This window comes from Halolamina rubra, from assembly GCF_000739555.1.
GTDB classification, from domain to species: domain Archaea; phylum Halobacteriota; class Halobacteria; order Halobacteriales; family Haloferacaceae; genus Halolamina; species Halolamina rubra.
This window is the reverse complement of record NZ_BBJN01000030.1, coordinates 50,829-106,329: the sequence shown is the minus strand read 5'-3', so window position 1 is coordinate 106,329 and position 55,501 is coordinate 50,829. Positions and strand designations below refer to the sequence as shown.

Below are 55,501 nucleotides of genomic sequence, written 5' to 3'. Positions count from 1 at the left end.
AACCGATCGCGCCGGACGAGCTCGCCGACTTCGACCCGCTCGAGGACGCCGTCGCCGACCGGTTCCGCGGCCAGCGCATCATGGTGGACGTGACCGAGCCGGGGCCGGTCGACCTGGGCGCCGAAACAGCTATGGACCCCGGTCCGCAATCAGTGGAAGAGTACGTCGGCGTGTTCCTCATGGCGAGGGGGCGCGCCGAGAAAGCCACAGAGTAGACGAACGGGCCCGCAGGTCACCGCGGCGGGACACGCGCGATCACACCACACATGGACATCGACGAACTCCAGACCGTCCAAAGCAAGGAGCGTCAGAAGGACAGCCTCCAGCACCTGCGGGACTCCTTCTACGAGGACGTGGCGGCCTACATCGAGGAGCTGAAGGAGGAACGCGACCGCGTCGCCGACGACACCGACGACCCGTTCTCGGACCCGGAGGTGTCCCAGCTCACCGACGACATCGAGCGCGCGGAGGACGTGGTCGAGGCAATCTACGAGCGCCGGGTCGGGAAAGTCGTGAAGATGGCCTCCTTCGCCGCCGCCGACATGCCCGTCGAGGAGGAGGGGCTCACCACCCAGGAGCGGGACCTGTTCGAGGACATGGTCGGCCGCATCGGCGAGAACCGCTCGCGGGTGCTCGACATCCTCGCCGGCGAGGGCGACAGCGTGCCCGCGTCGTCGGTCGGCGCCCCCGGCGCCCAGCCCGAACCCACCGAGTCGACGACCGAGGAGTCTGCCGAACCGAGCGCGGACGAGCCGGCCCCGCCGAGCGCCGACGGAAGCCCGTCCCGCGACGAGCCCGCAGTTGGAACCGGGACGACCGCCGACGCGGCCGCTGACACGGACGACGCGCCCCCCGCGCCGCCGGACGCGCCGCCCCGCGAGGCCGAGGAGGCGCCGCCCGAGGAGCCGACCGACCCCCGATCCGACGGCGGCGTGGCCGCGTCGTCGACGGCCGACGCGCCGGAGCGCGACGACGACCGAACGACCGTCCGCGTCACCGAGGACGTGGGACGCCTGCTCGGCGTCGACGACCGCGAGTACGAGCTCAAGAGCGACGACGTGGTCTCGCTCCCCGAGGACAACGCGGAGGCACTGCTGCAGCGCGAGGCCGCCGAGGAGCTCTGGTAGCGGCCGTTTTCGCGGTGATCAGCGGTTCGACTTCCGTTCCTGTTCCGGGTGGTCGGAGACGAACACGCTCGTGTCGTCCGGCACGTCCTCGGTCACCCACGAGTTCGCGCCGATGCTGACGTGGTCGCCGACCGACACCGTGCCGAGTACGTTGCTCCCGGCGCCGATGACGACGTGGTCGCCGATGTCCGGGTGGCGCTTGTACCCCTTCGCCAGCATGTGCTCCTCGCCTTCCTCCTCCTCGAAGTGCAGCGCGCCGAGCGTGACGTTCTGGTAGATCCGCGCCCAGTCGCCGACCGTCGCCGTCTCGCCGATCACCGTGCCCGTGCCGTGGTCGACGAAGAAGTGGTCGCCGATCTCGGCGCCGGGGTGGATGTCGATCCCCGTCTCGGACTTGGAGTACTCCGCGAGCTCGCGGGCGTAGGCGACGCAGCCGCGCTCGTACAGCCCGTGGGCGACGCGGTGGGTGAGGATCGCGTGGAACCCGGGGTAGGACCGGATGATCTCGCAGTACCGCGTCGCCGCGGGGTCGCCCTTGTACGCGGCCTCGGCGTCCCGCTTCAGCTTCCGCCTGACCGCCGGGAGCCGGTCGAGCGTCCCGTCGACGATCGCGGTCGTTGCCTCCTCGCCGCCCGAGTACGCCTCGACCCCCCGAAGCAGGCAGCGTCCGAGCTCGGTCAGCTGCTCGCGCGTCGCCGCCGGATCGTCCAGCAGCTCGCCACCGTTCCAGCACCGCGGGAACAGCAGTCGCTTGAGTAGCGGGGGCTCGTCGCGGAGGGCGTCCCGGCGCGGGTACTCCGGCGCCGCGCCCGTCGGGAACGGGGGCTCGTCCGCGCGGTACGATTCGACGAGTTCGGTGTGTGCGTCTCCGTCGTACTCGTAGGTCATTCGTGGGCCCGTTTCGTGGGGCGAGGTAATCCCTTTACTGCCTCCCCCGCCGGGAGCGGAAAGCGTTAGTCCCCACCGCACGCAAAATCGGCCATGCTCGAACCCGGCGACGACGCGCCCCAGTTCTCGCTCCCGAACCAAGACGGCGAGGCGGTCTCGCTCGACTCCCTCCCCGGCGAGTACGCGGTCGTGTACTTCTACCCCCGCGCGGACACCCCCGGCTGCACCACCGAGGCCTGCTCGTTCCGCGACGACTGGGACCGCTACGAGGACGCCGGCGTCTCGGTCGTCGGGATCAGCGACGACCCCGTCGACGATCTCGCCGAGTTCCGCGAGAAGTACGACCTCCCCTTCGACCTGCTCTCTGACGAGGACGGCGCGGTGTCGGCGGCGTACGACTCCTACGGCGAGAAGAACGTGTTCGGCAACGAGGTGATGGGCGTGTTCCGCAACACGTTCGTCGTCCGGGACGGCGAGGTCGTCGCCGTCTACGAGGGCGTCGACCCCGAGAACCATGCCGAGGAGATCCTCGGCGACCTCGACCTGGACTGAGTCAGGCCCGCAGCGCCCGGAGCTCCTCGGCGACCACGGTCCGGTTCAGGACGAGGAAGCCAGCGAGGATGCAGACGAACCCCGCGACCGCCAGCGGCGGCAGCCGCTCGTCCAGCAGCGCCCACCCCGTGATCGAGGCGACGACGGGCACCGCGTAGCTCACGAGGTTCGCGGTGAACGGCCCCCGGCGGCGCATCAGCGTGAAGTAGGCGCCGTAGCCGATCGAACTCGCGACGACGCCGACGTAGCCCACGGCCACCCACGTCCACGTCCCCGAGGGGAGCGTCACCGGCTCGCCCAGCGCGAGGCTGGCCGCGTGGAGCATCACCGCGCCGACGGCCATCGCCCAGCCCGTCGTCGGGAGGCTCGCCATCGGCGCGTCGATGCGTCGCAGCAGGACGCTGCCCGCGGCGACGGCGATCACCGCACAGAACACCAGCGCGGCGCCGAGCCCGTCGGGCCCGAGCAGCGCGAACGCGCCGTCGAGCGACCGGGGCGCGCCGGCCGGCGGCTCGGCGACGACGGTCGGCGACGGGCGCGCGATCAGGACGACGCCGATCAGGCCGAGAGCGACACCGACGGCGTCGCGGGGAGCCAGCCCGCCCCCGGAGAGCAGGAGGGCGGCGAAGCCGACGGTGAGCACGGGGTTGAGGCTGTACACCACCGACGCGATCGACCCCGAGGTGTAGAGCTGCCCGAAGAAGAGGAAGAACACGTTCGCGAACACCAGCAGCGCCGCCGCGACGAGGATCGCCTGCGCGTCGGCCCGCGTCGTCGGGCGGTCGAGCCGCCCCAGCGCGCCGAGCGCGACGATGGTGACGACCGCGCCCACGTCGAACCGGAAGCCGGCGAACAGGATCGGCGGGATCGTCTCCAGGCCGACCTCGATGGCGGAGAACCCCGCCCCCCACGCGACGGCCAGCACCGCGAACAGCCCGGCGTCCTGGTAGCGAGACACGTCTCCGTGTGGTGGACCCCGCGGCTTGAGGGTGTCCATCGCGGGCGGGCTTACCGCATGAGGCGCTCGAACAGCGGGTCGACGTACTCCCACTTGGCGTCGATAACGAACGGGAGCGCGAACAGCACGAACACCGTGAGCCCGCTGGCGATGTCGCCGGAGAGCCCGAACGTCGTGGGGAGCACCGACCCGGCGAACGCCCCGGTGTGGGCGCCGGCGATCACGAACAGCAGTTGGCGGACTGAACGGCGGCGGCGGTCGCTGGCGGTCGACTCCATACGCGCCGTCGCCGGGGTGTCGTAAAAACGGATGCGGCTCGGGGCTCAGTAGCCCCGGTTGATCAGGTAGTCCGCCAGCTCCGCGAGCAGGTGGCTCGCCTCGTTGTCGGGGAGCACGTCGAGATGCTCCTTCGAGCGGGCGGTCAGCTCTTCGGCTTTCGAGCGGGCGTACTCGATGCTGCCCGCCTCCTCGAGCGTCGCCACGGCGTCGGCGACCTCCGCCTCGGTGAGCTCGTCGGCCGTCTCGGCGTCGACGAGGTTGTCCACGTCGACGCCCTGCTGGCGCGCGTGGAGCGTGATCAGCGTCTCCTTCTCGCCGACGAGGTCGGAGCCGCGCTGCTTCCCCAGCTCCTCGCTCGGCACCGTGAGGTCGAGCACGTCGTCCTGGATCTGGAAGGCGCGCCCGGAGTCGACCCCGTACTGCCGCAGCGCCTCGACGGTCTCGTCGTCGGCGCCGAGCAGGATGGCGGGGATGGCCGCGGAGGCGCCGTACAGCACCGCCGTCTTGAGCTCGACCATCCGGAGATACTCGTCGGGCAGCACGCCCGAGCGGTTCTCGAACTCCACGTCGAGCGCCTGCCCCTCGCAGATCTCCGTACAGGTCCGCGCGAGTCGGTTCGTGGCCGCGACGGAGAGTTCGGGCCGGCTCCCCGTGTCGGTCATGAACTCGAACGCCTTCGCGTACAGCGTGTCGCCGGCGAGGATCGCCGTCGACTCGTCGTACTCGCGGTGGACCGCCGGCACGCCGCGCCGGAGGTCGTCGTCGTCCATGATGTCGTCGTGGATCAGCGTGAACGACTGGATCACCTCGATGCTGACGGCGGCCCGCAGCAGGTCGACCTCGCCGTCGTACAGCGCGGGGAACTCGCGGTAGTCGGCGGCCCCTGGCTCCACGTCGGCGAGCGCCTCGCCGACCAGCAGACACACCGTCGGCCGGAGGCGCTTCCCGCCGGCGTCGAGGAGGTAGCGGGACGCCTCGTACAGCCGCTCGGGCTCCCGGATCGGGAGCTCCTCGGTGATCGCGTCGTTGACCCGCTCGCGGCGCTGTTCCACCGCGGCGAGCAGCCGTTCGACCGTCGCGTCCTCGTTCATCGTTACTCCGTCAGCTGGATGACGTTGCCGTTCCGGGAGAGGTGGACGTCCTCGCCCAGGTTGTACCCCTCCGTCTCGCAGAGGTCGACGTACTTCGCGAGGTTCTCCAGGTTCTGGTGGGCCGGGATCACGTTCTCGGGCTGGAGCGCCTCGAGCATCTGGTAGTGGCCCTCCTGGCTCAGGTGGCCGGAGACGTGGATGTCGTCGTAGATGTGCGCGCCCTGCATCCGGAGCAGCTGCTCGGACTGGTAGCGCTGGCCCTCGTTGGTCGGCTCCGGGATGACCCGGGCGCTGAAGATGACCTTGTCGCCGTCCTCGATGTCGTAGGGGGTCTCGCCGCGGCCCATCCGGGTGAGCATCGCGCGGGGCTCGCCCTGGTGGCCGGTGACGATCGGGAGGTAGTTCTCCTTCCCCTCCTTCATGATCCGCTTGAACGTGCGGTCGACGGACTTGCGGTGGCCGTACATCCCGAGGTCGTCCGGGAAGTCGACGAAGCCGAGGCGCTCGGCCGTGCCGGAGTACTTCTCCATCGAGCGACCGAGCAGCACCGGCTCGCGGCCGATCTCCTCGGCGAACTCGACGAGGCTCTTCACGCGGGCGATGTGGCTGGAGAAGGTGGTTGCGACGATGCCGCCGTCGTAGTCCTCCAGGCTCATCATCACGTCACGCAGGTGCTCGCGGGCGACGCGCTCGGAGGGCGTCCGGCCCTTCTTCGAGGCGTTGGTACAGTCCTCGATGTAGGCGAGCACGCCCTCGCCCTCGCGACCGATCTCGCGGAACCGATCCATGTCGATCGGGTCGCCGATGACGGGCGTGTGGTCCATGCGCTTGTCCAGCCCGTACACCACGGCGCCTTCCGGCGTGTGGAGGACCGGGTTGATCGCGTCGATGATGGAGTGGGTGACGTTGACGAACTCCATCTCGGTCTCGTCGCCGATCTGCATCGTCTCGCCGGCCTCCATCTTGATCAGGTCGTTGTCGACCTGGAACTTGGACTCGCTCTGGACCTGCTGTTTCACCAGTTCGATGGTGAACGGCGCGCCGACGACGGGCGCGTCGTAGCGGTGGGCCAGCTTCGAGATGGCGCCGATGTGGTCGAGGTGGCCGTGCGTGGGCACGATGGCCTGCACGTCGCCCTCGATCTCGGACATGACGCGATCGTCCGGGATCGCGCCCATGTCGATCAGGTCGAGGCTGTGCATCTGCTCGGTCTCGACGTTGTCGTGGATCAGGACCTTACTCAGGTTCAGGCCCATGTCGAAGATGACCACGTCCTGGCCCGCGCGGACCGCGGTACACTGTCTACCGACCTCTTCGTAGCCGCCGATTGTTGCGATTTCGACTTCCATGGTTGGATGCACTCAAAGCCACGTTCGTGGCGGTGTGCGTACTGAAACAGCCGCGAGTTCGGGGGTCGTGGACCCCGGCGTCTTACAGCGCGTCGGTCACCGATCCCCGCAACGCCGCGTCGGCGTTTACCCGCGGGATGTTCTTACCTGCCTTTCTGGGCCAGGGGGTAAAAATGGCGCGGGTCGACGGTCGGCGGTCGGCGGCGCGCCGTCGACGCCACCGCGTCGGCGCCGTCGACGCCGGCGAACCGTCCGATCGAGGCTTCAGACCCCGAACACCGAGCGCAGCAGGTCGCGCGACCCGGGGCCGAGGCCCACAGCGCTCACGGCGATCAACAGCAGCGTCGTGTACCGCGGCGTCTCCTCGACGAGCTCGGGCTCGAACACCCAGATCAGGAACGTCGCCGCCGCCATCTTCACCACGAGGAACGGCCACGCGGCGCCGAAGAAGTCGACGATGAACCGGTTGGCGGGGTGTTTCGGCGTCAGGTTGTACGGCACGCCCAGCGCCATCAGGTAGTCGAGCCCGATCACGTTCGCGGCGCCGTCGACGGCGTGGGCGACGAGCACCATCGCGCCGGCCAGCCCGGTGCCCTCGTTGATCTCGGGGGCGAACGCCTCGATCGCGTACCACGTCCCGGCGGCGGCGGCCGCGGAGAGCCCGACCATCGCGACCAGCACCAGCGGGTAGAACGTCACCCGGGACTCGGTCACCGCGAGCATCGAGAGGTACGCGATCGAGAGCAGGAACGCGACGCTCCCCATCGCCGCCAGCGGGCGCACGTAGTCGTCGACGATCCCACGGCGGGCGAGCCACAGGGCCAGGAGGATGCTGGCCAGCGCGATCACGAACACGGTGACGTAGATGATCGGGCTGATCAGCAGCGTGTTCAGCGGGTAGTCGAACCAGCTGTCGCCGATCGCGTTGTGGGCGTCCTCGACGGTCCGGAGCGCGCCGCCGAGCAGCATGAACGGCACCATCGCCCAGAACAGCCCGCGGTCCTCGCCGATGTCGAGGTAGTCGAGCAGCAGCACGACGCCGGTGATCGTGATCAGCAGCGAGACGATGTAACCGATCTCGCTGACGACCGTGTAGCCGGGCTCGGCGACGGGTTCGGCGGCCCCCTGGCACGCCGACGTGCTGTAGAGGTACTCGACCGTGCTCCCGGGCCGGACCGCACAGACCGCGTTGTGTGCGTCGGCCTGCACGGGCCCCCAGAAGTAGTGCCAGACGAAGCCGTCGTACACCGTCTCGGGGAACAGGATCGAGCCCCCGATCAGCGCCGCCAGGAGCGCGCCGACGACCGCGGCCCAGGCTCGCGCCGGGTTCTCGTCGACGCGCTCGCGGAGGGAGAACATACCTCAACAGCACACAGCGTGTGGCTTCAGGGTTGCGGTATCCCGGACCAGTAGCGTTACCCCGCGCGCCGCCGCCACCGTCCGTATGGTCACGCCGACACCGATGGTCGTCGCCGCCGGCGTCGCGCTCGCGATGCTGGTCGTCTACGTCGCCTACCGGAAGGGGAAAGCGGACGGGGTCGAGCAGGCCCAGCGGGCCGCCTCCCGGGAGGCCCACGAGGACGCGACCGACCGCGAGCCGCCAGTCGACGTGGGGGACCGCGTCACGCTCGGCATCAAGGAGTTCAACGCCCACCACTCGGGCGAGCGCGTCGCGGTCTGCAAGCAGGAGGGGTTCGTCGTGTTCGTCGACGGCGTCCCCGACGGCGCCGACGTGGGCGACGTGATCGACGCCGAGATCGTGGCGTTCGGCCGGGACCGCAACTCCGCGGAGGCGGAGTACGTCGCCGCTGACTCCGCGGCTGGCCCGTCAGATCGGCAGCCCGTCCGCCTCGTAGTCGGTGCCGAGCACCACCATCGTCTGCGATCGCGTGAACCCCTCGGTGTCGGCGATGTGGTCGAACATCAGGTCCCGGAGCGCCTCGGTGTCCTCGGCGTGCAGCCGCACCATCACGTCCCACTGCCCCGTGGTGAGGTGGACCTCCTGCACCTCGGGGAGGCCGGCGAGATGCGCGAGCGCCTCCTCCTCGCGCCCCTGTTCGGTCCGGAGGCCGACGAACGCGCTCACGCCGTACCCCACCGCCTTGGCGTCGACTTTCGCGTGGTACCCCTCGATGACGCCGGCCTCCTCCATGCGGTTCACCCGGTCGTGGACCGTCGCGCTGGACATGTCGATCCGGCGCGCCACCTCGCTGAAGGGGGTCCGGGCGTCCTCCTGCAGGATGCGGAGGATCTGCCGGTCCGTGTCGTCGAGTTCCATACCCCGAGGTGAGAGGGGTGGCCTCTTTGCGGTTGCGACTGTGCGGGCGTCGACGCCGCGAGGAGCTACTGATCGAGGTCGATCGCCCGAGCCGCCGCCAGCATCTCGTCGTGGAGCTCGCCGTTCGAGACGACCAGCCCGCGGGCGTCGTGACGCCAGGGCTCGCCGCGGAGGTCGGTCACCGTCCCGCCGGCCTGTCGCACGAGGTGGACCCCGGAGATCGTGTCCCAAGGCTCCGTCTGGACGTTGGTGATCACGCCCTCCACGGCGCCGGCGGCGACCATCGCCAGCGCGGCCTGGGCGCTGCCGGGGCGCCGGAGGTCGCCGAACCGGGAGACGATCGCCTCGCAGGCGCGGGCGTACTCGTCGCGGCGTTCGCGGGGCCACCAGACCGTCGGCACGACGGCGGCGCGCTCGGGGTCGTCGACCGACGAGACGGTGATCTCGCTGCCGTTCCGGTAGGCGGCCTCGTCGTCGGCGGTGTACACGTCGTCGAGCGCGGGCAGGACGTTACAGGCGGCGACTGGCTCGCCGTCGACGACGCAGCCGACGGCGGTGGCCCACGTCGTCAGCTCCCGGACGTAGCTGTTGGTGCCGTCGATGGGGTCGACGATCCACGCCGGTCCCGCCTCCGGCACCGCCTTCAGCGCCTCGTTCTCCTCGCCGACGATGGGCTCTTCGGGATGCTCCTCGCGGATGGTCTCTTCGACCTCCCGCTGGGCCGCGCGGTCGGCCTCCGTCACCACGTCCGTCTTGCCGTCTTTCGTCTCCACCGCGACGCCGGTGCGGAAGCACTCCGCGGCGACCTCGCCGCCCGCGACCGCGGCAGCCCGGGCCAACGCGGCGCGGCCGGTCGCTGCGTGTTCGTGCATGGTTCTCGGCATCCGGGAGCCAGCCCCAAGAACGCTCGGGTACGGATTGGTGGAGCGCGTCGACGCCGGCCGCGTGCTGTCGCGTTCTCGCGTTCGCCCGATACCGGGCGTCTGCGGGCGCCGGCAGCGAAAAGCCCGGGCGCTGGGACGCGGCGACAACCTTCAAGGCATCTCCGGGGGTACGATTACGTGTCTATGGACATCTCTGATATCGCCGTCAAGGAGTTCGTCGAGGTCGAGGCCGACACCCGCGTCGCGAAGGTTCGGTCGCTGTTCGACCGCGAGAACCCCAAGGGGATCGTCGTGATGGACGACGGCGACTGCATCGGCGTCATCCGCGAGAAGCAGCTGATCCAGTCCCACGTCGAGGACGACACCAAGGCCGGGGCGATCGTCCGCTCCTCACGCAGCGGCGGCAGCCCGCCGAACGTGCGACGCTACGACGACGTGCGCGAGGTCTGTCGGGTGCTCGTCGAGGGCGACGTGAAGATCGCGCCCGTCTACGAGGGCGACAACCTCTGGGGGGTCGTGACCGCCGACGACATCCTGCGGGCGGTGCACGAGAACCTCGCGGCGATCACGGTCGGCGACATCGCCTCCGAGTCCGTCGTCACCGTGACCGAGGACGACCACGTCGGGAAGGCGATCAACCGCCTGCGCGAGAACGGCATCTCCCGGCTCCCGGTCACCAACGACGTGGAGGAGCTCACCGGGATCATCACCACCAACGACATCGTCGACTTCGCGGTCCGCGACGAGGAGCGACAGGGCGAGGGCGACCGCCGGGGCGAGCTCGACCGGATGCTCGACATCCCCGCCTACGACCTGATGTCGAGCCCGGTCCAGACGATCACCAGCGGCGAGACCGTCGACGAGGCGGTGTCGATCATGTTCGAGAACGGCATCTCCGGGCTCGTCGTGACGGCGACGCCCGACGGCGCCGAGATCGAGGGCGTCATCACCAAGACCGACGTGCTGCGCGCGCTGACCCACACGGAGGAGGAGTCGATGGACGTGCAGATCACGAACGTCAACCTGCTGGACGTGCTCACGCGGGAGGACATCGTCGAGGACATCACCAGCGTCGCCGACAAGTTCCAGGAGATGAACGTGCTCCACGCCCACGTGCGCTTCACCCAGCACAAGGAGAAGCTCCGCGGCACGCCGCTGCTGCGGTGTCAGATCCGCCTGCGCACCACGCAGGGGCAGGTCGCCGGCTCCGGCGAGGGGTACGGCGCCGAGCACGCGTTCCACGTCGCGCTCGACCGCCTGGAGCGCAACGTGCTCGAACTGAAGGGCGTGAAAGCCGACGAGGAGTACCGCGGCCAGCTGCTGCGGAAGCTGAACGAGCTGTAAACCGACCTTTTGCCGCGGTCGGCGCCTTCGGCGCCTCCCTGGCAAAAGCTCGATCAAAAGCCTGCGAGCCTCCCTTCGGTCGGCTCTTGGCCTGCTCACTCGCTTCGCTCGTTCGCAGTACTACTCGTCCCAGCGGTGAATTCGCATGTCGCCGGCTCAGAACTCCTCGGTCGACCCGAGACCGGACTCGGTGATCTGGAACGTCGCCGATTCGCCGGTCGCTTTCGACCGGTGTTTCTCCAGCGCGGCCCGGCGGTTGCCGCCGCGGAACCGCTCCAGCCGGAGGACGACGCCGGTCCAGTGCTCCAGCGTGTTGCCGCCCAGCCCCCGGGTGCGGTCGGCGTCCGGGTCGCGGAACACCTGGTTGGTGACGACGACCGCCAGGTCGTGTTTCCGGGCCAGCGAGAGGAGGTGAGTGACCTGGCTGGCGACCTTCCGCAGCGACTCGCCGCCGGAATCGTCGCCGGCGCGCTCGAGCCGGTAGAACCCAGTCGCGGAGTCGAGCACGATCAGGTCCGCGGTGTCGGCGAGCTCCGCGGCGTCGCGGACGGCCTCGGCCTGCTCCTCGAAGTCGTGCGCTTCGGAGACGACGATGCGGGAGGCGACCTCCTCGAAGTCGGCGTCGCCGTCGGTCTTCCCGTCGACGAGCTGGCGGAACCGGTCGATCGACAGCCCCTCGGTGTCGATGTACAGCGCGCGGCCGCCGTCGACGGCGGCCTCGACCGCCGCCGCGAGCGCGAGGTTGGTCTTCCCCGCCGCGGGTTCGCCGTACACCTGCGTGACGGTGCCGCGCTCGAAGCCGCCGCCGAGCAGGTCGTCGATGGGTCCACAGCCGGTGGGGACTGGGTCGCTCATTGGCCGTGGCTTACGCGGGGTGGTACGAAAGCGCTCGGGAGTCGGGCCGACGGTGGCCGCCTCGCGCTCACTCCCGGACAGCTTCCTCCGCCCGTCTGACGACCTCCCGAACCGCCAGCCCCGTCTCCCGGGCGACCGAGAGCGCGTCGTCGTATTCCGCGCTCCGGTCGAACACTTCGCCGTCCTCGTCGCTCGCGACCTTCACCGACACCTCGTAGCGCTCGCCCTCGACCGTGATCTCGGCCGTCTCGAACTCGCGGTTCGCGACCCAGCGGTGGCCGGCGCCGTGCTCCCGCACGCCGAGGGTGCCGGTCTCCTCTGCCAGCCGCCGCGCGACGCGCTCGGCGTCGTTCGGGCGGCAGATCACCTTCACCAGGTGGCCGGGCCGGGACTTCTTCATCGTCGTCGGCACGACGGTCACGTCCCGCGCGCCGGCGTCGGCGAGCGTCTCCTGCAGGCTCCCCAGCACCTCCGGGGTGGCGTCGTCGAGGTTCGTCTCGAGGACGGAGATCCCCTCCCGGGTGAGGCCGCCGTCGGTCTCGCCGACCAGCGCGCGCACCACGTTCGGGTGCTGCTCGAACTCCTTCGCGCCGGCGCCGTAGCCCGAGGCGTCGACGCGCAGTTCGGGCAGGCTGTCGACGCCCTCGGCGACGGCGGCGAGGATCGCCGCGCCCGTGGGGGTGAGCAGTTCGGTCTCGATCGGCCCGCCGCGCAGCGACCAGTCCGCGCGCTCGGCGATCTCGACGACCGCGGGCGAGGGGACGGGGTAGGTGCCGTGGGAGAACGTCACCTCGCCGCCGCCCGCGCGGAGGGGCGTGGTGACGACGCGCTCGACGCCCTGGCTCCGGAGGTCGTCGAGCAGGAGCATACAGCCCACCACGTCGGCGATGGCGTCGTCGGTGCCGACCTCGTGGAAGCCGGTCTCCTCGAGCTCCATGCCGTGGACCGACGCCTCGGCCTCGCCGAGGATGCGGAACGCCTCCAGCGCGTCCGCCTCGACGGCGTCGGGGAGCTCCATCGACTCGACGAGTTCGACGACTTCGGCGTACGTTCGGGTGTGGCCGTGGCCCTCGGCGTCGTCGTGATCGTGAGAGTGCTCATCGCCGTGGCTGTGCCCCTCCTCGCCGTGGCTGTGGTCGTGCCCGGCGTCGCCGTGGGAGTGGCTGTGGTCGTGGGAGTGGTCGTGCGAGTGAGCCCGATCACCGTCGCGATCGTGGGACGCGTCGTCGGCGGCCTCGTGAACCACGCGGACCCGGGTCGCGCGGACGGCATTGCGCATCACCCGTTCGGTCTCGAACCGAACCGGGAGCGACTGTTCGACCCGATCGAGCGCCGAGGCGTCGGCGCCCGCCGCGAGCAGGGCGCCGAGCAGCATGTCGCCGGCGGCGCCGGTCCGGCCGTCGAACGCGAGCGTCTGCATACCGGCGCTGGGGCGCCGGCGGAGAAAGAGGCGACGGTTCGGTAGCCGGTTCGGTGCAGGGAACTCCACCCTAACGCCACACTTATGCGCGGACACCCCTTGGGTACACGTAACTCACTCCGGGTCACTCATGAACGAAGTTCAACTGGAAGTCGCGAAAGCGTACCCGAACGACTCGGGCCGTGGCATCGCTCGGCTCGACCCCGACACCCTGCTCCACCTCAAGCTCTCCCCCGGGGACATCATCGAGATCGAGGGCGCCGAGACCACCGCCGCGAAGGTCTGGCGCGCCGACCGACAGGACTGGAACACCGACACCGTGCGCATCGACGGGTTCACGCGGCAGAACGCCGACGTGAGCATCGGCGAGCGCGTCACCATCCGGAAGGCCGAGGCCGAGACCGCCGAGAAGCTCACCCTCGCGCCGCCGGAGGAGGCCTCCGTGCAGTTCGGCTCCGAGGCCGCCGGGATGGTGAAGCGGCAGATCCTGAAGCGCCCGGTGGTCGAGCGCGACATCGTCCCCGTGATGTCGAGCACGAACCACCCGTTCATGCGCTCGCCCGGGCAGGCGATCCCGCTGATCGCCGTCGACACCGAGCCCGACGGCGTCTGCCTCATCACCGAGGAGACCGAGGTCGAGCTCCGGGAGGAGCCGATCTCCGGGTTCGACAAGACCGGCGGCGGGATCACCTACGAGGACATCGGCGGCCTCGAGGACGAGATCCAACGCGTTCGGGAGATGGTCGAACTGCCGATGAAACACCCCCAGATCTTCAAGAAGCTCGGCATCGAGCCGCCCCAGGGGGTGTTGCTCCACGGCCCGCCCGGCACCGGGAAGACGCTGCTCGCGAAAGCCGTCGCCAACGAGACCTCCGCGAGCTTCTTCTCCATCGCGGGCCCGGAGATCATCTCGAAGTACTACGGCGAGTCCGAACAGCAGCTCAGAGAGATCTTCGAGGACGCCAAAGACGAGAGCCCCGCGATCGTGTTCATCGACGAGCTCGACTCGATCGCGCCCAAGCGCGAGGACGTGACCGGCGAGGTCGAGCGCCGCGTCGTCGCCCAGCTGCTGACGATGATGGACGGGCTCGACTCCCGCGGCCAGGTGATCGTCATCGGTGCCACCAACCGCGTCGACAGCGTCGACCCCGCGCTCCGTCGCCCCGGCCGCTTCGACCGCGAGATCGAGATCGGCGTCCCCGACGAGACCGGCCGGAAGGAGATCCTGCAGATCCACAGCCGCGGGATGCCGCTGTCGGACGACATCGACCTCGACCACCTCGCGGCCGAGACCCACGGCTTCGTCGGCGCCGACATCGAGAGCCTCAGCAAGGAGGCCGCGATGAAGGCGCTGCGGCGCTACCTCCCCGAGATCGACCTCGACGAGGAGGAGGTGCCGCCGAGCCTGATCGACCGCATGATCGTCAAGCGGGAGGATTTCCGCGGCGCGCTCAACGAGGTCGAACCCAGCGCGATGCGGGAGGTGCTGGTCGAACTCCCGAAGATCACGTGGGACGACGTGGGCGGGCTCACCGACCCCAAACAGCAGGTGCAGGAGGCCGTCGAGTGGCCGCTCTCCACCCCCGAGAAGTTCGAGCGCATGGGCGTCGAGGCGCCGAAGGGCGTGCTGCTGTACGGCCCGCCCGGCACCGGGAAGACGCTGATGGCGAAAGCCGTCGCCAACGAGACCAACGCCAACTTCATCTCGGTCCGCGGCCCCCAGCTCCTCTCGAAGTGGGTCGGCGAGTCCGAGAAAGCGATCCGGCAGACGTTCCGGAAGGCCCGGCAGGTCTCGCCGACGATCATCTTCTTCGACGAGCTCGACTCGCTCGCGCCCAGCCGGGGCGAGCAGGCGGGCACGAACGTCTCCGAGCGCGTCGTCAACCAGCTCCTGACCGAGCTCGACGGGCTGGAGGAGATGGGCGAGGTGATGGTGATCGGCGCCACGAACCGCCCGGACATGATCGACCCGGCGCTGATCCGCTCGGGGCGGTTCGACCGCCTCGTGATGGTCGGCGCGCCCGACCAGGCCGGCCGCGAACAGATCCTCGACATCCACACCGAGCACACGCCGCTCGCGCCCGACGTGAGTCTGCGTGAGGTCGCCGAGATCACCGACGGCTACGTCGGCTCGGATCTGGAGTCGATCTGTCGGGAGGCCGCCATCGAGGCGCTCCGGGAGAGCGGCGACGCCGACGAGGTGGAGATGCGCCACTTCCGGCAGGCGATCGAGGCCGTCCGGCCGACGATCACCGACGACCTGATGAGCTACTACGAGAACGTCGAGGAGGAGTTCCGCGGCAGCTCCAGCGCGAACGTCGATCGGGGCAACCGCCTCGGCTTCCAGTAAGCGCAAACGGCCCTTTTCGTTTACACAACGACCTTTAGCCGCCGGTCCGTCGCCCAAGGTATGCGACGCCGTGCCCTCCTCACGACGATCGCGAGCGGGAGCGCCCTGCTCGCCGGCTGTGCCGCCGGCGAACCGACCGAGACCGAGCCAGGAACCGACCCCGCGACGGAGCCCGGGACCGAGACGCCCTCGCCGACCCCGCAGTCGACGCCCGACGCGGTCGTCGAACTCGAGGGGAACGCGCTGTTCGGCGCCAGCGTCGTCGAGCTCGACACCGTGGATCGGACGTACGCGCTCTCGCCGATGCGCTACCGCACCGAGAGCGGCGCCGAGATCCGGATGCGCTTCGACGCGACGGCGACCGCCGACCACCCCGCGCGGATCGTCGCGTCGGTCCAGAACGTCGAGCGGTACCCCGAGCAGTTCGACCTCGACTGGCTCCCGCCGTTCGGTCGTACCGCGAGTGAACCGCCACGCGAGCACCACGAGCGACTGATGGGCGCCGGCCTCCGCGACGAGGGGGGTCTGGTGCTCGCGCCGACAGACAACCACGACCTCGTCGACGACCCCCCGGCGGTCGAGCGCGGCGCCGACGGCTACTGGCGACTCGCAGGGGAGATCACGCGCTGGCTGCCCGAGACGCTGACGCTCGACCCCGGCGAGGCCGTCCGCGGCGAGTACGCCGTCGTCGGCCACCCCGAGGGGTCGGGTCGCCCCACCGGCGTCTACGAGTTCCTCGGCGGCGTCGACGGCGAGGACACGAGCATCACCGTCTGGCAGACGAGCGCGCCCGGCCCCGACGAGGCGTCCCGGTTCGCGGGCGAGTCGGTGCCGGCGATCGGCGGCGACGGCGAGGCCGGGGCGGGCTGGTACCACACCGCCGACGCGTCCTCGGGGACGTATCTCCGCCCCGAATCCGAGCGCGCCGAGCTCCCGGCGGGGATCACGTTCCAGTTCGTCAACCACACCCGCGAGGAGCTGGGCTGTGGCCACTGGTACGTGTACAAGCTCCACGACGGCCAGTGGTTCGACCTCGGGCCGTACGTCCGGACCGCCGAGTGCCGGATGGTGCCGCCGGCGGGGACGAAGTCCTGGACGCTGCACGCCTACCGCGGCGGCGGCGACCTCCCGCCCGAGTCGGGGCGCGCCTACCCCTTCCTCGGCGGCGGGCGCTACGCGGTCTCCGTGGGGTACGGCGCGGAGTCGTCGTCGAGCACGGCGATGGTCGAACTCGTCGGCGAGCCGATCGAGATCGTCCCGACCGACGGCGTCGAGGCCGACCGCGACGGCAGCACGGTGAGGGTCACGACGCCGGAGTGGGAGGGCGGCGACGGCGAGCACGACACCACGCTGTCGGTGACCCGCGCCGAGGACGCCGAGGAGACGCTGATCCGCGAGCAGGTGATGCGGCCGTGGTACCGCGGCCTGCGGAACACGCTCCCGTTCTTCGAGGCCGGCGTCGACGAGGTGCGGCTCCGGAGCGGCGACGGGGTCACGTACGGACTGATCGGCCACGACGAGTCGACCGGCCGCGTCCGGGTCGACGGCCAGGCGTACGAGCTCTCGGCGTCGGGGACGGAGTAGCGCTGCCGACAGCACAACACCCATCCCGCTACCGCCACTCCGTTCGTGTATGACGAGCAACCAGAGCGACACTTTCGAGATCGGCGAGTACACCGTTCACCGACTCGGCTTCGGGGCGATGCGGCTCTGCGGCGAGAACATCATCGGCGCGCCCGCCGACGAGGAAGCGGCCCGCGACGTGGCCCGCGAGGCGGTCGAGCTCGGCGTCGACTTCGTCGACACCGCCGACTCCTACGGCCCCGGAACCAGCGAGCGGCTACTCAGCGAGGCCGGAATCCTCGATGACGCGTTGATCGCCACGAAGGGTGGGATTCTCCGGAACCCCGACGGCGACTGGCTCCCGCGGGGCGACCCGGACTACCTCCGGAACGCCGTGCTCGCCTCGAAGGACCGCCTCGGTGTGGACAGCATCGACCTCTACCAGCTCCACCGCCCGGACCCCGACGCCGACTTCGAGGCGTCGGTGACGGCGCTCGGGGAGCTGAAAGACGACGGCCTGTTCGACAACGTCGGGCTGAGCAACGTCTCCGTGGAGCAGTTGGAGACCGCCCGCGACCACGTCGAGGTGGCGACGGTGCAGAACGAGTACAACCTCGCGAACCGCGAGCACCAGGACGTGCTCGACGCCTGCGAGGCCGCCGGGATCGGCTTCATCCCCTACTTCCCGATCGGCGCGGGCGACCTCGACGAGAAGGCGGCGGTCGTCGACGAGGTCGCCGAGGCCCACGACGCCTCGCGCTACCAGATCGCGCTGGCGTGGCTGCTCGGGAGTTCGGACGTGACGCTGCCGATCCCCGGCACGTCGAGTGTCAACCACCTGCGAGAAAACGTGGCCGCGAGCGGGATCGAGCTGACCGACGACGAGCTCGCACGGCTGGGCCAGTGAGTCAGTAGATCAGCTCGTCGGAGTTATCGACCATGTAGAGCGTGCGGGCGGCGACGTTGACCGTGTGGTCGCCGACGCGTTCGAGGTCCCGGACGGTGAGCAGGAGCCGCGACACGTCAGCCATCAGGTCCTCGACCTCGCCCTCGTCGTCGGCCTCCTTCTCGATCAAGTCCCGGACGATGATCTCGGAGGCGTTCTCACACAGCGCGTCGAGGTCGTCGTCGCGCTCGGCGACCGCGAAGCAGCCGTCGGCGTCCTCGTCCTCGTAGGCCGCCATCGCCATCGCGAGCATCTCCAGCGTCTCGTCGCCGATGCGCTGGACGTCGACGTCCGGGAACACCTCGTAGCGGGCCTCCTTGGCGTAGCCGCCGAGGTTGGTCGCGAGGTCGGCGATGCGCTCGAGGTCGGTGATGATCTTGAACGAGGAGGCGATGAAGCGCAGGTCGCCCGCGACTGGCTGCTGGAGCGCCAGCAGGTCGACGCAGTCCTGTTCGAGCTCGAGGTAGAGCTCGTTCACCTCGCTGTCGCGCTCGATCACCTCCTGGCCGAGCTCCCCGTCCTGCTGTTCGAGGGCGTCCAGCCCCATGCGGAGGCGTTCGGCGACGACCTCGCCCATGTACAGCACGTCCTCGCGGAGCGATTCGAGCTTCCGTTGGTAGTCTTCTCGTGGCATTATCCGAACTTCCCCGTGATGTAGTCCTCGACCCGCTCGTTCTCCGGGTTCTCGAAGATCTTTTCGGTGTCGTCGAACTCCACCAGCTCCCCGCCGGTGAGGAACACCGCGGTCTTGTCGGAGATGCGGGCCGCCTGCTGCATGTTGTGCGTGACGATGACGACCGTGTACTCCTCGGCCATCTCGTCGATCAGGTCCTCGATCTTCGAGGTCGCGACGGGGTCGAGCGCCGACGCCGGCTCGTCCATCAGCACCACCTCGGGGTCGACGGCGATGGCGCGGGCGATACAGAGTCGCTGCTGCTGCCCGCCGGAGAGATCCAGCCCCGACTGGTCAAGCTGGTCTTTCACCTCGTCCCACAGCGCCGCCTTTCGCAGCGCCTGCTCGACTTTCTCGTCGAGGTTCTCGGTGCGGTCCTGCAGGCGCAGCCCGTAGGCGACGTTGTCGTAGATGCTCTTGGGGAACGGGTTGGGCTGCTGGAACACCATCCCGATACGGCGCCGGAGCGCCACGGGGTCGACGTCGTCGTCGTACACGTTCTTCCCGTTGAACAGCATCTCGCCCTCGACGCGCGCGGCGTCGATGAGGTCGTTCATCCGGTTGATGCTCCGGAGGTAGGTGGACTTCCCACAGCCCGAGGGGCCGACCATCGCGGTCACCCGCTTCTCCGGGATCTCCATGCTCACCGACCGCAGCGCCTGGTTGTCGTTGTACCAGACGCTGAGGTCGCGGCTCTCGATTATCGTCGACGCCTCGCCGTCGGCGTCGCGATCCCGCCCCCGACCCTCGGGGACGCTCACCGCGTACTCATCGCCGCTCGATCCCTCGCTCACGTCAGTCCTCTGGTCAGCGTTGCTCATAGTGGTTGCGCACGTAGATGGCTATCGAGTTCATGCTCAGCATCGCCGTCAGCAGCACCACGATCCCCGCGGCGAGCACGGTGGTGTAGAACGCCGGGCTCGCGTACGTCGACGCCCAGACGTACAGCTGGAGCGGCATCGCGCCGATCGCGGAGTCCCAGGAGTTCGGCACGCCGAACACCTGCGCGGCGCCGATCACCAGCAGCGGCGCGGTCTCGCCGATCGCCCGCGAGAGCGCGAGGATCGTCCCCGTGAGGATCCCCGGAAACGCCCGGGGGAGCACGACGTTCTTCACGGTCTGCCAGCGCGTCGCCCCCATCCCGTAGGAGGCCTGCCGCGCGGAGTCGGGCACCGCCCGGATCGCCTCCCGCGAGGAGATGATCACGATCGGGAACACCAGCAGCGCGAGCGTCGCGCCGCCGACCAGCAGCGTCCCGGTCGGCTGGCCCGCGTAGCGGACGAACAGCCCCAGCCCCAGCAGGCCGTACACGACGCTGGGGACGCCCGCGAGGTTGCTGATGTTCACGTCGATGATCCGCGTGAGGGTAGTGTCGGGCGCGTACTCCTCGAGGTACACCGCGGCGCCGACGCCCGCCGGCACCGCGATGGCGGCGACGACGAACATCAGCAGGATCGTGCCGACGACGCCCGAGTAGATCCCGACGGCGCCGGGGTCGGCGCCGCGCTGGACGGTGCTGGTCAGGAACCCCCAGTCGACCCAGGACTCCGGCCCGGCGAAGCCGAGCGCGCCGACGAGCAGTTCGCCCGCGAGCGCGCCGCCGACGATCACCGCGGGCAGCAGCAGGCCGATCCGGCGCTCCGGGCGCTCCCGGGCGACGATCGCGACGTACAGCCCCGTCGGCACCGCCGCGAACAGCGCCAGCGCGACGCCCGGGATCGCGCCGAGCCCGGTCGTCATGCCGATCACGCCGCCGACGGCGCTCCCGAACAGGATCGCCACGCCGGCGATCCACCCGTCACGCCGGCCCCAGCGACCGCCGATCCAGCGACCCAGGAGGATCGCCTCGGGGATGCCCAGCGTCAGCACGAGCACCATCCAGTCGGCGGGGACGGTCGGGAGTGACTGCACGAGCCCCGGGATCACCAGCAGCGAGCCCACTGTGACGGCGAGCACTGTCGCCAGCTCCGCGAGGAACGGCACGTCGCGGTCGGTGCGGGCCAGGCCGACGACGAGGGCGGCCGGCACCGCGAGCGCGACGACGAAGGAGAGCCACACCAGCGTCGGGATGACGTCGATGAACAGCGCCGCGAGGCCGCCGGCGTACAGCGCGGCGACGGCCGGCAGCACCGTCCCGAGCAGCCCGGTCGTGAGCGTGCCGTAGCTCCGCTGGTAGCTCCACCAGCCGACGCCGATCGTCGGCAGGACGAGCGTGAGGAAGAACGTCAGGTGCCAGCCGGGGTCGGCCGTCAGCGGCCGGACCGCGTCGTTGGCGACGTACACCAGCAGCACCGCGAGCGTCAGGATGCCGGCCAGCGTCGACGCGAACAGCACGCCGCGGAACAGTGTGCCGATCCGCCGACTGACGCGGCCGAACCCCTCGTAGGCTTCACTCATTGGTAGTCCTCCTGGTAGTGTCGGGCGATCAGGTCACTCAGCACGTTCATCGCGAGCGTGATCACGAACAGCACCAGCCCCACCGCGAACAGGCTGCGGTACGCCAGCCCCCCGCCGGTCACGTCGCCGGTCAGGAGCTGGATCATCGCCGCCGTCATCGTCATCCCCGGTTCGAGGTAGGAGTCGGGGTCGAACAGCGAGAGGTAGGAGGCGATGCTGGTGGGGTCGAACTCGCGGGCGAGCGAGCCGCCGGCCAGCGTCACCGCCATCGTCTCGCCGATGGCCCGCGAGAGCGCGAGGATAAAGGAGGAGAAGATGCCGGACGCCGCCGCGGGGACGACGACGCCGGTCGACACGTCGTACTTGGTCGCGCCCATCCCGTAGCCGGCCTGTCGGAGGTCGTCGGGCACCGCCTGCATCGCGTCCTCGCTCACGGAGGCGACCATCGGGAGGATCATGATGCCGACGACGATGCAGGCCGAGGCGACGTTGAACAGCCCGTCGACGCCGAAGAAGGCGTCGAGCACGGGCGTGATGTACGCGACCGCGAAGATGCCGTAGATGATCGAGGGGACCCCCGCCAGGATCTCCAGCGCGGGCTTGAGGTACGACCGCGCCCGCTCGCTCGCGTACTCGCTGAGGTAGAGCGCGGTCGCGACCCCCAGCGGGATGGCGATCAGCCCGGAGCCGATCGTCACCATCAGCGTCACCGCGACCAGCGGCATGACGCCCAGGTTCGGCCCCTGGAGCCCCCACTCGCTGCCGGTGAAGAACTCGGTCAGCGTCGCCGTCGGGCCCTCGATCCCCAACAGCGGCGCGGATATCGTGAAGAACTTCGCAGCCTCGTACACGAGGAGGCCGATGATACTCAGCGTCGTCGCGACCGAGAGCGCCGCACAGCCGAAGAAGAACGCTTTCGCGAGCAGTTCCCGCGAGGAGTTCTGCGTCCGGCGGGTCAGCCCCTCGGTCGCCCCGTCCCCGCTCATAACGTATCACTCATCGGTGTAACCTCGAAAAAGCGCTTCGTTGTGTGGTTCACGAGTCGACGACTACTCGGACGCGGCCTCGATGGCCGACTCGAGTCGGTCCAGCATCTCGTCGCGCTCCTCCTCGGTGTTGGGGACGTAGCCGACCTCGTCGGCGACGATCGTCTCGCTGGTGCTGTTCTCGAGCCAGAAGCGGGCGAACTCCGCGATGTGTTCCTCCGCCAGCGCGGACTGCGCGGGGTAGGTGAACAGCGGCCGCGAGAGCGGCTGGTACTCGCCGCCGCTCGCGGTCTCGAGCGTCGGCTTCACGCAGCCGTCGCCGTTGTCGATCCCGAGCGCGGTGACGCGGTCGGTGTTCTCGGAGTAGTAGGCGTACCCCATGTAGCCGATCGCGTACTCGCTGTTGGCGACGCCGTTGATGATCTGGTTGTCCTGCTCGGTCGACTGGTAGTCGGTGCGGTGGCTGCCCTCCTCGCCGATGATCTCCTCGAGGAAGTAGTCGAACGTGCCGGAGGCGTCGGTGGGGCCGTACAGCTTGATCTCCTCGTCGGGCCAGTCGCCGTTCACGTCGCTCCAGGTCGTCGGCTTCCCCTCGGCCGACCAGATCTCCGCGAGCTGCTCGACGGTGATGCACTCCTCGCCGTCCTCGCCGAACCAGCTCGCGTCGTTGTTGACGACGACGGTGACCGCGTCGGTGGCGACTTTCAGCTCCACCGGCGTCACGTCGTTGCCCGAACACTGCTCCTCCTCGGTCCCCGTGATCGGCCGGGAGGCGTTGTTGAAGTCCGTATCGCCCGTACAGAAGTAGTTCGTGAACCCGCCGCCGCTCCCCGTGGAGTTGACCGAGATGTCGACGTTCGGGTGGACGTCCTCGGCGGTGAACTCCCCGCGCATCGCGACCGAGAGCGGGAACACCGTCGAACTCCCCGAGATGTCGATGTCGCCCGAGAGCCCGCCGTCGGTCTCGGTGCCCGTGTTGCTCGTACAGCCGGCAGCCGCGACCGCACCCGTCGCGGCGGCGCCGGCCAGGAACGTTCGTCGGGAGACGCCGTCGGTCTGTTTTGCCATCACTGGATGCCAGTAGCTTCGAGGGTAAATACACTACTATGAAATCTATATAGACGAACGTTTGGAAACAGTTCGCACGCCATCCCTCGCGAACTGAGGCCGGACCATCTCCACGTCGGTCGGATTCTGGACCGTCGTTGGCACGTCGTGGCTACCGAACTGGGCTGAGTTCCGGATCGTGGACCCCGCGCACGCCGCTCGATCGGCGCGAACGTGTCGAAGTATATAGTCGAGAGGAACGTTTAACATCGGCGGCACGTCTACGTAGTGTCGATGGTTGAGACCCGGAAGGTGCAGGTGACGGGCGGCTCGACGTTCACTGTCTCGATTCCGAAGGAGTGGGCCACCGGGAACGACGTCGAGGCCGGCACGCGCGTCGAGTTCCACCCCGAGGGCGACTCGCTGATCCTCACGCCCGTCAGCGAGGCCGAGCGCACCGAGGGGAGCCTCGACGTGGCGGGGCTCGAGGGCGAGGAGCTCCGGCGGGCGGTGATGACGATGTACGTCTCGGGGTTCGACGTGATCTCCTTCGAGGCCGACCGCATCACCACCGATCAGCGCCGGACGGTCAGGCAGGCGACCCAGAGCCTCGTCGGTCTCGAGGTGCTGGAGGAAACTGCCGACCGCGTGGTCGTCCGGGACCTGCTCGACTCCTCGGAGCTGTCGATCTACAACGCCGTCGACCGGATGCGCCTGATCGCGTCGTCGATGCTCGACGACGCCGTCGAGGCGCTGGCGACCGGCGACGCGGACCTCGCGGCGGACGTGATCCAGCGCGACGACGACGTGGACCGCCTGTACATGGTGGTCTCCCGGATCTTCCGAGCGACGCTCCGGAGCCCGACCGCCGCCGAGGAGTTGGGGCTCCCCCGCGAGGTCTGCTTCGACTACCACTCGAGCGCCCGACAGCTGGAGCGGATCGCCGACCACGCGACGAAGATCGCCCACCTCTCCCGCGAGCTCGAGGGGAAGCCGCCCGAGGAGGTCACCGAGTCGCTCCGGGAGCTGCAGGACGCCGCCGCGGGCGTGATCGACGACGCGATGGCGGCGCTGTTCGCCGAGGAGAACGACGAGGCGATCCGGCTGGCCAACGGCGCCCGCGAGCGCGTCCAGGAGCTCGACAGCAGCGCCCGCGGGATCGACGAGCTCCTCCGGGAGCTCGACCCGGCGCGGGCCCAGCTCCTCGGGCTGATCGTCGACTCGCTCTCCCGGTCGGCGGACTACGGGGGGAACGTCGCCGAGACGGCGCTGCAGAAGGCGGCGCCGACGCCGTAAGTCGAGGCTCTGTGAGGGCTGGACCGCTACAGACGCCGGACGGTTCGGAGTAGCAGTCGCTCGACCGCAGAACAGTCGGAAGAACGGTGTGCCCCGTTATTCAACGACGACCGCGCTCACCTGCCCGGACTGGCCGGGACGGGAGGTGACGCGGGCGGTGCCGGCGCTGGTCTCGATGACCGCGCCCTTCGTGATGATGTTCCGCCGGACGTAGTTGACGTTCGCCGGGTTCTCGGTCACGTCCTCGATCTCGGCCTCGACGGTCTCCTCGCCGTCGGCGACCTGCGCGACGTTCGTCGAGAGCGCGCGGATCTTGCGCTCGTTCCCGCGGGCGTCGACGGTGCGGAACCGCGGCTCGCCGACGGTAGTCTCGGTGGGCTCGTTACCCAGCTGGTGGCGCTTCTTCTTTCGGGATCGGACGCGTCGGCCCCCGGTTCGCTTGCGCGGAGAGGGTCCCTGGTCTTGCATACTCCCGGGAACGGCCAGCGAGCACTTGAAGCGTTCGACTCCCGACGGCGGCTCCGCAACGCTTAGGCCCGGCGCCACACCCCACACGAGTATGAGCTTACGGACCACCGTCGCCGTCCCGTTCCGCCAGGAGGGCCGGGACCGACTGGGCGACGGCGAGTTCGTCGTCGCGCTCTCGCTGGACCGGGACTGGTTCTCCCCGGACCAGGCCAAGCGCGTGGTCGACGTGGCGCTCGGCCGCGGGCTGCTCGATCGCGACGACGGCGAACTGGTCGCGACGTTCGACCCCGACGGCGTCGACGTGCCCGAGGAGTTCTCCCCCGACGCGACGTGCTGCGTGAGCAGAGCGCCTTCGAGCAGGTGCTCGACCGCGTCACCGACGCCGGGGTGGAGAAACAGGCCGCCGTCGCGGGGATCAACGAGCTCCAGCGCGAGCTGGGGCTGACGATCGAGGCCGCCGCCATCGTGTACGCGCGCCGCGAGGGCGTCGACGTGAGCGACGCCGCGGGCGCGGCCCGCAACTCGGTGCTGGGCGAATGAGCGCCGACCGCATCACCGACGGCCACCGGATCGCCCAGCTGCTCGCCTCCGAACTCGAGAGCGGCGCCAGCCACGACGCGCTCGCGGTCACCGACGCCGACCCCGACGTGGAGCCCACGCCCGAGGGCGCGCTGGCCTACCGCGTGCTGAACACCGCGCGCGACGAGCCGATCGCGACCGTCTACGTCCAGCCCGACCGCGTCCGCGTGGAGTTCCGCGCGCGCCCGCGGCGGTCGCCGACGCCGCCGAGGAGCAGGGGCTCCGCGTCCGCCCCAAGGCCAGCCAGCCGCCCCGGACGATCGTGTTCGTCGAGGACGGCGCGGAGGTGAAGCGCGTGATCCCCGCCTTCGACGCCGCCGTCGACGCCGACTGATCAGGGTTCGAGCCGGTCCAGGATCGGGATCTCCGCGAGCCGCTCGTCGTCGAGCGCGTCCCAGTCGACCCCCGACGGCTTCGCCGCCGGCGCGCCCGTCCGGATCGACCGCTCGGGCGTGAAAAGTCGATCCATCGGCACGTCCAGCGGCGTCGTCGGCACCTCGTCGCCGACCACCTGGATCTCGTGCACCGTCGTCGCTGTCGTCGTGTCGTCGTCGACCAGCCCGAACTCCCGCAGGATTGCGAACTCCAGGTCGCTGTACCCCTCGCCCTTGCCGACGCGAGCGCCGTCTTCGGTGACCGCGACGCTGCCGGAGACGATCAGGTCGATCGGCGCCATCGCCTCGGGGCCGACCGGGACGCCGAGCGCCGACGAGCCGCCGATGGTGGTCGCGTGGTCGATGTCGTCGATCTCGGCTGGGTCGAGCCGCAGGAAACAGTCCTCGTCGCTGAGCCGCGGGACGGCCATGTACAGCAGTTTCCCAGACTCCAGTGCCCGCCGCCGGACTGGTCGCTGCGGCGAGTCGGGGTTGCACTTGATCGCGTCCGCGGCCGCCCAGGCGTCGGTGGCCGCGAGCCGTTCGGCCGCCCGTTCGGCGCCGGCGAAGTTGGGGATCCGGCCGTGGGGTGGGAACGGGAAGCGGGCGTCGCCGCTCTCCTCGAGTTCGTCCCACACGCGTTCGCGGAGCGCTTGCTTCTCCATGGCGCCCCGTTGGAGCGCCAGTCGCTTAGCCCCCCGGACGGTCGCCCCGACGGCAACGCTTTTTCCGGGGCGGTGGGATGTGGGGCCGTGAACGTCGGTCAGCTCCCCGGCCCGATCCGCTTCCTCGGTTCGCTCGTCGACAGGCTGGCGCCGCTGTTCCCCAACTGGGGGAGCTCCCCAGCCGTGAGCTTCCTGATCCTGGTGCTGTTCACCGCCTTCGGCTACGGGCTGTCGCGGTACGTCGTGCGGCTCGTCGGCCGCCAGGTCGCCAAGCGGTTCCGGCGCCAGAGCGTCGCCCAGCAGATCCTCCGGCTGATTCGGGCGCTCGTCTCGCTGTTCTTCTTCCTCGTCGGCGCGGGGCTGGTCGGCCTCGAACTCGGCAACATCGTGCTCTCGGTGACGGTGTTCTCGGCGGTGATCGGGATCGTGCTGGCGCCGCTCGTGGGGTCGATGGTCAACGGGCTGTTCCTGCTGGCCGACGAGCCGTACGAGATCGGCGACATGGTCGAACTCTCCGACGGCACCCGCGGGTTCATCGACGACATCACGATCCGGTACACGAAGATCTTCACGCTCGAGAACACGTTCCTCGTGATTCCCAACGACGTGATCAGGGAGGACAAAGTGACGAACTTCTCGGCGGAGGACGAACGGATCCGGCTGTCGCTCTCCGTCGAGGTGACGTACGAGAGCGACGTGGCGACCGCCCGATCGCTGATCGAGAGCGCGGCGAGCAAGGTCGACGAGGTGATCGAGGGCGGACCCGACATCCGGATCGGCTCGGCGCGCTACCCCGCGCGGCCGACCTGCTACATCGACGAGTTCCACGACGACGGCGTGATCCTGACGCTCCGCTACTGGGTCGACCGGCCGTACAAGCTGCTGACCGCTCGCTCGCGCGTCCAGACGGCGATCTGGGAGCGGCTGGAGGAGCAGGACGTCGACGTGGAGATCGCCTACCCGCACCGCCACCTGGTGTTCGACGACACGAGCGGCGAGGCCCGGGTCGCGACCCGGGAGGCCGCCGAGCGGGCGGCCGTCGACTCCGCCGCGGTCCGCGGCGAGGCCGCCCCGGAGGAGGACGCCGAGAACGGGCCCTGATCTGGTCGCGGGGGTCACGCGGGCGCGCGCCTGTACCGTTACCTTTCTGCCTCGCCGGCCCCGAGTCCTAGGCATGACCACAGGGATCGCGGTGCTCAACTTCGGGGAGCCGGCCACGGCCGACCGGGACGTCGTCGAGGAGTACCTCGAACGCATCTTCTTCGCGAACATGGACATCGAGGGCGAGACCACCGAGGCGGCGGCCCACGAGCGCGCCAGCACGCTGGCGGAACGCCGCGCGCCCGGGCTGATGGAGGAGTACGGCGAGATCGGCGGCTCGCCGCTGAACGCCCACGCGCGGCGCCAGGCCGAGCTCGTCGAGACCGAGCTCCGCGACCGCGGCTACGACGTGGAGACGTACGTCGGCTACCAGTTCATGGAGCCGTTCATCGGCGACGCCGCCGAGGCCGCCCACGCCGACGGCGTCGACCGGCTGATCGGCCTCCCCGTCTACCCGCTGTGTGGCCCCTCGACGACGGTGCAGGCGCTGGAGAAGCTCTCCGAGGCCGTCGACGAGCTCGACTGGGACGTCCCGTACACCGAGATCACGGGGTACCACACCCACTCCGCCTACGCCCGGCTCCGCGCGGACAACATCCGGCAGACGCTGGACCGCGAGGGGCTCGAGCTCGACGAGGACACCCGGCTGATCTTCTCGGCCCATGGCACCCCCACCTACTACCTCGACGAGGGGAGCCGCTACGTCCAGTACGTCGAGGAGTACTGCGAGATGGTGGCGGGGATGCTCGGCTACCCCGACTACGAGCTGGGCTACCAGAACCACGCCAACCGCGACGTGGAGTGGACCCAGCCCGACGTGGAGGACGTGGTCGAGGAGATCGACGCCGAGCGCGTCGTCGTCGACCCCACGAGCTTCATGCACGAGCAGAGCGAGACGCTCGGCGAGCTCGACGAGGACCTCCGCGAGGAGGCCGAGGAGCGGGGGCTTGGGTTCACTCGGGTGCCCGTCCCCTACGACGACGAGCGGTTCGTCGGCCTGCTCGCCGACCTCACCGAGCCGTTCATCGCCGACTTCGACCCGGACCTGTACGGCCTCCAGCAGTGTAAATGCCGGCCGGAGCCGAACGCGATGTGTCTGAACGCCCGTCGCAACGAATGAGCGACGACGAGGACGCGGCCGGCGGCGCCGACGACCCCAGCGTCGCGATCGTCGGCGGCGGGATCACCGGGCTCTCGACGCTGCACGCCCTCGACGAGCGCGGCGTCGACGCCGTCGCCTTCGAGGCGACTGACGAAGTCGGTGGCGTCGTCCAGAGCCGCGATGTCGACGGGAAGCTGCTCGAGGTCGGCCCCCAGCGCCTGCGACTGACCGACGCGATCCGGGCGATGGTGACCGATCTCGACATCGCCGACGAGCTGATCACGGTCGACGACGATCTGCCGCTGTTCGTCTACGCCGACGGGAAGCTCAGGGAGGTGCCGCGGTCGCTGTCGGCGTTCCGCCGCACGGACCTGCTGTCGACGCGGGCCAAACTGCGCCTGCTGGCCGAGCCGCTGACCGACCCGATCGACCCCGAGGAGACCGCACAGGACGCGTTCGTCCGCAAGTTCGGCGCGGAGACGTACACGAACCTGATCGCGCCGCTGTTCGGCGGCACGTACGGCTCCGACCCCGCCGAGATGCCGGCGAGACACGCACTGGAGCCTATGATGGGGCTCGAGAGCCGGAAGGGGAGCCTGCTGCGGGCGGCGCTCTCCCGGCTGGTGTTCTCGAACGAGGAGACGCCGCCGGCGGCGAGCTTCGAGTCGGGGCTCCAGCGCCTGCCGGAGGCGCTGGCCGAGGCGTACGCCGACCGGCTCCACCGCGAGACACCGGTGACGGCGATCGAGCGCGCCGGGGCCGGGTCGGACGCCGAGTGGCTCGTTCACACCGACGACGACACCCGTCGCGTCGACCACGTCGTGGTGACGACGCCCGCCGCCGAGACCGCAGACCTCGTCGAGGGCGTCGACGCCGAGAGCGCCGCGGCGCTCCGGGAGTTCAACTACAACCCGCTGGTGCTGGTCCACCTGGAGAGCGCGGTCCGCGCCGACGGGTTCGGCTACCAGGTGCGCCGGACCGAGCCGATGCGCACGCTGGGCGTGACGTGGAACACGAGCCTGTTCGACCGCGACGGCGTGTACACCGCGTTCCTCGGCGGGATGCACGACCCCGAAGCGATCGAGCGCGACGACGAGACGCTGGGCGGGACCGCCGCCGAGGAGTTCGAGCGCGTGATGGGCGTCGACGCCGAGGTGCTACACGTCGAACGGATGCCGCGGGCGTTCCCCGCGTGGGACGACTCCTGGGCGGCCTGCGAGCGCGTCGACCTGCCCGAGGGGATCACGCTCGCGACCAACTACACCGGGCGGATGGGGCTCCCCTCCCGGGTGCGCGAAGCGCGACGGCTCGCCGGGGAGCTCTCGAACGCGCTGGGCGAGTAGCCCGCTCGATTCCGTTCAGTCCCACTCCCAGTTCTGCGCGGTCTCGACGAACGCCTCGACGCCCTCGATCGGTGTGTCGCGGTTGACGCCGTGCCCGAGGTTGAGGATGTGCCCTTCCGGCCCCGCGGCCTCGATGATCTCCGCGGTCCGCTCGCGGACCGTCTCGGGGTCGGCGTACAGCAGCGTCGGGTCGAGGTTCCCCTGCACGGGGCGCTCGCCGAGTTCGGCGCGGGCGGTCGCCATGTCGACCGTCCAGTCGAGCGCGACCACGTCGGCGCCGGTGGCGTCGAGGCTGTCGAGACGGCCGCCCATGTTCCGGACGAACTCCACCGTCGGCAGGTCGACGCGCTCGAGTATCTCCCGGTGCAGCGGAAGCACGTACTCCTCGTAGTCGGAAGGCGGCAGCACGCCCGCGTAGGTGTCGAACAGCTGCACCGCGTCGGCGCCGTGGTCGGCCTGCATCTCGAGGTACTCGGCGACCACGTCGGCGAAGCGCTCCATCAGCTCCAGGAACGCCTCGGGGTGGCGGGCGCGGAACTTCCGGACCTCCTTCCGCCCGCGGTCCGGGCCGCCGGCGACGACGTACGACGCCAGGGTGAACGGGCCGCCGGCAAAGCCCAGCACGGCGTCCTCGTCGGCGACGCTCTCGCTCAAGCGGTCGAGCAGGTCGGCGACGAACCCCAGCTCCTCGCGCACGTCGCCGCGGCGACGGGCCACGTCGTCCGGCCCCTCGACCGGGTTCTCGATGACGGGGCCGACGCCGGACTCGATGTGGTAGTCGAAGCCGAGCGGCTCGAGGCAGGTGAGGATGTCCGAGAACATCACCACGCCGTCGACGCCGTAGCGCTCGTACGGCTGGAGCGTGATCTCCTCGGCGACCGCGGGGGTCTCGATCGCCTCGCGGAAGGAGTACTGCTCGCGGAGTTCGCGGTACTCGGGCAGGTGCCGGCCGGCTTGCCGCATCAGCCAGACGGGCGGGCGCTCGGTGCGCTCGCCGCGGGCGGCACGCACGAGAAGCGGATCGGTCATAGCGGGGGTTGGGCGGGTCGGGGTTAGTGCGTTTCCGTTCGATGCGGGACCATCGAGCGATCGCGTGACCGACGGGGCGACTACTTCCACTGCTCGGCGCCGGGCTCGGACTGGAGTTCGCCTTTCGCCTGCCGGCCGCTCGGGTAGAACGCGAGCAACAGGACGGCGCCGTAGAACACGCCGACGCCCAACAGCACCGCCTCGCCCGGGATCGCGCCCACGCCGGCGGCGGCGACGACGCTCGTGAGGCTCCCGAACACGGTCAGCCGGACGACCCACGCGCCGACCAGCACGGAGATCAGCGGGAAGTACACCCGACGAAGGCGGCGAGAGGTGGCCTCGACCGCCGAGATCTTGATCGTCGGCTCGCGGAAGTCCTCGCTCAGCAGCTGGCGCCAGTTCGACTGGACGGCGCCCTCCGGGTCGAGCGCGTTCGCGAACACGTTCTCCTCCAGCAGCCGGACCCGCGAGCGCCAGATGTCGTACACGCGGTAGCGCCGGACCTCGATCCACAGGAAGATCATCACCATCGCCATCCCGATGAGCAGGATGTAGTGGGGCCGCGAATCGGCGGAGAACGCCCAGGTCAGCAGCGTCGCCGTCACGACGACGGCCCAGTTGGTCGTCCGGTCGATCCGCGTCCGCCAGGAGGTCATCCGGGCGAGCTCACCCCGGTAGGTGTGGCCCATGAGCGAGAGGAAGTCGGACCGATCGGTGGCCGCCTCGCCGGCGATCTCGCGCTCCTCGGGGGACTCCGGGTCGAAATCGGGCGGGATGTCGGTCACCCGCGTGAGTACACCCCCCGACTGTATAAGCGTGTGACACCACCCCACGCGGAGCGGCGGGGCCGGCCGACCCACCTCACACCGGCCGCAGGTGCTCGCAGTCGCCCGCCGTCACGCGCTCGCGCTCGCCGTCGTCGGTCTCGACGACGAGCGCGCCGGGGAACTCGACGTCGACGGCCGCGCCGACGATCTCGCCGCCGGGCGTGTCGACCCGCACGCGCTGGCCGAGCGTCGCCGCGTGCTCGCGCCAGGCGTCGAGGATCGAGTCGGGGTCGCTGCGGAGCTCGTCATACGTCTCCAGCAGGCGCTGGGTGAACGCGCGGCGGTCGACCGGCTCGCCGCGCTCGATCTGGAGCGACGTGGCGCCCTCCGGGAGCGCGTCGGCGCCCACGTTCGCGTTCACGCCGACGCCGACGATCAGCCACGCGACGCGGTCGGCCTCGCCCTCCATCTCGGTGAGGATCCCGCAGAGCTTTCGCCCGCCGCGTTCGCCCGAGTCGCCGACCAGCACGTCGTCGGACGAGTCCGACTGGCTCTCGTTCGCTCTGGTCACGAGAACGTCGTTGGGCCACTTGATCGAGGCGTCGACGCCGGCCTCCCGCGCGGCCCTCGTGACCGCAACCGCGGCCGCGAGCGTGTAGACGGGCGCGTGCGCCGGCGGCGCGTCCGGGCGGAGCAGCAGCGAGGTGTAGATCCCGCCCGCGGGGCCGGTCCAGCCGCGGTCCAGTCGCCCGCGGCCGGCGGTCTGCTCGTCGGCGACGATCGCCACGTCCGCGCGGCCCTCGGCGGCGAGTTCGCGGGCGCGCTCGTTCGTCGAGCCGATGCTGTCGTGGAACTCCACGTCGAAGGCGGCGTCGAGGCCGAACTCGATCGCGGCGCCGCCGAACTCCGGCACGTCGGTCACGCGGTAGCCGTCGTCGACGCTCTCGATGCCGAGCCCCGCCTCGCGGAGCGCCTCGACCTGCTTCCAGACCGCGGCGCGGGAGACGCCGAGGCGGTCCGCGAGTTCCGGGCCGGCGACGGGGCCGTCGGCGAGCGCGTCGAGCAGCGCGCGGCGCGTGTCGGTCATGGCTCGTGGTGGGAGCGGCGGGGGTAAATCGGTCGTGGTTCGACAGGCGACGTACTCGGTCTCGGTCGGTCACTGCTCGCTTTTCCGCGGGAGTTTACCGGCTCCTTTCAGTCGGCGTTTTTCCGGTGTCGCACCGCACGCTCGCGGGTCACTCCGTTCCCCGCTCGCGTTACCGAGGGAGTTTACCGCTCCCTTCGGTCGCGTTTACCTCCCTCGCATGTTCGGAATCCTTTTGCGACACCTGGGCGACGTTGCCGACAATGACTGCAGGTGGTCCACAGTGACGATGGAGGACCGCATCGAGGAACTCCGAGAGCGCCGCGAGGAAGCCCTGAAGGGCGGGGGCGAGGAGCGCATCGAGCGCCAGCACGAGAAGGGGAAGATGACCGCCCGCGAGCGGATCAACTACTTCCTCGACGACGGCACGTTCACGGAGTTCGACCAGTTCCGGACCCACCGCAACCACAAGTTCGGGATGGAGGAGAAGCAGCAGTACGGCGACGGCGTCGTCACGGGCTACGGCGAGGTCAACGGCCGGAAGGTGTTCGTGTTCGCCCACGACTTCACCGTGTTCGGCGGCTCGCTCGGCGAGGTGTTCGCCGAGAAGGTGACGAAGGTGATGGACAAGGCGATGCAGGTCGGCGCGCCAGTCGTCGGCCTCAACGACTCCGCGGGCGCGCGGATCCAGGAGGGCGTCGACGCCCTCGGCGGGTTCGCGGAGATCTTCCGCCGCAACCAGGAGGCGTCCGGCGTCGTCCCGCAGGTGTCGGCGATCATGGGCCCCTGCGCCGGCGGCGCGGTGTACTCACCGGCGATGACCGACTTCACGTTCATGGTGAAAGACACCAGTCACATGTTCATCACCGGGCCCGACGTGGTCGAGACGGTCACCGGCGAGGAGGTCAGCTTCGAGGAGCTCGGCGGCGCAGTCACCCACGCCTCCACCTCCGGCGTCGCCCACTTCGCCGAGGAGAGCGAGGAGGAGGCGCTGGACAACATCGCGCGCCTGCTCTCCTACCTCCCGCAGAACAACGTCGAGGACCCGCCCCGGGTCGACCCCTGGGACGACCCCGAGCGCGCCGACGAGTCGCTCAACCAGGTGGTGCCGGACGAGCCGCGCAAGCCCTACGACATGCACGACGTGCTGGAGTCGGTCGTCGACGAGGGCTCGTTCTTCGAGGTCCACGAGGAGTTCGCGAAGAACCTCGTCACGGGGTTCGCCCGGATGGACGGCCGCTCCGTGGGCGTGCTCGCCAACCAGCCCCGGGTCAACGCCGGCACGCTGAACATCGAGGCCAGCGAGAAGGGCGCGCGGTTCATCCGCACCTGCGACGCGTTCAACGTCCCCGTGCTGACGTTCGTCGACGTGCCGGGGTTCATGCCCGGCACGGACCAGGAGCACAACGGGATCATCCGCCACGGCGCGAAGCTGCTGTACGCCTACTGCGAGGCGTCGGTCCCCCTGCTCACCACGATCACCCGGAAGGCCTACGGCGGCGCGTACGACGTGATGGCCTCCAGCCACGTCGGCGCCGACGTGAACTACGCCTGGCCGACCGCCGAGATCGCGGTGATGGGCCCCCGTGGCGCGGTCAACATCCTCTACAGCGACGAGCTCGAAGCCGCCGACGACCCCGACGCGCGCCGTGAGGAGCTGATCGCGGAGTACCGCGAGGAGTTCGCGAACCCCTACACCGCCGCCGACCGCGGCTACGTCGACGACGTGATCGAGCCGCCGGAGACGCGCTCGCGGCTCATCTCCGACCTCGAGATGCTGCAGGGCAAGCGCGAACAGACGCCCCAGAAGAAACACGGCAACATCCCGATATGACCGACGCGGAGCGCGACGAATCGGCAACGGGCGATGCCGCCGCCGGCCTCGCCGACCGCCTCACGCTGCCGGACGACGCCGACGAGGCCGAGGCCGCGGCCATCGCCGCCGCCGTCTCGGCGCACATCCGGGACCAGGAGGCGGCTGCCGCCGCCACCGCGGCCGAGAGCGACGAGGAGAGCTGGCAGGAGAAGCGCTGGGGGTTCGCGGGCCGCGTGGAGTCGCTCCAGCGCCGGACCGTCAGAGTCAGAGACGGCACGCCCACCGACGCCTGGAGCGCCGCGGGCCGGACGGATCGGCTCTGAGTCGGTCGGGTTCTCAGTCGCCGAAGTAGAGGTACGCCCGCGGCGCGACGATGCCGAGCAGGACGACGATCGCGAAGGCGATCCACTCCGGTACGTCGGTGAACACGGCGACGCCGATCCCGAGGGTCGCCGCGACGACCGCGAAAACCAGTCGGACCCGGATCTCCCGGTCGAAGTCGAGGCCGCTGCCGTTCTCGCTCATACGCTCCCTCCGAGAGCCGCGCCCCTGAACGCGTCGGTCGCTACTCGCCGGCGACCACGTCGTCGCCGACGCCGATCTCGCCGCCCTCGACGATCTCACAGCGCAGGCCGCCGCGGTGGACCAGCGCCTCTTGGATCCCCTTCTCCTCCAGTTTCCGCTCGAGATAGGTGCAGGGTTCACAGAGCTCGGCCCCCTCGACGACGGCGTCGCCGACGCGGAACCGCTCGCCGAGCAGGCGGTTCAGGCCGATCCCCCGGACCGTGAGGTTTCGGCGGTGGGCGCCGGGCGCGAAGCTCACGTCGTACTCCGCCTCGGCTTGCTCGATCGCTTCGGCCTCGATGAGCGTCACGTCGCGCGTGCGGTCCTCGTCGCCGCCCGAGAACGTCCCCTCGTTCTCGAAGTAACGATCGCCCTGCAGCCCCTTCCCGACGACGGCGTCGACGGACTCCCGCCGCTCGGGCGGGGCGCCCGCCTCGCCGGCGACGTGGACGTGCTCGACGGTTCCGGTCATGCCCCCGGCTGGGGACTGACCGCCAATAAGCCCGCGGGTGGCGGCGACTACTCCGCGCCGACGAACTCGTCCAGCGTCGCCGGCCGGCCGCGGCGCTCGCTGACCAGCGCGCCCGCCACGTCCAGGTCCAACCGGTCGACCGCCTCGCGGCCGACGCGCTCGGTCGCCGGCTCGACGGTGTAGACGCCGAGGCGCCACTGCTGGTACTGTGCGGTCCGGAGCGCCTTCACCAGCGGCGACTGGCGACCCAGCCGGCGGATCTCGTCGCCGACCATCACGCGGCTCGTCGACTCGGTCATCGACGGCTCCGCGGGCACGTCGACGAGCACCTCCCGGGCGTCGAGGTCGCAGGCGGCGGCGATCTCGGCCTCCAGCTCCCGGAGCTCCTCGTGGCCGGCGTCGAGCAGCCAGTCCGGCACCCCGCCCAGCTCCGCCCAGACTGCGCGCTTGTACAGGTCCCGCTCGGCGTAGCGCCGGGCGAACTCGGCGGTCTCCTCACGGAGCCGCAGCGAGACGAGCAGCCCGTGGTCGTCCATCCGGCGGAGCTCCTCGGCGGTCAGGTCGGGGTCGCTCCGGAGCAGGCGCTCGGCCGCGCTCCGGAGCATCGCCTTACTGATCCGGGCGACGTGGTGGGAGTAGACGGTGGGGTTCATCAGCGCCCGGGCGACCAGCAGCGACTCGGCGCTCTGGACGTTCCCCGGCCCGAGCACGAGCTCGCCGTCGACGAACCGCAGCGCCCGCACGAGTCGCCCGGGGTCGATCGTGCCGTACGGAACGCCAGTGTGGTGGGCGTCCCGGACGAGGTAGTCCATCCGGTCCACGTCGAGTTCGCCCGAGACCAACTGGCCGTACTTCCCCTCGCCGGCGACGAGGCCCGCGACGCGGGAGGGCTCCAGCCCGTTCGCCCGGAGCACGTCGCCGACCTGGCCCTCTGCGAGCAGTTCGTCGACGTCGTCGTGGTACTTCCCCGTCTCGCGGTGGGTCAGCGACTCGATGTTGTGCGAGAACGGCCCGTGGCCCACGTCGTGGAGCATCGCCGCCGCGCGGACGCGCTCGGCGTCGACGCCGTCGACGTCCATCTGGTCGAGCGCCTGCTCGGCGAGGTGGTAGACGCCGAGCGAGTGCTCGAAGCGCGTGTGGTTCGCGGAGGGGTAGGCCAACTGCACCGTCCCCAGCTGCTTGATGTGGCGGAGTCGCTGGACCGCGGGGGTGTCCAGCAGGTCGGCGGCGACTCCCTCCACCTCGATGTGGTCGTGGACGGAGTCCTTGATCGTCGTCATACGCCGGGGTTCGGCGGCATCCGGTAAAAAGGACGGTAGATAGGACGGAATGCGAGCTTACTGGAACCCCACGGGGTTGCTGTTAGCGTTCAGTACTGGGAGTGAGACTCCCCTTCATCTGGGAACGCCTCACGAGCGGCTTCCGCTGCATCGGTCCCCTTCCACATCCTTGAACCGGCCAAGACGCAGCGATATTGCTCACACGATCCCTTGATTCGGAATCGACAAAAGCGTCCGCCCGCCTACTCCCCGTTCTCGAACTCCCGCTCCCCGAGGTGGCTGCGCAGCGTGTCCACGTCCTTGTTCCCGGCGCCGGTGTTCAGCAGCACCACCGTGTCGTCTGCCCCGAGTTCGCCCGACTCGGCGAGGTCGAACGCCCCTGCGGCCGCTGCGGCGCAGGTCGCGCCCATCTCCACGCCCTCGGTCCGGGCGATCTCGACGGCGGCGTCGAGGATTTCTTCGTCGCTCGCCGCGACGGCGCCACCGCCGCTCTCTTCGAGCGCGTCGAGGATCATCGGACTCGCGCCCGGGTCGGGGACGGCGATGCCGTTGAGCACCGTCGAGATGTTCTCGTCGCCCCACGCCTCGTGGACCGACTTCCCTTCGTCCCACGCCCGCACGACGGGCGCACAGCCGGCGGCCTGCGCGGCGTACATCCCCGGCAGGTCGTCGACGAGACCGAGATCGCGGAACTCCTTGGCGCCCTTGTGCATACCGACGAGGCCGACGCCGCCGCCCGTGGGGTAGACGACCGCGTCCGGCACCTCCCAGTCGAGCTGTTCGACGGTCTCGTACAGCATCGTCTTCTTCGTCTCGTGGCGGTAGGGGGTGACGAACGTCTTGGTGGAGTACCAGTCCTCCCGCTCCATGCGCTCGGCGTAGCCCGCGCCGGCGTCGGTGATCTCCCCCTCGACGACGTGGAGCTCGCCGCCGTGGACTTCGACCATCGCTTTCTGGGTGTAGCCCGCGCGCTCGGCCAGCCAGACGTGGGCGTCCATGTCGGCCCGGGCGGCGTACGCTGCGGCGGCCTGCCCCGCGTTGCCGGCGGTGTTGAGCGCGATCGTGTCGGCGCCGTGCTGGGCCGCCGCGGTCACCGCGCCGGTCTGGCCGCGGTCCTTGAACGTCCCGGTGGGGTTGTGCCCCTCGTCTTTGATGTACACCGCGTCGACGCCCATCGCGTCCGCGAGCGCCGGGCAGTCGACCAGCGGCGTCGCGCCCTCACCGATCGAGACCGCCGACTCGCGGGGGAACGGCAGCAGCGCGTCGTAGCGCCACAGCGAGTCGAACGGCTCGCTCTCGAGCGCCTCGCGGCTCACGTCGACGGCGTCGTAGTCGTACGCCGGATCGAGGATCCCGCCACAGTCCGGACAGCGGTGGGTCGCGGTCGCGGCGTCGAACCGCTCGCCGCAGTCGATGCAGTCCAGCCCGACGAACGCCTGGGTCGTCTCCATGTCCCCGGCTGTGGGCGCCACGGCTAATGGGTTGTGCGATGCGGCAAGCCGGGGGCTACTTCTCGGTCGACGGCTGCGTCGGCCCCTCGATCTCGCCCTCGGTCCACTGGTCGAGCGTGGCGACGGTCGGCGTCTCCGCCTCCCCCTCGGCGGCGTCGTCAGCGTCGGTGGCAGCGTCGGCGGCAGCGTCGTCGCCCGCGTCGGCGTCCTCGTCGAACGTCCACGCCTCGGCGTCGAGTTCGGCTGGGTCGACCGAGCGCACCTCGACGGGCATCGTGCCGTCGACGGTGGCGTCACAGACCAGATCGAGCTCGACCAGCACCGTCGTCATCGCCGGCGGGTCGTCGCCCGGGGCGTCCGGCAGCGACCGGGAGAGCAGCGCCGCGGGCGTCGTCGCGTCGCCGGTTCCCGGGCGGACCAGCCCATCGCGGACGAGGTCGAGAAACGTCGGCGTCACCCGGGCGTACGTGAACGCCTCCGCCGCGTCGTCGGCGTCCCGCTCGGCCGCGACGAACAGCGGCCTCGCGCCGCTGCCGGTGTCGAACTCGACGAGTTCGCGCAGCCGGAACGCCCGCGCGAGCCGCGAGCGCGCGTCGGCGGCCGCCTCGTCGCGCAGCAGACTGCCGTCGACGGCCATCGAGAGCCGCCCGCCGGCGGCCAGCCAGTCGGCGGCGCGGTCGAGAAACAGCGCGGAGCGGTCGAGCCCGCCGGGCACGTCCTCGTCAGCCGCCGTGGCCCCGGGCGCGTCCTCGATCGCCCCCGTCGGCGCGTCGCTGGCGACGTAGCCGAACCCCGTCCGGGACCGGAGCTCGGCCGCCCGCTCGCGGCGGCGTGCGCGCTGGCCGTGCGCTGCGCCCTCGTACCCCTCCCGTTCCGTTCGCAGCGCGTCGGCACGGTAGACGCCGAATCGCCCGAGCGAGAACTCGTCGTCGGCCGCAGCCGCGTCGGCGTGGGTGTCGACGGTCCGCAGCAGCAGCCGGCTCTCGGTGAGGTGGACCGCGTAGGCGTGGCGGTCGAGCCCGTGGAGCCGGTCGCGGACGGTCGACAGCGTCTCCGCGGCCGTCGCGTCGGTCCGGTCGAGGCGGTCGAGCAGGCGGTCGGCCGCGCCGACCAGCAGGCTCCCGTCGCCGCAGGCCGGATCGAGCAGGTCCGACTCGGGCTCGTCGATCGTCGCGTCTGCGGTGTAGCCGGCGCGGTCGAGCAGCAGCCCCGCCGTCGACGGCCGGGTCGCCCCGCGGACGGGCCGCGCGTCGGCGTCGAGGTGGCGCTCGAACGCCGCGGTGAGCTCGCGGGCGTCGAGCTCGCCCACGTCGACGGCGGACAGCGCCGCGACGGCGTCGGCGAAGGCGTCGGCCACGTCGGCCTCGAACACCCAGGCGAACGTGCCGTCGTCGGTCGCCCCCCGGCTCACGCCCGCCAGCTCCTCGCGGACCGCCCGCACCATGTCGGTGGCGTCGCGCTCGGCGTGCTCGGTCCGGTCGGCCCAGAACTCCCGGTAGTCGCCCAGATCGCCGGCCAGTCCGCGGTCGGCGGCGACCCGGGCCAGAAACAGCGTGTCGAGCGCGACCGCGGCCGACTCCGCCGCGAACCGGTCGGCCACGGCGGCCTCGTCGCCGTCGTCGACGACCCGGCGCCAGCGGGCGAAGCCGGCCTCGAGCCGGCGGGCGGTCGCGTACGCCTCCCGGAGCTCGAACAGGTCCGCCCGGAGGTCGGTCACCGCCGGCTCGTCGCCCGCGGCTTTCGCCTCCTCGATCCGCGCCTCGATCTCGGCCTCGCGGTCGGCGAACTCTTGGATCCGCCGGGAGAGCTGGTCGAACGCCTCGGAGATCGCGGGCGTCAGGATCTCCGACAGTACCTCCGTCAGCGTCGCCCCGAGCGCCGCCGGCGTCGCCTCCCCCGCGGCGTCGTCCGCCGCCGCGACGTCGCCGAACGTCGGGTCGGCGTCGGCGCCGGCCGGGTCGTCGGGCGCCGCCGAGACGGCGTCGCGCCGGAGCGCGGTGAGCTTCGCGACGGCGAGCTGCTGGCCGGGCGTGAGCGCCTCCGCGAGCGAGCGGTCGCCGGCGCGCTCGACGGTCGCCCGGAGGTCGATCTCGGTGAGCTCGCGGGTGGCGACGCCCCGGCGCTCGGTCGCGTCGTCGTGGCCGGCCGGACAGCGCGCGAGCACCGCCAGCCGGTCCCGGTTGGTCGCGACGGCGTAGCGCGCCGCCGGCTCCTCCCCGAGGCGGTCGAGCGCCCGACGCCGGGGGGCACGGAGGTCCTCGCCGGGCGCCGCCGCCGCGAGCGCGATCGCGGGCTGCCCGTCGTCGTCGACGAACGTCACCTCGCGCCACTGCTCGCGCTGGCTGTAGGCGATGTCGTCGTACCCCAGCACGTCGTCGAACAGCCGCCGGACCAGCAGCGGCACGTAGTCGCCGGGCTCGACCGCCGACCGACGAACAGCTCCCGAACCGCCTCGATCGCCCGGTAGACGAACCCGCTCCCTGTCCGTGTGCCCGTCATGTGTACTCCGAGTTACCAGAGCCTCGTAACGGACTGACTTAATCCCGCGGGTCGAACCGGCTCGGAAAGCCGGCTGCCACTGGCGGCAGAGTTAGGTAGACACAGACACACAATATCCCCGTGTACGAGCGATCCGTTCCCCGCAGGCAGGCCCCCGGAGGTGGGCAGGGTCGATGAGCGACGACGCCCGCTCGGACGGCGGCGACGCCGCGGTGGAGACCGGCGGCGATCCGGGCCCCGCCGGGTTCGAGCCGCTCTCCGTCGACGCCGCCGCCGACCTGATCGAGGAGGTGGTCGACAACGTCGAGCGCGTCATCGTCGGCAAGCGCGACGCGGTCGAGCACATCCTCGTCGCGACGGTCGCCCGGGGCCACGTCCTGCTCGAGGACGTGCCCGGCACCGGGAAGACGATGCTCGCCCGCTCGGTGGCCACCTCCGTCGACGCCTCCTTCCGCCGCGTCCAGTTCACCCCGGACCTGCTACCCTCCGACGTGACCGGCGTGAACGTGTTCAACCAGAAGAGCCAGGAGTTCGAGTTCCAGGCCGGCCCCGTGTTCGCCAACGTCGTGCTGGCCGACGAGATCAACCGCGCGCCGCCGAAAACCCAGAGCGCGCTGCTCGAGGCGATGGAGGAGCGACAGGTGACCGTCGACGGCGACACCCGCCCGCTCCCCGAGCCGTTCGTCGTGATCGCGACCCAGAACGACGTGGAGTCCGGCCGCACCTACGAGCTCCCGATGGCCGAGATCGACCGCTTCGCGAAGAAGCTCCGGCTGGGCTACCCGGAGGGTGACCAGGAGGCCGAGATCATCGGTCGCACCGCCGGCCACCACCCGATCGAGGAGCTCGAGGCGGTCACCGACGGCCGGACGCTCCAGCGCGCCCGCGAAACCGCGGGGCAGGTGACGCTGAGCGAGCCGGTCCGGAAGTACATCGGCCGGCTCGCCGAGCACACCAGAAACCGGGCCCAGCTCGGCGTCAGCCCGCGCGGGAGCATCGCGCTGGCGCGCACCTCGCAGGTCCGAGCACTGCTCGACGGTCGCGACTACGTCACCCCGGACGACGTCCAGGAGGAGGTCCAGACGGTGTTCGCCCACCGGATCCGGCCGCGAACGGGCAGCGAGACCGGCGAGGACGTGGTCGCCGAGTCGCTCTCCTCGGTCCCGGTCGAGTGATGCTCACCCGCCGTGGCCGCGCCGTCGCCGGCATCGCGGCGCTGTCGGTACTGCTGGCGGCGACGTTCGGCCCCCGTGCGCTCAACGCCGTCGTCGCCCCCGCGGCGGTCGTGCTGGCCGCCGGCTACCTGCAGGTGCGGAACACGCCGGACGTTACCGTCGACCGGACGCCGCCGGCCGACGCCCACGTCGGCGAGCAGCGGAGCGCCGAACTCGCCTTCCAGCGCCGCGACGGCGGCGCGCTCGCCCGGCCGTTCCTCGGCGACGTGACCGAGCGCGTCCAGGCGGGGCTGCGGCCGGTCGAGTCCGAGGCGGCCAGCGTCGCCGAGCGCGCCGACGGCGACGCCGAGATCACGTTCCGGACCGCGGTCGGCGACGAGCCGCTGTCGTACGAGGTCGCCTACGAGGCGCGCGGCCAGCACACGGTCGGGCCGGCGACGCTGACCGCGACTGACGCGTTCGGCCTGTTCGAGCGCGAGATCGAGCTCCGCGGCACCGAGACGACGATCGTCTACCCGCGGGTCCGGCGCCTCGGCACGGTCGGCCGGCGCTCCCTGGGGCGGTTACAGGAGTACAGCCGCAGCGACCAGCGCGGCGAGTTCGAGGAGCTGCGGGAGTACGTCCCCGGCGACCCGCTGCGGGACATCCACTGGAAAACCACCGCCAAGCGCGACGAGCTCGTCGTCACGGAGTTCGCCGCCGAGACGGACGCCGAGTCGGTCACCGTCGCCGCCGGCGCCAACGCCGACGGCGCCGACGCGATGGCCGAGGCGACCGCGAGCGTGGTGCTGGGGCTGGTCGGCGACGGCGTCCCCGTCGAGCTCTCGCTCCCGCGCGGCGAGATGCGTGTCGGCCCGGAGTACGGCGGCCAGCAGGCGATGCTCCGGACGCTCGCGGTGGTCGAGTCCGGCCCCATCCCCGACCCGGACGCCGACGTGGTGATCAAGGGGCTGTCGGACGACGCCAGCGTCGACGTGCGCGGCAGCCAGCACCGGTTCGCCGAACTGGTCGACAGCCGGCTGAGCGTCGACGCCGCCCGGCCCGCGGGGGTGGAGTCGTGACCGCAGCCGAGCCGTCCGGCGAGTCGCCGCGGCGCTCGCGGCTCGCCGTCGATCCGGACTGGTCGCTCCGTGACGCGGTCGCCCAGCCCGCGATGCTCGGCGTCGCCCTGCTGACGGCGTCGTACCTCCGGGTGCTGGTCCACGTCACCGACGTGGTCGGCGGGACGACGCTGCTCGCGGCCGAGGTGGTCGCGGTGCTGGTAGTCGGCGCCTTCCTGGCCGCGCGCGTCGACGCCCGCACGGCGCTGCTGGGGAGCGCGGGCGTGCTCGTCGGCGGCATGCTGACGTACTACTTCTCGATCCCCGCCAGCCAGCGGGCGCTGATCGACTTCGGCGTCGTGCTCCGCGACCTCGTGGCGCTGCTCAGCGGGCTCTCGGTGTTCCGGCTGGTGCAGGCGGACGTGTGGGCGCTGGCGGTGCTGCCCGCGCCGCTGCTGGGCTCGTGGCTGCTCGCGCTGCGAGGGCGGTACGCGACCAGCGTCGCCGTCGGCGGGACGGCGCTGGGGCTGTTCGTGCTCACGGGCGACGCCGGCACCCTCACCACGCTGACCGGCGTCGTCGGCGCGGCCGTCGCCGTCGGCCTCGGCGAGCTTGCGCCGCGGCGGGCGCTGGCGGCCCACTGGGACACGGTCGCGCTCGTCGTCACCGCCATGGTCGTGGTCACGTCGACCGTCTCCGTCGTCCCCGGGGGCGGGGCCAGCCCGATCGTGGCCGGGAGTTCCGCGCCGACGCTGGAGGGGAACGTCGTCGACAACGCGGACTCGGTCGGCATCGTCGGTGCGATCCGGCTCTCCCCGGAGGTCCGGTTCACCGTCGAGTCCGAGCGGCCATCCTACTGGCGCGTCGGCGCGTACGACCGGTTCACCGGGGGCTCCTGGGTCCGGACCGGCGAGAGCCGCCCGTACGGCGGCGGCCTCGACGCGCCGCCGGGGGCGACGACGAGCGTCGAGCAGACGATCACCGCCGAGACGACGCTCAACTCCATGCCCGCGGCGTGGAAGCCCGTCACCGTCCGGGGGAACGTCCAGCAGGCGACCCAGGTGACCGCCGAGGACGGTCTGCGGGCGGCGGCGCCGATCGCCGAGGGCGAGTCGTACACCGTCGTCAGCGAGCGTCCCGCGTACACGACGCGGGCGCTGCGGAACGCCGGCACCGACTACCCCGACGGCGTCCGGAGCCGCTATCTGGGGCTGCCCGACAGCACGCCCGACCGCGTCGGCGAGCGCGCGGCCGCCGTCGCCGAGCGGGCGAACGCGTCGACGCCGTACGACACCGCGGTCGCGATCGAGGAGTACCTCGAGTCGAGCAAGGAGTACTCGCTGAACGTCGAGCGGCCGCGGGGCAGCGTCGCCGACGCGTTCCTGTTCGAGATGGAGGCCGGCTACTGCACCTACTACGCGACGACGATGGCGGTGATGCTGCGTACCCAGGGGATCCCCGCCCGGATGGCGACGGGGTACACGACCGGCGAGCGCGTCGCCGAGGACGAGTGGGTCGTCCGCGGGCTCAACGCCCACGCCTGGGTCGAGGTGTACTTCCCGGAGGTCGGCTGGGTCGCGTTCGACCCGACGCCGAGCGCGCCCCGCGAGGAGACGGGCGAACGACGGGTCTCCCAGGCCCGCGAGGCCGGCGAGGCGGGCGTCGACACCAACCAGAGCGGCCCCGGCGAGTGGACGCCCACCCCGACGGCGACGCCAGAGGACGAGTCGGGGGCGAACGACACGGTCGGCGCCACGTCGACGCCGGATCTCGCGGACATCGCCGGCGGCCAGCGGACCGCGGGGGCGGGCGAGCTCGGGAGCTTCACCCCCGGCGGGTCGGGCGGATCGAGCGGGCCGTCGCTCCCTTCGCCCGAGACGGTCGGCTACGGGCTCGTGCTCCTGTTCGGCGGGATCGCCGCCGGCCGGCGGTTCGGCATCGACGACCGGCTCTACCGGTTCGTCTGGCTGCGCTACCAGCCCCGCGACGCCCCGGTCGCCGACGTGGAGCGGGCGTACGACCGCGTGGAGACGCTGCTCGCGGCCCAGCGGCGCCCCCGGCGGGCGGGCGAGACGGTCGCCGACTACCTCGACACTCTCGGCGTCAGGGACGACCGCGTGCGCCGCGTGGCGTCGCTGTACGAGCGCGCCCACTACGCCGGCGACGCCACCGCGACCGACGCCGACGACGCCGTGGCCGCGGCGGACGCGCTGGTCCGAGAGACGACGCCGCTGCTGGGTCGGCTGCGGTGATCCGGCCGATCCGGCGGCAACGCGCCGGTTCTGTAGGTACCGAAGCATTTAGTTGCTCCATGTGGTACGCATACGCATGTCCGGCCTGTTGCCGTCCGAATCCGACGCGGTCGCCGCCGGCGAGGCTGAGGAGGAGGGGGGCACGCGGCTGCTCTGGCTCGACGACGAGGAGGTCGAGCCGCTGATCGGCTCGCTCTCCTCCGAGACGGCCCGCTCGCTGCTGACCGCGCTGCACGAGGAGCCACGGACGGCCTCGGAGCTCGCGGACGCCGTCGACACGTCGCTGCAGAACGCGCGCCACCACCTCAGCAACCTCCAGGAGGCCGATCTCGTCGAGGTGACCGAGACGCGCTACTCCGTCAAGGGTCGCGAGATGAACGTGTACGCGCCCGTCGACGACTCGCTCGTCGTCTGTGTCGGCAACGAGGAGGAGCGCTCGGGGCTGCTCGACTCACTCCGGCAGTACGTCGGCGCCGCCGTCGCCGTGCTGGTCGGGGCGGTGCTCGTCGACGCGACCGTCTCCGTCGGCACCGGCGGGATCGCCGGCCCCTCGGGCCCACGCGTCGCCGACTCCATCGGCTCCGGCGCGCTGCTGGGGACCGTCCCCCCGGCGGCGCTGTTCCTCGCCGGCGGCGTGGTCGCGCTCGCGGCGGTCGCCCTCCAGTACCGTAGATCCGAACGAGGATGAGGATTGAGACGGCCGCAACGCTGTTCGTCGTCGTGATCGTCGTCAGCAGCACCTCGTTCGCGGTGCCGGTCGGCTCGAGCAGCGCCGTCCACGACCGCCCGATCGGCGCGCTCTCGAGCGACACCGGGCCGGCCGACGGCGCCGCGGTCGTCGAGCCGACCCGCGACGCGACCGACCCCGCGACGCTCTCGGGGTTCAGCGCCGTCCACGACGCCGGCGTCACCGGCGAGGACGTACGGGTGGGGATCGTCGGCAGCCAGTTCGCGCCCGACCAGGCGCGGATCGGCGACGCCGTCGCCGCCACCCGGCGGTTCTCCGGGCGCTCGCCGGGGCTGTTCGCCGACACCAGCCACGACACCGCGGTCGCGGAGATCGTCAGCCGGACCGCTCCCGACGCGGAGCTGTACCTCGCGAGCATCGGCCCCGACGGCGGGCCGGACGCGTACGCCGACGCCGTCTCCTGGCTCCGCGAGCGGGACGTCGACGTGGTCGTCGACGCCGGGAGCTACTTCCCCAGCAGCGCCGACGGGATGGCCGAGCTCAACCGGGTCGCCTCGTCGGCCGCCCGGAACGACACCGCCTTCGTCACCTCCGCCGGGAACTACGCCGACCGCCACTGGCACGGCAACGGGAGCGAGGGCTGGGTCGCGTTCGGCGACGGCACGCGGTACAACACGCTCGGCGGCGGCGAGATCGCCGGCGCCGTCTCGCTGCGGCTGTACTGGCAGGGCGACGCGGACTACGACCTCTACCTCTACCGCGCCGTCGACGGCGAGGACCCGCTGATCGCGAAGTCGGCGACGAACGCCACCGGGCGGACCGAGGCGATCGACGCGACGGTGCCCGAGGGCCGGTACTACGTCGCCGTCCGGGGCGGGCCGAACGCCAGCAACACGAGCCTCGACCTGTTCTCCTCCCACCACGCGCTCGGGATCAGCAGCGACTCCGGCGGGATGGTCGCGCCCGCGACCGCCGAGGGCGTGATCGCCGTCGGCGCCGCCGACGCGGTGACCGGCCAGCGCCGCCCGTACAGCTCGACCGGGCCGGCGCTGGACATCTCGGCGCCCGACGGCGCCGACACGACCGCGGCGGGCGAGCTGTACGGCAGCTCCGCGGCCGCACCGCTGGTCGCGGGCACGCTGACCCTGCTGCTCGCGGCCAACGAGAGCCTCACGCCCGCCGAGGCACAGGGCGTCCTCCGGGACACCGCGGTCAGGCAGGACGGCGAGCTCTACCTCGACGCTGCGGGCGCGGTCGAGGCGGTCTCGCGGCGGGATCCGGCGATCGAGGAGACGGAGCTCGACTGGTACAACGAGACGGTGAGCGAGGACGGGCGTTAGGAGAGCGCGGCCGGCTCGTCGTCGGCGTGGGCGCGCACCCAGAGCTCGCCGATGCGGGACAGCGACGTGCGGTGGGAGTTGCCGTGGGCCTCCTGTTCGACGTACGCCTTCCCGCCGGGGCCCAGGCGGTCGACGTTGTAGATCACCTTCGACCGGAAGCTGTCGGTGTACTCCTCGCCCATGTCGGCGGCGAGCGTCTTCGCGAGCTCGCTCACGCTCTCGAACTCGCCGTGTTCGCCCAGCGTGAACAGGATCACCTCCTCGAACGGCTCGACGCTCGAGAACGCGGCGACCGGGAGCTCGACGATGTGGTTGTCGCCGATCTTCTTGGCGCCGATGGTGGTGCCGCGCTCGTCGAACTCCGAGAGCAGCCCCTCGATGCTGTCGAGCCGGTCCGCGAGCGTCGCGTCGTCGACGCCGCCCTCTCCCCGGAGTTCCGCGAGCAGGTCGCGGGTCTCCCGGAGCTCCTCGGCCATCTCGGTCTCGAGGTACTTCTCGGGGGCGGTGTAGTAGGTGTGGATGCGGTGGCGGTCGTCCTGGCGTTCGAGCGTGATCGAGTGGGCCGCGGTGGCGAACGCGAAGCTGACGGGCCGGGGCATCGAGGAGATGTTGACCCATACCTCCCGGCCGGTGTCGAGGTGGGCGTTGATCAGGTCGTACGCCCGCTCGAAGGCGGCGTCGTAGTCGTACACGTCGGTGAGCGTGACGCGCTCGGTCTCGGCGCCCAGCAGGCTCCGGAAGTCCTGTTCGAGCTTGCCCGCGAGGTTCTGGGAGTACTCCACGTTGGCCTCGCTGCCGACGGCGCCCTCGAGCAGCACCACTCGGTCTACGTCGAACTGGTCGCGGATCAGCGGCGCGATCAGCCGGTCGTAGTCGAAGCCCACGGGGACGATGTGGGTGCCCATGGGTACGGGTGGGGCGGGCCCGGGTATAAAGGGACAGTTCGGCGCCCCGACGGGGCTCAGCCCACGCCCCGAACCAGCGAGCCGAACGCGGGCAGCGCGAGCCCGAGCCCCAGCGCGAGCAGCGTCGGCTGCCCCATCGCGAGCCCGGCACCGAGCGTCCCCGCAAGCGCGAGCCGCCCGAGGAAGGCGACCAGCACCAGCACGCCCATCGCGACGCCGGCGGCGACGCCCCCTCGGACCGAGCGCTGGGGGAGCGCGACCAGCGCGCCGGCGAGCAGCAGCCCCGACCAGTGGACCGACGCGAGCGCCAGCCCGACGAGGACGGCGACGCCGGTCGCCGCGAGTCGGCGTCGACGGTCGTCCCGCAGCCCCGCGAGCGCGCTCATCGCTCCCCCTCCGTGAACCGCAAGTCGACGCCGTCGGGGAGCGTCCGGGCCATCGACTTGTACTCGCCGTCGGCCCACAGCCCGAGCTGGTCGTCGTAGTGCGGCGAGAAGTAGTCGCCCGAGTTGCCGCCCGGCAGGATCGCCCGGGAGTCGCCGTCGAACGTGGCGACCATGCGCCAACTGGCGCCCGTCGACGCCACGGGGTGGAAGTTCCGCACCGTGCCCGGGGAGCCGGCGGTCGGCCGCTCGTCGTAGTTCAGGAACGGCTGGTCGAACGGGTGGGCGAACCGGATCCGGTTCCAGTCGCCGTACGTCTCCCACCCCCGGTCGTCGATCCGGGCGCGGGCCGTCCCCAGCGCCTCGGCGGCCACCGCGGCCCGGTCGCCGTCGAACACGTCGTGGTCCGCCCGGAGCGTCCCCAGCACCCAGTAATTCGGCTCCGGGAACCCGACGGGGAGTTCGGCGTCGCTGAACTCGTCGATGACCGTCAGATCGCGGAACGTCCGGAGCCACTGGTCGAACAGCAGCGGTTCGGCGGCGTCGGGGCGCATCTCGCCGTCCCACGCCAGCAGCGACTCGCCCGTGGGCGCGTCGAGGTCGTCGGCCCCGGAGTCGCCGGCGTCGATCGTCGCCTCGACGATCGGCCGGAACAGCTCGTAGCGGCCGTCGTACACGTCGGTCTGGAGTTCGCGGTGGAACGCGGCGTCCATCGGCTCGTCGCTCGCGGCGCGGGCGTCGAGGCGGTCGTAGATCCGCCGCCCGCGGAACGGCGGCGCGTACCCCTCCGAGAGGTAGTGCTCGGGGTCGTTGGTGATCCGCTGGTTCGCGGTCGCGAGGTAGTCGGGGTTCCTGACGCCCGGTTTCTCCTCGAACGGGACGAACCCGTCCCACGAGGAGTCGCCGTACGGCGTGTAGCCGTCGCCCCACTCGCCCTCGCGTGCCGAGCCGTCGAAGATCCCCGTTCCGGGGACCGGCTCGCCGTCGGTGGTCCGGATCGGGATCTGCCCGGTGACCCAGAAGTAGGTGTTGCCGTCACGATCCGCGTAGACGAAGCACTGGGTCGGCTCGTCGAACTTCCGGATCGCCGCCTCCGCCTCGTCGACGCCGTCGGCGAGGTTGAGCTCCCGGACCGCCTCGACGGTCCGGGTGGCCGACAGCCCGGTCCACGCGACGCCGAGCTCGTCGGCGGTCTCGAACCCGTCGCCGTCGGGGTACTGGGTCAGGACGGCGCCGTGGACCGAGCGCTTCACCTCGATATCGACGTTCTCGCCGTCGGCGACGTCGATCGTCTCGGTGCGGGCGTCGAACGCCCGGGTCTCGTCGCCGTAGCGGTAGCCCGCGCCGCCGTCCACCGTCTCGTAGGCGTAGAAGTCGATCACGTCGGCGCCGGCGTTGGTGAACCCCCACGCCCCGGCGTGGTTCTGCCCGATCACGACGAACGGGACGCCCGGGAACGCGACGCCGCGGCTGTCGAACCCGTCGCCGACGACGTGCTGCTCGTACCAGACCGGCGGCACCGTGAGTTCGAGGTGGGGGTCGTTGGCGAGGATCGGGTCGCCGGAGGCGGTGTGCTCGCCCGAGACGACCCAGGAGTTCGAGCCGATCCCGGGGTCGGTCTCGAACTCGGCGAGCCAGTCGACCATCCCGGGGTCCGGCGTCGCGGCGTCGGCCGCCGCCATCGGCGTCGACGGCTCGCCGCCGCGGAGGATCGGCGTGTCGTGGTCCATGATCCGGGGGTAGAGCCGCTCGGTCGTCTCGGCCCCCAGCCGATCGCGTGCCAGCGCGCGCCGGAGCGTCCGGAACGAGCCCGTGAGCCCCCACGAGATCTGCTTGGAGATCAGCAGCGACGCCGTCGGCGTCCAGGGGTCGGGGTCGAACTCGAGCAGTCGGTACTCGAGCGGCGTCGGTTCGGCCTCGCGGGCGCGGTTGACGCCCTCGACGTACGCTTCGACGACGTCGCCGGTCTCGGTCCCCTCGACGCGCTCCCAGGTCGCCTCCGCGGCCGCCTCGAACTCCATCTGGCGGTGGAACGCGTCGGAGTCGACCGTCGACGCGCCGACGACCTCGGAGAGCCGGCCGGCCATCAGGCGCCGGTAGAGATCCATCTGGAACAGCCGGTCGGCGCCGTGGCAGTAGCCCACCGCGTAGTACGCCGCGCGCTCGCTGTCAGCCTCGACGTGGGGGACGTGGTAGTCGTCGTAGCGCACGGTCGCCGGGCCGTAGGGGCTCGACAGCTCCGCTGGCGCGTTCTCCGTCGCGGCGCCCCAGACGCTCCCCGAGCCGGGCGCGAACCGTCGCAGGTACGACCGGGCGTCCGAAAGCGCCATCCCGCCGACGCCGGCGCCGAGCACCGCGCTGAGGAGGGCTCGGCGGGTGGTCTCGCGATCCATCGCCCCTATAGAACGCGGGAAGCCTCGTAAAGTTTGTCCGCGAGTTGACCCTCTCGGCCGGGCGCTCGCTACTGAATCCGGTACCGAAGAAGCGCCGCGATGCCGCCGAGGTTCGACAGCTGTTCGCCCGGCGCGAACTCCGAGGAGAACACCACCACGTCGCCGCCCTTCTGCTCGACGGTCTCGATGATCTCGTTGGCATCGCGGTCCCAGTCGCCCTCGTCCTGGCGCTCGGTGCGCAGGCGGTCGTCGACGACCAGCAGCGTCTCGACGGCGCCGAACTCGGCGGCCTCGGCGGTCTCGTCGACGCCGTAGGTCGCCTGCTCGCCCGTCGCGATGCGCTCGGTGAGCTCGTCGATGAGCTCGCTCTCGCGGGCGATCCGGGTCTGGTCCTGCACCTCCTCGACGGCGCCGCGTTTGAGCACCTCGTGGACGCCCCTGTCGCCGGCGGCGGAGGTGTCGACGGTCGTCGTCACCTTCTCGGCCACGTCGGGGTACTCCTCGGTCAGGTAGTCGAGCGCGTCGCGCTTGGTGAACCCCGGGCCGGCCATGATGATCGCCTCGGCGTCGACGTGCTGGAGCGCCGAGCCGAGCTCCTCGAACAGCCGGTTCCGGGGCTGGGCGTACTCCCCCTTCCCCGTCGGCGCCGTCAGCGAGACGTACTCGTCGGTGCCGTACTGCTGGACGGTGTGGACGTAGGCCTCTCCTTCCTCGACGGTCGCGATCGCCACGTCCGGCGCGTCGGTGGCCTCGGCGGCCTCCTCGATGCGGTCGCGCTGGTCGGGCTTGAGGAACTTCTCGATCGTGAGCTCCTCGTGGGTCTCGACGTTGATCGTGTGGTGGAGCCCGATCTGGTCCTCCATCGAGCAGTGCTGGATCACGCCGCCGACCCGGAGCCGGTTGGCGAAGCGGGCGAACTCCACGTCCTCGACCTCGAGCGTGACGTGGAGGTGTTCGCGCTCGCCGCCGGTGTCGCGCATCTGGTCGTCGTTGCGCTGGATCCGGCGGGTCGTGTCACCCTCGACGAGGTCGCCCGGTTCGAGGACGTGCGAGAGGTGCCAGAGGTCGTCGACGGTCTCGGGGACGAGCGTCACCCGGTCACGGCCCTCCGCGCCGTGGCCGCGCTGGACGATTCGCATACCCGGACCTCCGGGCGCGGGGGTCACGTCTCTTTCCCTCTGGGCCGGGTCGAGCGCCCGGGGTGGCGCCGACGCTCAGGCCCGCACGACTCGGGGGTTGAAGAAGCGAACCAGCCGGTCGAACTCGTCCACGATCTCGGCGGCGGCGACCTGGTCGTAGCTGGCGAACTCGCGCTCCCCGTGGAACCCGTCGTACCCCTCGGCCACCGCGTAGCCGAGTTCGGACTCGATCGCCGCCTCGTGCTCCCGGATCAGCGCGCGCATCTGCTCCTTCTCGGCCTCGCTCCCGCCGTAGATGTTCACCGCGAACTCGACGGCGCCGTCGGCGCCGACCCGCAGCCGGTAGCGGAGCACGCCGCCGGCGTAGGCGGGGTGGTCCGGCCGGACGAGCAGCTCGCTCCCGCGCTCGATCGACACCACGTCCGCGGGGTCGGCGTCGAACGTGCCGACGAGCCGCTCCTGGACGCCCTCAGACACCGCCTCCAGCAGCACCGGGAGGTCGAGCGGTTCGTCCGCCGCGGCGCCGTCGCTCGCCGTCGTCGACTCGGCGTCCGCGAGCGTGTTTTCCCCACTAGCGGCGCCGCCGGCCGCGTCGACTTCGGCCCCGTCGTCGCCGCCCGCGTCGGGCTCCGTCGCCGACGCGTCGGCCGCGTCCGTGCCGGCGATCCACTGGTCCGCGTCGTCGCTCTCGTCGGCGGCCTCGGTCGTGGTTGCCGCGTCGGCTTCCGGTTCGTCGTCGTCCCCCTCGACCGACTCGAAGCGGACGAGGAACTCATCGCTGGTGGGTGCGCCGAACGCCTCGACGCGGACGGGGTCGACCGCCACCTCGCGGTCGCTCAGGAACCGCGCCAGCTCGACCGCGTCGGCGGCGAAGGCCGGGCCGACGAGCCGCACGCGCTGGTCGCCGTTGAACGCCGCGGGGTCGAGGGGCTCGCGGTCGAAGTAGTCGGCGTGGGCCTCCCGCAGCGAGTCGCCCGCGTAGCGCGCCGCGAGCTCGTCGTACGAGCGGTCGGCGACCGCGCTGGCGCGCTGGAGCGCCTCGGTGACGACGGCGCTCCCGACCTCGCCGTCGGCCGCCCCGACGACCACCGCGTCCCCCGCGGCGTCGAGCGCGAGCGCGGTCGCGGCGCCGTCGTCGACGGCGGTGTCCACGAACAGTACGTCCTCGGCGCCGAGTTCGCCCCCGGGCCCCCGGAGGAGCGCGGCGGCGAGCCCCGTCGTCGCCCCGGGGTCGAGCGGCTCGACGGCCACGAGTCCCGACTCGCTGGTCCGATAGAGGGTCATACCGTACCCACTCCGAGCCAGTCAATCAAGGTTACGCAGCGAGTAACGCCCGGGGTCGTCGTCCCCGGAATCGACAAGAAAGCTTATACCGGATCCGAGAAAACGCTCAGGTGGACGCCGGTACGGTACCTGGGTAGGGGTACTTCGGTACCACGCCGGCCCACTCATCTCCGCAGTATTCACGTCCGTTAGCCACGGCTATCACCTATGGAGTTCCACGTCTGGGAACCCGTCTACGAGCGCATCCTCGCCGACTTCGGCTTCGACCGCGACGGCGACGAGCGCGCCCGCGACCGACTGGCCGCGATGAGCGAGCCGTTCGACCTCGAGACGCTCCCCGATTTCGCCGGCACGACCGTCGCCGTCGCCGGCGCCGGCCCGAGCCTCGCCGACGAGGCCGACGCCGCCGCGGCCGCCGACTACGTGGTCGCCGCGTCCGGGGCGGCGACGACGCTGCGGGACGCCGGCGTCGCGGTCGACCTCGCGGTGACCGATCTCGACGGGGCGCCCGAGCGGCTCGCGGCCGCGAGTCACGAGGGGCTCACGGTGGCGGTCCACGCCCACGGCGACAACGTCGACGCGCTGGAGCGATGGGTACCGGAGTTCGCCGCGGATCGGCTCCTCCCGACCACGCAGGCCGAGCCCGCCGGCCCGGTGCGGAACTTCGGCGGGTTCACGGACGGCGACCGCGCGGCGTTTCTCGCGGACGCGCTCGGGGCGGGGACGCTCACGTTCGTCGGCTGGTCGTTCGACGACCCGGCCGTGAGCGAGCTGAAGGCGAAGAAGCTGCGCTGGGCCGAGCGACTGCTGTACTGGCTGGAGACGCGCCGGGGGGAGCGGTTCGCGGTGCTCGACGGTCGGCGCGAGAACCTGACGCTGCCGACGCCGGACGGACGGTAGGAGGTTCCTACGCGTCCAGCAGGTCGCTCCCGCCCGGCGGCAGGAACTCCTGGATCTTGTCGGCGCTCGCGACCTTGCGGACGAACGACTCGTCGGTGAAGCGGGACTTGAACTCGCGGTAGCACTTGACCGCGGCGTCGTTCTGGGCGAACTTCCCGGGTTCGAGCGTGATCGTCGTCGCCGCGTCCGGCTCGATGGCGCTCGGCGGGCCGCCGATCACGCGGGTCTCGTCGTCGCAGGTGATCCCGACCGCGACCCGGCAGGCCACGTCGCGGAAGTACTCCCGGTCGCCCCGGATCGCGAACCCACCTTTCTCGAGGTACTCGCCGGACTCGGGCGTCTTGCTCACCTGGTCCGGTTCGACCATGTAGGCGTCGCCGGCGCCGCGACCGTCCTTCCAGACCGAGGAGTACGCGACCGCAAACTGTGCGGCCTCCTCAAGGCTCGACTCGGGCCAGTCGACGGCGCTGGACGGCTCGGAGGGTCCGCTCGCTTTGAGGATCGTCACGGGGCCGCCGTGGGCCTGCGTGTGGAAGAAGCGGTCGTGCTTGTCGAGGTACTTCTTCACCAGCGCCTCGTTCTGGTCGGCGTTGCGCCCGCCGATGACGAGGTAGCCGTCGCTGGTGTGGAACCAGCGGAACTCCTCGTACCAGTGCTCCGGCTGGCGGACCGGGATGCTCTCGCGGCTCAGCCAGTCAGTCTCCTCCCGCTCCTCGGAGGTCTCGTCCGGCTCCGGTTCGGGCTCCGCCTCCCACTCTTCGCGGCGCTGCTTCACGGCTTCGAGGCGCTCGCGAGTGTCCTCGATCGCCTCGCGGGCGCCCTCCTTCTTCCCCTCGACGCGTTTGGCCTCCTGGTAGAGGCGGTCGGCGTTCTTCTCGACGCCCGTGGTGGCGTCGAGGGTGATCCGCTCGTCGTCGACGTCTACGGTGACAGTGCCCTCCGCGCCGTCGACGTCGACGACGGCCTCGGCGGCGGGGATCCCCTGCTCGGCACCCTCCTCGAGAGTCTCCTGGATGTCGGCCCACGGGGTGTTCGCGTCGCGGGCGTCCTGGATCGTCGACAGCACCTCGTCGATCAGGTCGTAGCGAGCGTAGCAGATCTCGGCCTTCCGGCGGAACTCCTCGG

At 71.0% G+C, this 55,501-nt stretch carries 50 protein-coding genes and 2 pseudogenes (2 of these 52 only partly in view); 21 read left to right on the top strand and 31 right to left on the bottom strand.

All coding sequences use genetic code 11. The annotated features are described in order from the left end of the window. A protein-coding gene (gene priS, locus ACP95_RS08795) for a DNA primase small subunit PriS (RefSeq protein ID WP_049980843.1) crosses the window boundary here: on the top strand, positions 1–215 show its 3' portion. Its footprint begins 961 nt before the window's first position; only the last 215 of its 1,176 coding nucleotides appear in the window; its start codon lies off the left edge, out of view; its stop codon occupies positions 213–215. 51 nt (positions 216–266) lie between these two features. Continuing rightward, complete coding sequence (locus ACP95_RS08790; protein ID WP_049980842.1) at positions 267–1,127, top strand: DNA replication complex subunit Gins51; 861 nt, start codon at positions 267–269, stop codon at positions 1,125–1,127. A gap of 18 nt (positions 1,128–1,145) precedes the next feature. Here ACP95_RS08790 and epsC read toward each other — a convergent pair whose 3' ends face one another. Beyond that, positions 1,146–2,015, bottom strand: coding sequence for a serine O-acetyltransferase EpsC (epsC, locus tag ACP95_RS08785; RefSeq protein ID WP_049980841.1), 870 nt, complete (start codon positions 2,013–2,015; stop codon positions 1,146–1,148). Between the two features lie 93 nt (positions 2,016–2,108). On the opposite strand from epsC, the gene bcp reads away from it, so the two are divergent. Continuing rightward, positions 2,109–2,567 carry a thioredoxin-dependent thiol peroxidase gene (bcp, locus tag ACP95_RS08780; RefSeq protein WP_049980840.1) on the top strand — a complete coding sequence of 153 codons (459 nt, stop codon included), beginning with the start codon at positions 2,109–2,111 and terminating at the stop codon, positions 2,565–2,567. Between the two features lies 1 nt (position 2,568). Here bcp and ACP95_RS08775 read toward each other — a convergent pair whose 3' ends face one another. The 7 genes from ACP95_RS08775 to ACP95_RS08745 all read right to left on the bottom strand — a co-directional run bounded on the left by ACP95_RS08775 (position 2,569) and on the right by ACP95_RS08745 (position 9,394). Beyond that, positions 2,569–3,525, bottom strand: a complete 957-nt coding sequence (locus tag ACP95_RS08775; protein ID WP_049980839.1) for a DMT family transporter — start codon at positions 3,523–3,525, stop codon at positions 2,569–2,571. A gap of 50 nt (positions 3,526–3,575) precedes the next feature. Next, a complete protein-coding gene (locus tag ACP95_RS08770) occupies positions 3,576–3,803 on the bottom strand; it encodes a hypothetical protein (protein ID WP_049980838.1) in 228 nt (75 codons plus the stop codon). 45 nt (positions 3,804–3,848) lie between these two features. Then, positions 3,849–4,895, bottom strand: a complete 1,047-nt coding sequence (idsA3, locus tag ACP95_RS08765; protein WP_049980837.1) for a geranylfarnesyl diphosphate synthase — start codon at positions 4,893–4,895, stop codon at positions 3,849–3,851. A 2-nt stretch (positions 4,896–4,897) separates the two neighbouring features. Further along, on the bottom strand, positions 4,898–6,244 hold the full coding sequence (locus ACP95_RS08760) for a ribonuclease J (protein ID WP_049980836.1): 1,347 nt from the start codon (positions 6,242–6,244) through the stop codon (positions 4,898–4,900). A gap of 264 nt (positions 6,245–6,508) precedes the next feature. Next, a complete protein-coding gene (locus ACP95_RS08755) occupies positions 6,509–7,603 on the bottom strand; it encodes a DUF63 family protein (RefSeq protein ID WP_049980835.1) in 1,095 nt (364 codons plus the stop codon). Between the two features lie 469 nt (positions 7,604–8,072). Beyond that, positions 8,073–8,522, bottom strand: coding sequence for an Lrp/AsnC family transcriptional regulator (locus ACP95_RS08750; protein ID WP_049980834.1), 450 nt, complete (start codon positions 8,520–8,522; stop codon positions 8,073–8,075). Between the two features lie 65 nt (positions 8,523–8,587). Further along, positions 8,588–9,394 (bottom strand): inositol monophosphatase family protein, encoded by an 807-nt coding sequence (locus tag ACP95_RS08745; RefSeq protein ID WP_049980833.1) that lies wholly within the window; start codon positions 9,392–9,394, stop codon positions 8,588–8,590. 195 nt (positions 9,395–9,589) lie between these two features. Here ACP95_RS08745 and ACP95_RS08740 point away from each other — a divergent pair, with 195 nt between their 5' ends. Further along, complete coding sequence (locus tag ACP95_RS08740; RefSeq protein WP_049980832.1) at positions 9,590–10,750, top strand: CBS domain-containing protein; 1,161 nt, start codon at positions 9,590–9,592, stop codon at positions 10,748–10,750. A gap of 156 nt (positions 10,751–10,906) precedes the next feature. Here the strand turns inward: ACP95_RS08740 and radB are convergent, their stop codons facing one another. Together radB and larC are read right to left on the bottom strand one after the other, a co-directional pair. Beyond that, entirely contained in the window at positions 10,907–11,605 is a 699-nt protein-coding gene (radB, locus tag ACP95_RS08735; protein ID WP_049980831.1) for a DNA repair and recombination protein RadB, read from the bottom strand. Between the two features lie 67 nt (positions 11,606–11,672). Next, on the bottom strand, positions 11,673–13,025 hold the full coding sequence (gene larC / locus ACP95_RS08730) for a nickel pincer cofactor biosynthesis protein LarC (RefSeq protein ID WP_049980830.1): 1,353 nt from the start codon (positions 13,023–13,025) through the stop codon (positions 11,673–11,675). A gap of 130 nt (positions 13,026–13,155) precedes the next feature. On the opposite strand from larC, the gene ACP95_RS08725 reads away from it, so the two are divergent. Genes ACP95_RS08725 through ACP95_RS08715 form a run of 3 tightly spaced genes read left to right on the top strand, consistent with a single transcriptional unit; the run spans position 13,156 to position 17,845 of the window. Further along, entirely contained in the window at positions 13,156–15,375 is a 2,220-nt protein-coding gene (locus ACP95_RS08725; protein WP_049980829.1) for a CDC48 family AAA ATPase, read from the top strand. Between the two features lie 60 nt (positions 15,376–15,435). After that, the gene (locus ACP95_RS08720) at positions 15,436–16,959 is read left to right on the top strand and encodes a hypothetical protein (protein WP_049980828.1); all 1,524 of its coding nucleotides are present in this window, start codon (positions 15,436–15,438) and stop codon (positions 16,957–16,959) included. 49 nt (positions 16,960–17,008) lie between these two features. Continuing rightward, on the top strand, positions 17,009–17,845 hold the full coding sequence (locus ACP95_RS08715) for an aldo/keto reductase (RefSeq protein ID WP_049980827.1): 837 nt from the start codon (positions 17,009–17,011) through the stop codon (positions 17,843–17,845). A 1-nt stretch (position 17,846) separates the two neighbouring features. Here the strand turns inward: ACP95_RS08715 and phoU are convergent, their stop codons facing one another. The 5 genes from phoU to ACP95_RS08690 all read right to left on the bottom strand — a co-directional run bounded on the left by phoU (position 17,847) and on the right by ACP95_RS08690 (position 23,008). After that, entirely contained in the window at positions 17,847–18,518 is a 672-nt protein-coding gene (gene phoU, locus ACP95_RS08710) for a phosphate signaling complex protein PhoU (RefSeq protein ID WP_049980826.1), read from the bottom strand. After that, positions 18,518–19,378 carry a phosphate ABC transporter ATP-binding protein PstB gene (gene pstB / locus ACP95_RS08705; RefSeq protein WP_049980825.1) on the bottom strand — a complete coding sequence of 287 codons (861 nt, stop codon included), beginning with the start codon at positions 19,376–19,378 and terminating at the stop codon, positions 18,518–18,520. The genes phoU and pstB overlap by 1 nt, the downstream gene beginning before the upstream one ends. Further along, positions 19,365–20,954 carry a phosphate ABC transporter permease PstA gene (gene pstA, locus ACP95_RS08700; protein ID WP_049980824.1) on the bottom strand — a complete coding sequence of 530 codons (1,590 nt, stop codon included), beginning with the start codon at positions 20,952–20,954 and terminating at the stop codon, positions 19,365–19,367. The genes pstB and pstA overlap by 14 nt, the downstream gene beginning before the upstream one ends. Next, positions 20,951–21,940, bottom strand: a complete 990-nt coding sequence (gene pstC, locus ACP95_RS08695) for a phosphate ABC transporter permease subunit PstC (RefSeq protein WP_049980823.1) — start codon at positions 21,938–21,940, stop codon at positions 20,951–20,953. Before pstC ends, pstA begins: the two co-directional genes overlap by 4 nt. A 63-nt stretch (positions 21,941–22,003) precedes the next feature. Continuing rightward, a complete protein-coding gene (locus tag ACP95_RS08690) occupies positions 22,004–23,008 on the bottom strand; it encodes a PstS family phosphate ABC transporter substrate-binding protein (protein WP_049980822.1) in 1,005 nt (334 codons plus the stop codon). A 273-nt stretch (positions 23,009–23,281) separates the two neighbouring features. Between ACP95_RS08690 and ACP95_RS08685 the strand changes: the two genes are divergently transcribed. Continuing rightward, on the top strand, positions 23,282–24,283 hold the full coding sequence (locus ACP95_RS08685; protein WP_049980821.1) for a phosphate uptake regulator PhoU: 1,002 nt from the start codon (positions 23,282–23,284) through the stop codon (positions 24,281–24,283). Positions 24,284–24,379: 96 nt separating this feature from the next. Here the strand turns inward: ACP95_RS08685 and ACP95_RS08680 are convergent, their stop codons facing one another. Further along, positions 24,380–24,751, bottom strand: a complete 372-nt coding sequence (locus ACP95_RS08680; protein ID WP_049980820.1) for a 30S ribosomal protein S8e — start codon at positions 24,749–24,751, stop codon at positions 24,380–24,382. Positions 24,752–24,842: 91 nt separating this feature from the next. On the opposite strand from ACP95_RS08680, the pseudogene ACP95_RS08675 reads away from it, so the two are divergent. Then, positions 24,843–25,291 (top strand): annotated as a pseudogene (locus tag ACP95_RS08675) (DUF2240 family protein). Continuing rightward, positions 25,288–25,664, top strand: a pseudogene (locus ACP95_RS08670) (hypothetical protein). Before ACP95_RS08675 ends, ACP95_RS08670 begins: the two co-directional pseudogenes overlap by 4 nt. Here the strand turns inward: ACP95_RS08670 and ACP95_RS08665 are convergent. Beyond that, complete coding sequence (locus ACP95_RS08665; protein WP_049980819.1) at positions 25,665–26,369, bottom strand: 5-formyltetrahydrofolate cyclo-ligase; 705 nt, start codon at positions 26,367–26,369, stop codon at positions 25,665–25,667. It abuts the pseudogene before it with no gap. Positions 26,370–26,456: 87 nt separating this feature from the next. Here ACP95_RS08665 and ACP95_RS08660 point away from each other — a divergent pair, with 87 nt between their 5' ends. From ACP95_RS08660 to hemG, 3 genes are all read left to right on the top strand, one after another. After that, positions 26,457–27,470, top strand: a complete 1,014-nt coding sequence (locus ACP95_RS08660; protein WP_049980818.1) for a mechanosensitive ion channel family protein — start codon at positions 26,457–26,459, stop codon at positions 27,468–27,470. 73 nt (positions 27,471–27,543) lie between these two features. Next, on the top strand, positions 27,544–28,590 hold the full coding sequence (hemH, locus tag ACP95_RS08655; protein ID WP_049980817.1) for a ferrochelatase: 1,047 nt from the start codon (positions 27,544–27,546) through the stop codon (positions 28,588–28,590). Then, positions 28,587–29,915 (top strand): protoporphyrinogen oxidase, encoded by a 1,329-nt coding sequence (gene hemG, locus ACP95_RS08650; protein WP_049980816.1) that lies wholly within the window; start codon positions 28,587–28,589, stop codon positions 29,913–29,915. The genes hemH and hemG overlap by 4 nt, the downstream gene beginning before the upstream one ends. 15 nt (positions 29,916–29,930) lie before the next feature. On the opposite strand, the gene hemE is transcribed toward hemG, so the two are convergent. From hemE to ACP95_RS08635, 3 genes are all read right to left on the bottom strand, one after another. Next, positions 29,931–30,944, bottom strand: coding sequence for a uroporphyrinogen decarboxylase (gene hemE, locus ACP95_RS08645; RefSeq protein WP_049980815.1), 1,014 nt, complete (start codon positions 30,942–30,944; stop codon positions 29,931–29,933). Positions 30,945–31,024: 80 nt separating this feature from the next. Then, on the bottom strand, positions 31,025–31,729 hold the full coding sequence (locus tag ACP95_RS08640) for a DUF2270 domain-containing protein (protein WP_049980814.1): 705 nt from the start codon (positions 31,727–31,729) through the stop codon (positions 31,025–31,027). Between the two features lie 76 nt (positions 31,730–31,805). Then, positions 31,806–32,798 carry a biotin--[acetyl-CoA-carboxylase] ligase gene (locus ACP95_RS08635; RefSeq protein WP_049980813.1) on the bottom strand — a complete coding sequence of 331 codons (993 nt, stop codon included), beginning with the start codon at positions 32,796–32,798 and terminating at the stop codon, positions 31,806–31,808. Positions 32,799–33,084: 286 nt separating this feature from the next. Between ACP95_RS08635 and ACP95_RS08630 the strand changes: the two genes are divergently transcribed. Next, positions 33,085–34,629 (top strand): acyl-CoA carboxylase subunit beta, encoded by a 1,545-nt coding sequence (locus tag ACP95_RS08630; protein WP_049980887.1) that lies wholly within the window; start codon positions 33,085–33,087, stop codon positions 34,627–34,629. Then, positions 34,626–34,934 (top strand): hypothetical protein, encoded by a 309-nt coding sequence (locus tag ACP95_RS08625; protein WP_049980812.1) that lies wholly within the window; start codon positions 34,626–34,628, stop codon positions 34,932–34,934. Before ACP95_RS08630 ends, ACP95_RS08625 begins: the two co-directional genes overlap by 4 nt. Before the next feature lie 13 nt (positions 34,935–34,947). Here the strand turns inward: ACP95_RS08625 and ACP95_RS08620 are convergent, their stop codons facing one another. From ACP95_RS08620 to ACP95_RS08600, 5 genes are all read right to left on the bottom strand, one after another. Next, entirely contained in the window at positions 34,948–35,136 is a 189-nt protein-coding gene (locus tag ACP95_RS08620; protein WP_049980811.1) for a hypothetical protein, read from the bottom strand. Positions 35,137–35,176: 40 nt separating this feature from the next. Then, positions 35,177–35,647, bottom strand: a complete 471-nt coding sequence (locus ACP95_RS08615; RefSeq protein WP_049980810.1) for an MOSC domain-containing protein — start codon at positions 35,645–35,647, stop codon at positions 35,177–35,179. Between the two features lie 47 nt (positions 35,648–35,694). After that, positions 35,695–36,927, bottom strand: coding sequence for an HD domain-containing protein (locus ACP95_RS08610; RefSeq protein ID WP_049980809.1), 1,233 nt, complete (start codon positions 36,925–36,927; stop codon positions 35,695–35,697). A gap of 242 nt (positions 36,928–37,169) precedes the next feature. Then, the gene (locus tag ACP95_RS08605) at positions 37,170–38,378 is read right to left on the bottom strand and encodes a threonine synthase (protein WP_049980808.1); all 1,209 of its coding nucleotides are present in this window, start codon (positions 38,376–38,378) and stop codon (positions 37,170–37,172) included. Between the two features lie 55 nt (positions 38,379–38,433). After that, on the bottom strand, positions 38,434–40,782 hold the full coding sequence (locus tag ACP95_RS08600; RefSeq protein ID WP_049980807.1) for a hypothetical protein: 2,349 nt from the start codon (positions 40,780–40,782) through the stop codon (positions 38,434–38,436). Positions 40,783–41,050: 268 nt separating this feature from the next. On the opposite strand from ACP95_RS08600, the gene ACP95_RS08595 reads away from it, so the two are divergent. The 5 genes from ACP95_RS08595 (at position 41,051) to ACP95_RS16340 (ending at position 47,372) form a co-directional block, all read left to right on the top strand. Then, positions 41,051–42,052 carry an AAA family ATPase gene (locus tag ACP95_RS08595; protein ID WP_082224630.1) on the top strand — a complete coding sequence of 334 codons (1,002 nt, stop codon included), beginning with the start codon at positions 41,051–41,053 and terminating at the stop codon, positions 42,050–42,052. Beyond that, positions 42,052–43,113, top strand: a complete 1,062-nt coding sequence (locus ACP95_RS08590; protein WP_049980806.1) for a DUF58 domain-containing protein — start codon at positions 42,052–42,054, stop codon at positions 43,111–43,113. The genes ACP95_RS08595 and ACP95_RS08590 overlap by 1 nt, the downstream gene beginning before the upstream one ends. Continuing rightward, positions 43,110–45,344: a transglutaminase TgpA family protein gene (locus tag ACP95_RS08585; RefSeq protein ID WP_049980805.1), complete on the top strand. Its 2,235-nt coding sequence runs from the start codon at positions 43,110–43,112 to the stop codon at positions 45,342–45,344. Before ACP95_RS08590 ends, ACP95_RS08585 begins: the two co-directional genes overlap by 4 nt. Positions 45,345–45,420: 76 nt before the next feature. After that, positions 45,421–46,032, top strand: a complete 612-nt coding sequence (locus ACP95_RS08580) for an ArsR/SmtB family transcription factor (protein WP_049980804.1) — start codon at positions 45,421–45,423, stop codon at positions 46,030–46,032. Continuing rightward, on the top strand, positions 46,029–47,372 hold the full coding sequence (locus ACP95_RS16340) for a S8 family serine peptidase (protein WP_049980803.1): 1,344 nt from the start codon (positions 46,029–46,031) through the stop codon (positions 47,370–47,372). Before ACP95_RS08580 ends, ACP95_RS16340 begins: the two co-directional genes overlap by 4 nt. Here ACP95_RS16340 and ACP95_RS08570 read toward each other — a convergent pair. The 5 genes from ACP95_RS08570 to ACP95_RS08550 form a co-directional block, all read right to left on the bottom strand. Continuing rightward, entirely contained in the window at positions 47,369–48,277 is a 909-nt protein-coding gene (locus ACP95_RS08570; protein ID WP_049980802.1) for an HFX_2341 family transcriptional regulator, read from the bottom strand. The genes ACP95_RS16340 and ACP95_RS08570 overlap by 4 nt on opposite strands. 56 nt (positions 48,278–48,333) lie before the next feature. Next, positions 48,334–48,663 (bottom strand): hypothetical protein, encoded by a 330-nt coding sequence (locus tag ACP95_RS08565; RefSeq protein WP_049980801.1) that lies wholly within the window; start codon positions 48,661–48,663, stop codon positions 48,334–48,336. Next, a complete protein-coding gene (locus ACP95_RS08560; RefSeq protein WP_049980800.1) occupies positions 48,660–51,053 on the bottom strand; it encodes a penicillin acylase family protein in 2,394 nt (797 codons plus the stop codon). Before ACP95_RS08560 ends, ACP95_RS08565 begins: the two co-directional genes overlap by 4 nt. 68 nt (positions 51,054–51,121) lie before the next feature. Next, positions 51,122–52,192, bottom strand: a complete 1,071-nt coding sequence (locus ACP95_RS08555; protein WP_049980799.1) for an mRNA surveillance protein pelota — start codon at positions 52,190–52,192, stop codon at positions 51,122–51,124. Between the two features lie 75 nt (positions 52,193–52,267). After that, the gene (locus ACP95_RS08550) at positions 52,268–53,476 is read right to left on the bottom strand and encodes a hypothetical protein (RefSeq protein ID WP_049980798.1); all 1,209 of its coding nucleotides are present in this window, start codon (positions 53,474–53,476) and stop codon (positions 52,268–52,270) included. 207 nt (positions 53,477–53,683) lie between these two features. On the opposite strand from ACP95_RS08550, the gene ACP95_RS08545 reads away from it, so the two are divergent. After that, positions 53,684–54,376 carry a 6-hydroxymethylpterin diphosphokinase MptE-like protein gene (locus ACP95_RS08545; RefSeq protein ID WP_049980797.1) on the top strand — a complete coding sequence of 231 codons (693 nt, stop codon included), beginning with the start codon at positions 53,684–53,686 and terminating at the stop codon, positions 54,374–54,376. A gap of 7 nt (positions 54,377–54,383) precedes the next feature. Here the strand turns inward: ACP95_RS08545 and rqcH are convergent, their stop codons facing one another. Beyond that, positions 54,384–55,501: the 3' portion of a ribosome rescue protein RqcH gene (gene rqcH / locus ACP95_RS08540; protein WP_049980796.1), read on the bottom strand. It continues 1,030 nt past the right edge of the window; 1,118 of the gene's 2,148 nt are visible here — the last part of the coding sequence; its start codon lies beyond the right edge, outside the window — the gene reads right to left on this strand; the stop codon is at positions 54,384–54,386.

Excerpts from the sequence above, each read along its gene's own strand:
- ACP95_RS08680 (WP_049980820.1), bottom strand. The coding sequence starts at position 24,751 with ATGCAAGACCAGGGACCCTCTCCGCGCAAGCGAACCGGGGGCCGACGC.
- ACP95_RS08625 (WP_049980812.1), top strand. The coding sequence starts at position 34,626 with ATGACCGACGCGGAGCGCGACGAATCGGCAACGGGCGATGCCGCCGCC.
- larC (WP_049980830.1), bottom strand. The coding sequence starts at position 13,025 with ATGCAGACGCTCGCGTTCGACGGCCGGACCGGCGCCGCCGGCGACATG.
- ACP95_RS08630 (WP_049980887.1), top strand. The coding sequence starts at position 33,085 with ATGGAGGACCGCATCGAGGAACTCCGAGAGCGCCGCGAGGAAGCCCTG.
- ACP95_RS08610 (WP_049980809.1), bottom strand. The coding sequence starts at position 36,927 with ATGACGACGATCAAGGACTCCGTCCACGACCACATCGAGGTGGAGGGA.
- ACP95_RS16340 (WP_049980803.1), top strand. The coding sequence starts at position 46,029 with ATGAGGATTGAGACGGCCGCAACGCTGTTCGTCGTCGTGATCGTCGTC.
- hemH (WP_049980817.1), top strand. The coding sequence starts at position 27,544 with ATGACCACAGGGATCGCGGTGCTCAACTTCGGGGAGCCGGCCACGGCC.
- ACP95_RS08565 (WP_049980801.1), bottom strand. The coding sequence starts at position 48,663 with ATGAGCGCGCTCGCGGGGCTGCGGGACGACCGTCGACGCCGACTCGCG.
- ACP95_RS08685 (WP_049980821.1), top strand. The coding sequence starts at position 23,282 with ATGGTTGAGACCCGGAAGGTGCAGGTGACGGGCGGCTCGACGTTCACT.
- ACP95_RS08620 (WP_049980811.1), bottom strand. The coding sequence starts at position 35,136 with ATGAGCGAGAACGGCAGCGGCCTCGACTTCGACCGGGAGATCCGGGTC.
- ACP95_RS08615 (WP_049980810.1), bottom strand. The coding sequence starts at position 35,647 with ATGACCGGAACCGTCGAGCACGTCCACGTCGCCGGCGAGGCGGGCGCC.
- ACP95_RS08720 (WP_049980828.1), top strand. The coding sequence starts at position 15,436 with ATGCGACGCCGTGCCCTCCTCACGACGATCGCGAGCGGGAGCGCCCTG.
- bcp (WP_049980840.1), top strand. The coding sequence starts at position 2,109 with ATGCTCGAACCCGGCGACGACGCGCCCCAGTTCTCGCTCCCGAACCAA.
- ACP95_RS08635 (WP_049980813.1), bottom strand. The coding sequence starts at position 32,798 with ATGACCGACACGCGCCGCGCGCTGCTCGACGCGCTCGCCGACGGCCCC.
- ACP95_RS08770 (WP_049980838.1), bottom strand. The coding sequence starts at position 3,803 with ATGGAGTCGACCGCCAGCGACCGCCGCCGCCGTTCAGTCCGCCAACTG.
- ACP95_RS08605 (WP_049980808.1), bottom strand. The coding sequence starts at position 38,378 with ATGGAGACGACCCAGGCGTTCGTCGGGCTGGACTGCATCGACTGCGGC.
- ACP95_RS08740 (WP_049980832.1), top strand. The coding sequence starts at position 9,590 with ATGGACATCTCTGATATCGCCGTCAAGGAGTTCGTCGAGGTCGAGGCC.
- ACP95_RS08760 (WP_049980836.1), bottom strand. The coding sequence starts at position 6,244 with ATGGAAGTCGAAATCGCAACAATCGGCGGCTACGAAGAGGTCGGTAGA.
- ACP95_RS08545 (WP_049980797.1), top strand. The coding sequence starts at position 53,684 with ATGGAGTTCCACGTCTGGGAACCCGTCTACGAGCGCATCCTCGCCGAC.
- ACP95_RS08665 (WP_049980819.1), bottom strand. The coding sequence starts at position 26,369 with ATGGAGAAGCAAGCGCTCCGCGAACGCGTGTGGGACGAACTCGAGGAG.
- ACP95_RS08595 (WP_082224630.1), top strand. The coding sequence starts at position 41,051 with ATGAGCGACGACGCCCGCTCGGACGGCGGCGACGCCGCGGTGGAGACC.
- ACP95_RS08580 (WP_049980804.1), top strand. The coding sequence starts at position 45,421 with ATGTCCGGCCTGTTGCCGTCCGAATCCGACGCGGTCGCCGCCGGCGAG.
- ACP95_RS08745 (WP_049980833.1), bottom strand. The coding sequence starts at position 9,394 with ATGCACGAACACGCAGCGACCGGCCGCGCCGCGTTGGCCCGGGCTGCC.
- ACP95_RS08715 (WP_049980827.1), top strand. The coding sequence starts at position 17,009 with ATGACGAGCAACCAGAGCGACACTTTCGAGATCGGCGAGTACACCGTT.
- ACP95_RS08790 (WP_049980842.1), top strand. The coding sequence starts at position 267 with ATGGACATCGACGAACTCCAGACCGTCCAAAGCAAGGAGCGTCAGAAG.
- pstA (WP_049980824.1), bottom strand. The coding sequence starts at position 20,954 with ATGAGTGAAGCCTACGAGGGGTTCGGCCGCGTCAGTCGGCGGATCGGC.
- hemE (WP_049980815.1), bottom strand. The coding sequence starts at position 30,944 with ATGACCGATCCGCTTCTCGTGCGTGCCGCCCGCGGCGAGCGCACCGAG.
- ACP95_RS08560 (WP_049980800.1), bottom strand. The coding sequence starts at position 51,053 with ATGGATCGCGAGACCACCCGCCGAGCCCTCCTCAGCGCGGTGCTCGGC.
- ACP95_RS08725 (WP_049980829.1), top strand. The coding sequence starts at position 13,156 with ATGAACGAAGTTCAACTGGAAGTCGCGAAAGCGTACCCGAACGACTCG.
- ACP95_RS08690 (WP_049980822.1), bottom strand. The coding sequence starts at position 23,008 with ATGGCAAAACAGACCGACGGCGTCTCCCGACGAACGTTCCTGGCCGGC.
- pstC (WP_049980823.1), bottom strand. The coding sequence starts at position 21,940 with ATGAGCGGGGACGGGGCGACCGAGGGGCTGACCCGCCGGACGCAGAAC.
- ACP95_RS08755 (WP_049980835.1), bottom strand. The coding sequence starts at position 7,603 with ATGTTCTCCCTCCGCGAGCGCGTCGACGAGAACCCGGCGCGAGCCTGG.
- pstB (WP_049980825.1), bottom strand. The coding sequence starts at position 19,378 with ATGAGCAACGCTGACCAGAGGACTGACGTGAGCGAGGGATCGAGCGGC.
- phoU (WP_049980826.1), bottom strand. The coding sequence starts at position 18,518 with ATGCCACGAGAAGACTACCAACGGAAGCTCGAATCGCTCCGCGAGGAC.
- ACP95_RS08590 (WP_049980806.1), top strand. The coding sequence starts at position 42,052 with ATGCTCACCCGCCGTGGCCGCGCCGTCGCCGGCATCGCGGCGCTGTCG.
- ACP95_RS08555 (WP_049980799.1), bottom strand. The coding sequence starts at position 52,192 with ATGCGAATCGTCCAGCGCGGCCACGGCGCGGAGGGCCGTGACCGGGTG.
- hemG (WP_049980816.1), top strand. The coding sequence starts at position 28,587 with ATGAGCGACGACGAGGACGCGGCCGGCGGCGCCGACGACCCCAGCGTC.
- ACP95_RS08750 (WP_049980834.1), bottom strand. The coding sequence starts at position 8,522 with ATGGAACTCGACGACACGGACCGGCAGATCCTCCGCATCCTGCAGGAG.
- ACP95_RS08550 (WP_049980798.1), bottom strand. The coding sequence starts at position 53,476 with ATGACCCTCTATCGGACCAGCGAGTCGGGACTCGTGGCCGTCGAGCCG.
- ACP95_RS08570 (WP_049980802.1), bottom strand. The coding sequence starts at position 48,277 with ATGGGCACCCACATCGTCCCCGTGGGCTTCGACTACGACCGGCTGATC.
- epsC (WP_049980841.1), bottom strand. The coding sequence starts at position 2,015 with ATGACCTACGAGTACGACGGAGACGCACACACCGAACTCGTCGAATCG.
- idsA3 (WP_049980837.1), bottom strand. The coding sequence starts at position 4,895 with ATGAACGAGGACGCGACGGTCGAACGGCTGCTCGCCGCGGTGGAACAG.
- radB (WP_049980831.1), bottom strand. The coding sequence starts at position 11,605 with ATGAGCGACCCAGTCCCCACCGGCTGTGGACCCATCGACGACCTGCTC.